The following is a 57,671-nucleotide window of genomic DNA, read 5'->3' as shown; positions in this document are numbered from 1 at the left end:
GAGGGAAAGCACAATGGTGATGACTCTTCTGGGCTACTACGCTCTGATTGCCGTCGTTATCCTGTTCGTTCTGAAGGTCACGCTCCCGGTCGAGGTCTTCGGTGTGAACGCAAACGTTCGTCCTCGCATTGCTGTCCCGGTCGGTAATACGATGGTTGATTTGCCGATGTACGGCCCGCTGGGTGCCCCCTACGCGCGTTTCATGTCTCGCCGCCCCCTGAGCCAGGGTATCTATGCACCGGTCAATACGCTGCTGATGATTCCCGCTCTGGCGGTGCTGGGATTCTATACTTTCGTTGGGCTGGTTTTTGAGCCCAAGCAGGTAGAACTCAACGCACTTCTCTGGGGTCTAGGCGCTCTGTCTTTCGTGTCTGTCACCAAGGCGAAGAACCTGCCGACCGTCTGCACTACGGCGTTCAGCCTCTTCATCGCCCGTCTAGTCATTGATTATTCGAAGTCCAATCCCCTGAGCATCATGATTGAGGTTGCTCTCCTGATCCTGTTGGCTGTTGTAACTGCCAAGGTTCTCAAGAACTTCATCGCAAAGAGGCCTGTAGACGAGCAGATATCGGATTCTCCTCTGTACTGGGCTTTGGGCCTGCAGGTATTTCTCACCCTGGTAACGTGGGCAGTTCCTGCTGATGGTCCGGATATTGTGGTGCTGGTACTCGGCATCGCTCTGACTCTCCTGAGCGCTCTGCTGCTCGACCAAGTCTGGACCTATATTGCAACCGCCTTGGTCACCCTCGATCTGGCAATTTTGCTCAACGGTCTGAACCCGCTGACCCTACTGATTATCTCTATCCTGCTCATTGCCGGCGTTATCTGGCGTCTGCTGGTGCGACAGAACAAGCAGGATGCCGCAGCTCCGCACCAGGATTCTGAGCAGCTCGGGAATTTCCCGCACACTCAAGATCAGCCGGGTATGTATCCGAAGGGCAATGTCCAGATGCAGCAGCCCCCGGATCCTCAGCAGGGCTACCAGCCTCGCCACGAGGAAAACATCTAGCCATCACCACACATAGGTTCTATTCCTACGGCATTCTGTAGTAGGATTGGCTATGTCCCTTCCGAGGGGCAGTCATTCGAATTGCGGTTCCCAGCCTTCGGGCTGGGAACCGTTTTTCTTTACTCTCAAGCAGCCGGCTTTAGTTTTTCTCCGCACCCAGAAATCAGCTCTGGTTCTTCGTTTCTCAGATTCCCCACACCCTACCCGCTCAGTTTGTGCTCTGCAAGAGCGCTTGTGCGGCGCCTAAGTCACATAATATTGGGGGCTAGTATTCCTCTACGCGGAGGGGCCCCGTGGGGCTTCGCAATACGAGGGAAATAAGAAGATTCGCTGCGGGGCTTGTAACTGTAGCCCCGGTGTCGGAGCGCAGGGCCACAGGAGGCCTTTGATAAGCTCCTCAGAAGAAATATCAGCTGTACAGCATAGGTTACTCTCGTAACCCTTAACTTTGGCGTTTTCTACCGTGAGTTTCAGCTTTATTCTCCGGCTCCTCTCTAAGACTCTCAGAGGCTCTCAGAAGCTGCTATAACGCCCATGACCGCTTTGTGTATCAGTTCCGTTGCAGGTTCCGTTGCAGACAAGCAGACAGAGCTTCAGCTCCCCACTTCTTCAAAAGGGCATAACAAAAGGACCCCCGCAGATGCGGGGGTCCTTGAGTATCGCTACCTGATGGAGAATTATCTCTCCGGCAGATCTTTAGCGAATTGTCGTAAATTTACGGCAATTACTTGATGATCTTGGTAACACGACCCGAACCAACGGTGCGGCCACCCTCACGGATAGCGAAGCCGAGGCCCTCTTCCATTGCGATTTCCTGAATCAGGGTAACGGTCATCTCGGTGTTGTCACCGGGCATAACCATCTCGGTGCCCTCGGGGAGGGTGATAACGCCGGTCACGTCAGTGGTACGGAAGTAGAACTGAGGACGGTAGTTGGAGTAGAAGGGGTTGTGACGGCCACCCTCATCCTTGGAGAGGATGTAGACGTTTGCCTCGAACTCGGTGTGGGGGGTGATGGAGCCCGGCTCCACGACAACCTGACCACGCTCAACATCATCACGCTTCAGACCACGCAGTAGCAGACCACAGTTCTCGCCTGCCCATGCTTCGTCGAGCTGCTTGTGGAACATCTCGATACCGGTAACGGTGGTCTTCTGAATCGGGCGGATACCGACAATCTCGACCTCGGAGTTGATCTTCAGGGTACCGCGCTCTGCACGACCGGTAACAACGGTGCCACGACCGGTAATGGTGAAGACGTCCTCGATGGGCATGAGGAAGGGCTTGTCCTTCTCACGCACGGGGTCCGGAATGTAGGTGTCGACTGCGTCCATGAGCTCCTCGACCTTAGCAACCCACTCGGGATCGCCTTCGAGAGCCTTCAGTGCGGAAACGCGAACAACGGGAGCGTTGTCGCCGTCGAACTCCTGCGAGGAGAGGAGGTCACGGACCTCCATCTCGACGAGGTCGAGGAGCTCTTCGTCGTCAACCATGTCTGCCTTGTTCAGTGCGACCAGCAGGGTGGGGACGCCAACCTGGCGAGCGAGCAGAACGTGCTCGCGGGTCTGTGCCATGGGGCCGTCGGTAGCAGCAACCACGAGGATTGCGCCGTCCATCTGAGCCGCACCGGTAATCATGTTCTTGACGTAGTCAGCGTGGCCGGGAGCGTCAACGTGTGCGTAGTGGCGCTTCTCGGTCTGGTACTCGATGTGAGCAATGTTAATGGTAATACCGCGCTGGCGCTCCTCGGGAGCGGAGTCGATCATACCGAAGTCGCGCTTCTCGTTCAGGTCCGGGTACTTGTCAGCCAGAACCTTGGAGATTGCTGCGGTCAGGGTGGTCTTACCGTGGTCAACGTGACCAATGGTACCGACGTTAACGTGAGGCTTGGAGCGCTCGAACTTAGCCTTAGCCAAGAGTGTTCCTCCTAGAACGATTGAAAACATGCACGCGGATCTTCGCTCCGGCGCATCCCGTTATAAAACGGTCTAGCGTCTACAATAGCGGATTACGCCGCAGAGATGAAACTGTTCATGCTCTCAATATGGATTTAATTGAAAATTTTGGCGTGGGCCACAGGTTTTTAGCCCGTGGCCCACGGGTGAGACGCGAAAATTACTCGCCGCGGCTCTTCTGGATGATCTCGTCAGCGACGTTCTTGGGAACCTCGCCGTAGCTATCAAATGTCATCGAGAACACTGCACGACCCTGGGTCTTGCCACGCAGGTCGCCAATGTAACCGAACATTTCGGTCAGGGGCACAATAGCCTTGATGATCTTAACGCCGGATGCGTCCTCCATGGAACGAACCTGGCCACGGCGGGAGTTCAAGTCGCCGATAACGTCGCCCATGTACTCCTCGGGGGTACGAACCTCAACATCCATCAGCGGCTCGAGCAGGACCGGGTTAGCGCGCTTAGCGCCTTCCTTGAAGACCATCGAACCAGCGATCTTGAACGCCATTTCGGAGGAGTCGACGTCGTGGTAAGCACCGTCGATCAGGGTTGCCTTCACGCCCACCATCGGGTAGCCAGCGAGGACACCGAACTTCATGGCGTCCTGGATACCAGCATCGACCGAGGGGATGTACTCGCGAGGCACGCGGCCACCGGTGACCTTGTCCTCGAACTCGTACAGCTCTTCGCCATCCAGGGGCAGGGGCTCGAAGGAGACCTGCACCTTTGCGAACTGACCGGAACCACCGGTCTGCTTCTTGTGGGTGTAGTCGACCTTCTCGACTGCCTTCTTGATGGTCTCGCGGTATGCAACCTGAGGCTTACCAACGTTAGCCTCAACCTTGAACTCACGCTTCATACGGTCAACGATGATGTCCAGGTGCAGCTCACCCATACCACCGATTTCGGTCTGACCGGTTTCTTCGTTCAGCGAAACGGTGAAGGTGGGGTCCTCAGCGGAGAGCTTCTGGATAGCGGTGGACATCTTCTCCTGGTCACCCTTGGTCTTGGGCTCGATAGCCACGAAGATCACGGGATCGGGGAAAGTCATCGACTCGAGGACAATCGGGTGTGCAGGGTCGCACAGGGTGTCACCGGTGGTGGTGTCCTTCAGACCGATTGCAGCGTAAATGTGACCTGCGGTGATCTCCTCAACAGGGTTCTCCTTGTTGGAGTGCATCTGGAAGAGCTTACCGATGCGCTCCTTCTTACCCTTGGTGGAGTTCAGAACCTGCTGGCCCTGAGCTGCGGTACCGGAGTACACACGGGTGTAGGTCAGCTGACCGTAGAACGGGTGAGCTGCAACCTTGAACGCCAGTGCCGCGAAGGGCTCCTCAGCGGATGCCTTACGAGTCAGCTTCTCTTCCTCGTCGGAGGGGTTGGAACCGACAACGTCCGGAACGTCCAGCGGGGAGGGCAGGTACTCGATCACAGCGTCCAGCATGGGCTGAACACCGCGGTTCTTGAATGCAGAACCACAGAGAACGGGGAATGCCTCACCGGAGATAACCAGCTGACGGATACCAGCCTTAATCTCGGGGATGGTCAGCTCGCCCTCTTCGAGGTACTTCTCCATGAGCTCTTCGCTAGCCTCAGCAACAGCCTCAACCAGCTCAGCGCGGTACTGCTCTGCCTTCTCAACCAGGTCAGCAGGAATGTCCTGAACCTCGTAAGAGGAGCCCATGGTCACGTCACCCTTGGCGTCGCCGGGCCAGACGTATGCCTTCATTTCGAGCAGGTCAACAACACCGAGGAAGTCACTCTCAGCACCGATGGGGAGCTGAACAACCAGCGGACGTGCGCCCAGGCGGTCGATGATGGTCTGAACGGTGAAGTAGAAGTCAGCACCCATCTTGTCCATCTTGTTGACGAAGCAGATACGGGGGACATCGTACTTGTCAGCCTGGCGCCAAACGGTCTCAGACTGGGGCTCAACACCTTCCTTGCCGTCGAACACAGCAACTGCGCCGTCGAGGACGCGCAGGGAGCGCTCAACCTCAACGGTGAAGTCGACGTGACCGGGGGTGTCGATAATGTTGATCTGGTTGTCCTTCCAGAAGCAGGTGGTTGCTGCGGAGGTAATGGTAATACCTCGCTCCTGCTCCTGAGCCATCCAGTCCATGGTGGAAGCGCCGTCGTGGGTCTCACCGATCTTGTGGTTAATACCGGTGTAGAACAGAATGCGCTCAGTGGTGGTGGTCTTACCGGCGTCGATGTGCGCCATAATACCGATGTTGCGGACCTTGTTAAGGTCGGTGAACACGTCAAGTGCCACGTTATTCTCCCTAAATGAGATACTCCGAAAGCCTGCCGACTCGAATCGACTCGGCAGGCTCTAAACGGAGAATTACCAGCGGTAGTGTGCGAAGGCCTTGTTGGACTCGGCCATCTTGTGAGTGTCCTCGCGACGCTTCACAGCGGCACCGAGACCATTGGATGCATCCAGGATCTCGTTCATCAGACGCTCAGTCATGGTCTTCTCGCGGCGCTGCTTGGAGAAGCCAACGAGCCAGCGGAGAGCCAGAGCGGTGGAACGGCCGGGGCGAACCTCAACCGGAACCTGGTAGGTTGCACCGCCAACGCGGCGGGAGCGAACCTCGAGAGAAGGCTTGATGTTGTCCATAGCCTTCTTCAGGGTTGCGACCGGGTCAGAACCGGTCTTCTTCTCGACGCCCTCGAGGGCACCGTAGACGATGCGCTCTGCGACGGACTTCTTGCCGTCCAGCAGAACCTTGTTGATCAGCTGGGTGACCAGAGCGGAACCGTAAACAGGATCGTTTACGAGGGGACGCTTGGGAGCGGGACCCTTACGAGGCATTACTTCTTCTCCTTCTTAGCGCCGTAGCGGGAGCGAGCCTGGCCGCGACCCTTAACACCCTGGGTATCCAGAGCGCCACGAACGATCTTGTAGCGAACACCGGGGAGGTCCTTCACACGACCACCGCGAACGAGCACAATCGAGTGCTCCTGCAGGTTGTGGCCCTCACCGGGGATGTATGCGGTAACCTCGACGCCGCCGTTGAGCTTGACACGAGCGACCTTACGCAGTGCCGAGTTCGGCTTCTTCGGGGTGGTGGTGTACACACGGGTGCACACGCCACGCTTCATGGGGTTGCCCTTCAGTGCGGGCGCCTTGGTCTTAACGACCTTGGGAGTCCGGCCCTTGCGGACCAGCTGCTGAATAGTAGGCACGTTTTCTCCGTTGCTTGATCGGGTTCTTCGTTAGAAAATCCCGTATAAACTTACTGGCCCCCATCGCGTTGGATGGGTGCTCTCGGTTATCAGAAACGCTCGGATGCATATCCGGTTGGTTCTATAGGTTCCTCGACATCTCGGCGAGTTCTCAGGGCTAAAATTCCCCACCATTAGAGGTGAAAAAGTTTTTGGGCACGCTTAAAAATGGCATTTAGGCGTCAGCAAAAAGCAACACCAAAGGACGGTATCCATACTGCCATTGATTCATCATGCCCGCGCCCTCGGGAAATATCCCGCGTAAAACCCACCGGAGGTGGATCCTTATGCACCGAGCTCAAGTACTTCGGATAAGACTATACAGGTTAAATCCCGCTTAATCTAGCGCCAGAGCGGGGATTCTTTGCTTTTAAGCCCCCACCTAAGGGCAAAAGCTGATGATTTACCTCACTTAAATTACATCTTTGGGATTTACCGCTCCCCCGCTGCCTCCTCCACCACCTCTGTTTCTATTGCCTCCTTGACGCAATTTAAAGCAGAAGGCCGCCAAGAACCTCTCAATGATTCTTGGCGACCCCAACAGATGCGGGAGGCGAGCGCGTAGCTACATCCGCCTCCCGCAAGGGAGTATCCAGTTATAGGTCCACCACAGCGGCTGCTGGGCTACGCCACCTGGAAGACTCGAGTTTGACCCTCAAACGGGGTGATAGTCTTCGAATTCTTCTTAGCATTGCCGTAGTAGCGGATGCGGTACTGCCCCTTAGGAGTATTAGCCGGGACCTTCCAGCGAACCGTCACCTGAGAGGCCGAAACGCCAATGCGCTTCCATTCAAAGAATGGTATCCGGGTTGTTATCCGCTGTGCAGTACTTCCAGGTATTACCCACACAACGCTCAATCACGAAGTAGCTACCGTCGTAATGCATGTTGTTATTCGGGTGAGCACCAGCAAAACGAGCCGTTACCTCTTCGCGGCCGGCAATAGCGTCCCGAGGCTGCTGAGTGACCTGGCCGTAACGCATACCAAACATGGGGGTATCGTAAACGACCTTACCCTGCAGGGCTGGCTACCGGGCGACGATCATTCGGATGGTCGCCAATACCCAGCGGCGTACCGTTCTTCAGCGAAGTTCCAACAACATTATTGGTCTGACGGAACGCGCCGGAGGTATAACAACCAAAGAGGGTCGCGCCGCCTTCATATCGCTGAGAGTCATACTCCTCAGGGGTCGTCACATAGTAATCGTAGGCGTTGGTGTAGCCCTGCAGAATAATGTGCGATTCGGGAACACCGGAGAGCTTTGCAGCATCCTGGCGGTATTGCACACCCACCGCACCAGTGAACTCACCGGGCATACCGAGCAGGTAGTAGTCACCGAAGCGCATAATCTGCACCGGATACTTTTCCTGAATGATCGTTCCATTTTTTGCAGAGAAGAGAATACCCTTCGGCTGCTGGCAATGCGTCTGCGCGGCACTCGGAGTGAACACCAAAGTACCCAAAATAGAGGGGCGACCAGAGCCTTCCTTATAAACAGCCCAACCGCCGCCACCATCCTCAGTGGAACCCGCACCGAACGGAGTACCCAGGAAGCCCTGGCAGGTGCGCCCATTATGACCACTACCGGTGTACTTCGCGTCCACATTCATACCCGAGAAATTGAAGTACGAAATACGCGAATCCAGACCCTTACACACCGGAGTACCTGCGCTCTTAAGCTGAGAACGCACAGCATTAGCCTGATTCTCGCCCTGAATCTTCACATTCTTGAACTGGTCATTGGTGGGACCCTGACCAGGCTTCAACCAAGTATTCGGGGAAACATCACCAGCATTAGCATTTGCAAACGCCGCAACGAAACCATCACCGCTACCGGGAACATTGCGGTCAACGCCGTGATCCTGAGTCTCCAGCAGATATTCCGCATAACCCTTGTTATCACTCAAAATCAGAGTATTCTTCGAGGTCAAAGAAGTCGGGTGAATCGCATACCAGTTCAACACCGCACGAGTCTTACCGTTGCGCTCCAGACGCAGAGTCATATTGGTCGGATCGGTACCGCCGGGCAACTTAGAACGCAGCTGGGGAGAATCCAGATTAAACGCCTCGCGGGAACGGTTAGCACCAACACCGGTCAGCTTCGAAGAGGAAATCGTCAGGTTACCCGGAGCCAGGTCCTTAGTTGCCTGGCGGATTGCCTTCAGCGAACCATTCACCTGAGCATTGAAAGTGTCCTGGTGGAAGCCCAGAGTGGTGATGTTGTACAGGCTCTGGTGCGTAATACCACCGGGGGTCGCATGGGTGTGAGTCGCGGTAATCATAATGTTCGACTCATCGTACGCGGAGCCAAACTCTGCACGGATACGCTTGACCAGTTCATCACGCAGGGACTGCCAGCCAGTCAGAGAGTCCAGGACAACAATGAGGTTGCGCTTACCGGAGGCGCGATCCACCGCAATAAAAGCACGAGCATACTGGCGAGTATGCACGCCGCTGCCTTTCTGAGAGCTCTCGCCGTAGCCCATGAAACCGACTTCACCGGGCTCACCGGTAATATCCGCCGCGCCCGCACCTACCAGGTAGGGGGTAGCACTAGCGCTCCGAGAAACAGGGGCTGCGGTCGCAACCTGACCGGCAGGAAGAATAGCGGAAGTCGCAATAAGGCATGCTGCACCAATGCGAGTGAGAGAATGCACAGGCACCTTAAAGCGCGAAAAAACAGAGGAGCGCTTTTGCTCCCCTGCAGTCGAGGAGGGGTTCTGTTCAGATTCGTGAGACTGTGCCGATTCAGAAGACAGTCGGGTGCCGCCAGTAGTCACCCATCCGGAAGAGAATGGAGTGATATGCATGCCTTCAAGAATAGAACCTAGTCAAAAGGCTTTCCAGTTGAATTAGCATTGTTCAAATGAAGAACGTTCATTATTTTTACACCCCAAAAGAAAACGAGCGAATATTCTATTTATGGCGATAGTGGCTCGAGTTACAAGGGGTCTCACAATATTTGATCACTATATAATTTCTTGCCCCGTCAAGAAATTTTCCCGGTTTGAAAAATAATGCACTCCAATGATTTTTTATAAATAATTCGTCTATTAGGCAAAAATATACAACCTCAAATTGAAGGGTAAAGAATATTAAAGCCAGGCTTAAAAGAAACCTCCACCTCCTCATGAAACAAAAAACGCGGATACCCGAGACAAACTCGAGTATCCGCATTCTTTATCAAGGACCAGGCCAGGGCTCTAAACCCCCAACCTACCCCTCACGGCAGAAGCCTTAGTCCAGACCACGACCGTACTCATCCAGCGAAACGGCCATAAAGCCGCCGTTGCCGTAAGTGTACACCTCGTTATCCATCTGGAACGCGCTCTGGTAACCACCGAAAGTGTCCAGAGCCTGCATACGCTCAGCAGTAGCCTGCGCGCTGGGCTCAACCTCAATATCGTTGTAACGTGCCAGACCGGTACCGGCGGGAACCAGCTTACCGATGATCACGTTCTCCTTCAGGCCGAGCAGCGGGTCAGTCTTCGCCTCCATAGCAGCCTGAGTCAGGACGCGGGTGGTCTCCTGGAAGGAAGCCGCCGACAGCCAGGACTCGGTAGCCAGCGAAGCCTTGGTAATACCCATCATTTCCGGACGGCCAGCTGCGGGCTTCTTACCCTCAACCAGTGCCTTACGGTTAGCAGTCTGGAAAGCAATGTTATCAACCAGCTCACCAGGCAGCAGATCAGTATCACCGGACTCAATCACAGTCACGCGACGCAGCATCTGGCGAACAATAACCTCAACGTGCTTGTCGTGGATCTCCACACCCTGCGACTTGTACACACCCTGAACCTCGCTCACCAGGTGCTTCTGAGCCTCACGAGGACCACGAATACGCAGAACCTCCTTCGGATCAACAGAACCGGTAGCCAGCTGATCGCCAACCTGAACGTGATCGCCGTTCTGCAGCTTAGAAGCTGCACGACGCAGAACAGTGTAGGACTGGGGCTCGGAACCATCGTCCGGGGTCACCACAATCTTGTAGGACTTCTCGGTATCCTCAATGGTCACGCGACCGGACACCTCAGAAATCGGGGCAACACCCTTGGGGGTACGAGCCTCGAACAGCTCCTGAATACGGGGCAGACCCTGAGTAATATCGTCAGCCGAAGCCACACCACCGGTGTGGAAGGTACGCATGGTCAGCTGGGTACCGGGCTCACCAATCGACTGAGCCGCAATAATACCAACAGCCTCACCAATGTCCACCAGAACGTTCGAAGCCATCGAACGACCGTAGCACAGCGCACACACACCAATAGCGGACTCACAGGTCAGAACCGAACGGACGCGAACATCCTTCACGCCTACCTTGAAGAGCTTCTCAATGAGCTCATCAGAGACATCGGAGCCACCAACAGCCAGAACATTGCCAGCTTCGTCCTTCACGTCAACCGCAAGGGTACGACCGTGAATCGAAGTCTCGACATCCTGGTGCAGAGCGCCATCCTCATCAATCAGAGGCAGAACCAGACCGCGGCGAGTGCCACAGTCGTGCTCGCGAACGATAACGTCCTGCGAAACGTCTACCAGACGACGAGTCAGGTAACCCGAGTTAGCGGTACGCAGCGCGGTATCAGCCAGACCCTTACGTGCACCGTGGGTCGCGATGAAGTACTCCAGAACCGACAGGCCCTCACGGTACGAAGACTTAATCGGGCGAGGCATAATCTCACCCTTCGGGTTCGACACCAGACCACGGATACCCGCAATCTGACGGACCTGCATCCAGTTACCACGTGCACCGGAGGTCACCATACGGTAAATGGTGTTCAGACCACCGTGAGAGCTCAAGTTCTCACGCATAGCCTCTGCAACCACGTCAGTAGCCTCGGTCCAAACCTTAATCAGCTCCTGACGACGCTCTTCGTCATCGATGGTACCGATCTCGAAGTCGTCCTGAATTGCAGCAGCCTGCTTCTCGTAGCGCTCCATAATTGCCGGCTTCTCAGCAGGAGTAGCAATATCGGAAACAGCCACGGTCACGCCCGAACGAGAAGCCCAGTAGAAACCGGAGTTCTTCAGGTTATCCAGAGCACGAGCCACAACATCCATCGGGTAACGCTCAGCCAGATCGTTAATCAGGCTACCCAGGCCCTTCTTATCTGCCACACCGGAGAACCAGGGGTAATCCTTCGGCAGAGCCTGGTTGAACAGAACCTGACCAACGGTGCAGTCCAGCAACACGGGGTCACCAGCCTTGTAACCCTCAGGAGCTTCCCAATTCTCGGGAGCAACGAACTGGTCACCTTCAAGGCGAATCTTCACCTTGGTGTACAGCTCAATCTCGTGACGATCCATCGCCATCAGAGCCTCAGACACCGAAGAGAATGCGTGACCCTCGTTCTTCTGACCCTCGCGAGGAGTAGTCAGGTGGAACAGACCAATGATCATATCCTGCGAAGGAACAGCCACAGGGCGGCCATCCGACGGCTTCAGGATGTTGTTCGAGGACAGCATGAGGATACGAGCCTCAGCCTGAGCCTCGGGAGACAGCGGCAGGTGAACTGCCATCTGGTCACCATCGAAGTCAGCGTTGAACGCGGAGCAAACCAGCGGGTGCAGCTGAATAGCCTTACCCTCAACCAGCTTCGGCTCAAACGCCTGAATACCGAGGCGGTGCAGGGTAGGTGCACGGTTCAGCAGAACCGGGTGCTCAGCAATAACCTCTTCCAGAACGTCCCAAACCTGCGGGCGGAAACGCTCAACCATACGCTTAGCGCTCTTAATGTTCTGAGCGTGGCTCAGCTCCACCAGACGCTTCATGACGAAGGGCTTGAACAGCTCCAGAGCCATCTGCTTGGGCAGACCACACTGGTGCATCTGCAGCTGAGGACCAACCACAATCACGGAACGACCCGAGTAGTCAACACGCTTACCGAGCAGGTTCTGGCGGAAACGACCCTGCTTACCCTTCAGCATGTCAGACAGAGACTTCAGGGGGCGGTTACCGGGGCCGGTCACCGGGCGACCGCGACGACCGTTATCGAAGAGCGAGTCCACAGCTTCCTGCAGCATACGCTTCTCATTGTTCACGATAATCTCGGGAGCACCCAGCTCCAGCAGACGCTTCAAACGGTTGTTACGGTTGATCACACGACGGTACAGGTCGTTCAGGTCGGAGGTCGCGAAACGGCCACCATCCAGCTGAACCATCGGGCGTAGTTCCGGCGGAATAACCGGAACAACATCCAGAACCATACCCAACGGGGAGTTATCGGTGGTCAGGAAGGCGTTAACAACCTTCAGACGCTTCAGAGCGCGGGTCTTCTTCTGACCCTTACCGGTCTGAATGATCTCTTTCAGAGCCTCAGACTCAGCCTCCAGGTCGAAGGACTCCAGACGCTTCTTAATAGCCTCTGCACCCATCGCACCCTCAAAGTACAGGCCGTACTTATCAATCATAGAACGGTACAGAGCCTCATCACCCTCAAGGTCAGCGACCTTCAGGTTCTTGAAGCGATCCCACACGCGATCCAGGTACTCAGCCTCACGCTCGTAACGCTTACGCACCGACGCGAGCTGACGCTCAGCGTTATCGCGCAGCTTGCGCTTCTCAGTAGCCTTGCCGCCCTCTGCCTCAATACGAGCCAGCTCCGCCTCAACCTCACGGCTAATAGCGTTCACATCAGCGTTCAGAGCAGCCTCAAGCTCCTGCTTCTCACGGTCGTGAGCAGCCTGCAGCATCGGCAGATCCTCGTGACGAGCTTCCTCATCAACCTTAGTGATCATGTAGGCAGCGAAGTAAATGACCTTCTCCAGGTCCTTCGGAGCCAGATCCAGCAGGTAACCCAGACGGGAAGGAACACCCTTGAAGTACCAAATGTGGGTAACAGGAGCAGCCAGCTCAATGTGACCCATACGCTCACGACGTACCTTAGAGCGGGTCACCTCAACACCACAGCGCTCACACACAATGCCCTTGAAGCGCACGCGCTTGTACTTACCGCAGTAGCACTCCCAGTCCTTGGTGGGGCCGAAGATACGCTCATCGAAGAGACCGTCCTTCTCGGGCTTCAGGGTACGGTAGTTGATGGTCTCGGGCTTCTTAACCTCACCAAAAGACCAACGACGGATGTCGTCGGCGGTGGCAAGGCCAATTCGCATCAAACCAAGCGAAGATTCGTTGGACATATCGGTCCTAATCTCTTTCTGTAAGTTTCTGAAGACTTGGGTTAGCGGGAGGGAACCCCACAACGCACGCGAGCGCATGCGGGGTTTCCCACCCTAGAAGGAGGCGGTGCTTATGCCTCGTCGACGGAGCTAGGTTCGTCGTGGGTCAGGCTCACGCCCATATCTTCTGCTGCCCGGAAGCCTTCTTCCTCCGAGTCGCTCATCTCAATAATCTTGCCGTCGGTGGAGAGCACCTCGACGTTCAGGCACAGAGACTGCATTTCCTTGATAAGAACCTTGAAGGATTCGGGGATACCCGGCTCAGGGATGTTCTCGCCCTTCACGATAGCCTCGTAAACCTTCACACGGCCCGCCACGTCATCGGACTTGACGGTCAGGATTTCCTGCAGGGTGTATGCGGCGCCGTATGCTTCCAGCGCCCACACTTCCATCTCACCGAAGCGCTGACCACCGAACTGCGCCTTACCACCCAGAGGCTGCTGGGTAATCATCGAGTACGGACCAGTGGAACGAGCGTGAATCTTGTCATCCACCAGGTGGTGCAGCTTCAGGATGTACTGGTAACCAACCGAAATCGGGTCCGGGAACGGCTCACCGGAACGGCCGTCAATCAGGCGTGCCTTACCGGAACGGTTGATTAGGCGGTCACCATCGCGGTTCGGGTTCGAGTGATCCATGAGGTCGAACAGTTCGTCCTCGTGGGCACCGTCGAACACAGGGGTTGCCAGGCGGGTCGGGCCGGATTCCTTCGGGAAGTTCGGCATGTGCTTGAGCCACTCAGGCTCGCCCTCAATCTTCCAACCCTGCTTAGCCAGCCAACCGGTGTGGACTTCCAGAACCTGACCAATGTTCATACGACCGGGCACGCCCAGCGGGTTCAGGATAACGTCCACGGGGGTACCGTCTTCCAGGAAGGGCATATCCTCGATCGGCAGGATCTTGGAAATAACACCCTTGTTACCGTGGCGGCCTGCAAGCTTGTCGCCGTCGGTAATCTTACGCTTCTGAGCCACGTACACACGGACCAGCTGGTTCACGCCCGGGGGCAGATCGTCCTCGTCATTGCTCTCGCGGTCGAAGATGCGGATACCAATGACGGTACCGGACTCGCCGTGAGGAACCTTCAGGGAGGTGTCGCGAACCTCGCGAGACTTCTCACCAAAGATTGCGCGCAGCAGGCGCTCTTCGGGGGTCAGCTCGGTCTCGCCCTTGGGGGTGACCTTGCCGACGAGGATGTCGCCAGCCTCAACCTCAGCACCGATGTGGATGATGCCGCGCTCGTCCAGAGCCGAGAGAACATCCTCGGACACGTTCGGGATATCGCGGGTAATCTCCTCGGGGCCCAGCTTGGTGTCGCGGGCGTCAATCTCGTGCTCCTCAATGTGAATCGAGGTCAGCACGTCCTCAGAAACCATGCGCTGGGAGAGGATGATCGCATCCTCGTAGTTCAGGCCTTCCCACGGCATGTATGCCACGAGCAGGTTCTTACCCAGTGCAAGCTCGCCGCCGTCGGTGGAGGGGCCGTCAGCAATAACGTCGCGGTACTCGACGCGCTGGCCTTCCTTCACCACAACGCGCTGGTTGTAGCAGTTACCCGGGTTCGAGCGGGAGAACTTCATGATCGGGTAGGTGGAGACAGAGCCGTCGTCGTTACGGACGATAACGGTCTTAGCGTCCACGGAGGAAACCACACCGGGCTTCTTCGCGAGCACGGAGTCACCGGAATCCAGTGCTGCGTACTTCTCCATACCGGTACCAACCACGGGAGCCTCAGACTCCAGCAGGGGCACAGCCTGACGCTGCATGTTAGCACCCATCAGTGCTCGGTTAGCGTCGTCGTGCTCCAGGTAAGGAATCAGGGCGGTAGCCACAGACACCATCTGGCGCGGGGAAACGTCCATGTACTGTACGGCGCCGGGAGCAACCATAACAGCTTCACCAGAACCGTCACCCGCACGGCAGAGAACCTCGTTCTCAGCGAAGGTACGGTCAGCGTTCAGCGGCGCGTTTGCCTGCGCAATGACGACACCCTTCTCATCGTCAGCAGTCAGGTAGCGGACCTCATCGGTCACACGGCCTTCAGTCACGACGCGGTAGGGGGTCTCAATGAAACCGAAGGAGTTGATGCGACCGTAGGTTGCCAGCGAACCAATCAGACCAATGTTCGGGCCTTCAGGGGTTTCAATGGGGCACATACGACCGTAGTGCGAGGGGTGGACGTCTCGAACTTCCATGCCTGCACGGTCACGGGACAGACCGCCCGGGCCCAGTGCGGACAGACGACGCTTGTGGGTCAGACCTGCCAGCGGGTTGTTCTGGTCCATGAACTGCGACAGCTGAGAAGTACCGAAGAACTCCTTGATAGCTGCAACGACAGGGCGGATGTTCACCAGGGACTGCGGGGTGATAGCGTCCACGTCCTGGGTGGTCATGCGCTCGCGAACCACGCGCTCCATACGGGACAGACCGGTACGGATCTGGTTCTCAATGAGCTCGCCTACGGTGCGGATACGACGGTTACCGAAGTGATCGATGTCGTCGATATCAACCTTGAGGGAAATCTCCTCGCCGTCACGGACGCCGGGGATGGTGGTCTCGCCTGCGTGCAGAGCGCACAGGTAACGAATCATCTGAGCGATGTCGTCCTGGCTCAGAACGGATGCCTCGGGGGAATCCATGGGAACGTCCACACCGAGCTTACGGTTCAGCTTGTAACGACCAACCTTCGCCAGGTCGTAGCGACGCGGGGTGAAGTACATGTTGTCCAGCAGACCCTGAGCAGCTTCAACCGTCGGGGGTTCGCCCGGACGCAGCTTGCGGTAGATATCCAGCAGAGCCTCGTCGCGGTCCTTAACGGAGTCCTTCTCCAGGGTTGCGCGGATGGAGTCGTACTGACCGAACTCAGCCAGGATCTTGGACTCGGTCCAGCCCAGAGCCTTCAGCAGAACAGTCACAGACTGCTTACGCTTACGGTCCAGACGCACGCCCACCTGGTCACGCTTATCAATCTCAAGCTCGAACCATGCACCGCGGGAAGGAATCACGCGGGCAGAGTAAATGTCCTTATCGGAGGTACGGTCCGGAGCCTTTTCGAAGTAAGCACCGGGGGAACGCACCAGCTGAGAAACGACCACACGCTCAGTACCGTTAATAACGAAGGTACCGGCCTCGGTCATCAGGGGGAAGTCACCCATGAACAGGGTCTGCTGCTTGACCTCGCCAGTAGCGAGGTTCATGAATTCAGCCTTAATATACAGCGGAGCCGAGTAGGTTGCGTCGCGGTCCTTGCACTCCTCAACAGAGTACTTGGGGTCAGCAAACTCAGGCTCAGAGAAGGAGAGCTGCATAGTCTCCTGGAAGTCACGAATCGGGGAGATTTCTTCAAAAATCTCAGCCAGACCGGACTGAGCGGGGACAGAATTGTCACCAGCAGCCTGCGCCTTTTCCAGACGCTCCGCCCAGCGCTCGTTACCCACGAGGCGGTCGAAGCTATCGGTCTGGATAGCAAGCAGGTTGGGAACCTTCAGCGGTTCATTAATCTTCGCGAATGAAATTCGGCGGGAGACGTTCTCCGCACCGTTAGCGGCGTCATGATTCGAGGTGCTCGAAGCGACCAAAATGGGGATCCTTCCACAGACATGTCTGTTAGCAATCAGCCTCCCGGCGACATTACCGGCGACACGACAACCTCAGCCCCCGAATAAAACGGTGCTCGAAGCTATAGAGTCGGACGGAAAAACGTCACCTTCAGCCCGTGCCCACCGCTATATGAAGGCACAAAGGTTAGGGAAAGCGTAAATACTAACAATACAGGAAGAAAGCCTTTCTGTCTACCACACCCGCATCAGGAGTGCAAACCTGCCACGGCTTGCACCTAGCATTCCACCACATTCACAGCCAAACCGCCCATAGACGTCTCCTTATAACGGTGAGACATATCCAAACCGGTCTGACGCATCGTCTCAATCACCTGATCCAACGACACACGATGCGTACCATCACCACGCAACGCCATACGAGCCGCCGTCACAGCATTCGACGCCGCCATCGCATTACGCTCAATACACGGAATCTGCACCAAACCACCCACCGGGTCACACGTCAAACCCAGGTTGTGCTCCATCGCAATCTCAGCAGCATTCTCAACCTGCTCAGGAGTACCACCCATCACCTGCGCCAAACCAGCAGCAGCCATCGAAGAGGCACTACCCACCTCACCCTGACAGCCCACCTCAGCACCAGAAATCGAAGCACGCTTCTTATACAGCACACCCACAGCAGCAGACGCCAAGAAGAAATCAACAACCGCCTGATCACGAGCAGCCTGACCGCAATGGCGGATACCCTGCGTGTAATTCATCGCGTAATGCAGCACCGCAGGAATAATACCCGCAGCACCATTCGTCGGAGCAGTCACCACACGACCACCAAAAGCGTTCTCCTCATTGACCGCCAAAGCAATCAGGTTCACCCAGTCAATAGCGAACTCAGGAGACTTCGAAGGATCCTCCACCATCAAATCACGATGCCAAGCACCCGCACGGCAACGCACCTTCAAAGGACCAGGCAAATAGCCCACACGCGCCAACGAAGAACCAATACAGTCCTTCATCACACGGTAGATATGCAGGATGCCATCGCGGACCTCCTGCTCAGAACGCAGAGAACACTCATTCGCCATCTTCAACTGCGCAATCGACAGACCAGACTCATTCGCCATCTCCAGCAGCTCAGCCGCCGAACCAAAAGGATACGGAGGGTTCATCAGCGACGCACCACCGGTCGCCTCCTCATCACCCTCAACAATGAAACCGCCACCAATCGAATAGTAAGTGCGCTCCAACAGCAGCTGCTCACCCGCAAACGCCGCAATCTTCATACCGTTCGTATGGCGCGGAAGAACCGTCAACGGACGCAGAGTCATATCCAGCTCACGGTAATTCACCACCGGGCCATACACCTTCTGCTCCTCACCACCGGGCGCAGTCACACCGTAAGCAGAGGACGGATAACCAGCCAACGGCAAAGTACCATCCACGCTATTGCGCTCAATCATCGCCTCAGAATCAGCGATATTGATAGTCTCCGGAACAAAACCACACAGGCCCTTCAACGCAGCACTCATCGTACCGTGACCGGCACCCGTAGCCGCCAACGAACCATACAGGTCAACATGCACACCCGTCACACGGTTCAGCAGGCCCTCATCAATCAGCTCCGCCACAAAACGATTCGAAGCGCGCATCGGCCCCACAGTATGCGAGCTCGAAGGACCCACTCCGACACTGAACATCTCAAAAACACTGATGTCATACGGCAGAGCCTCTGCCTTCTTCTGGGCGCTGCTCGGTTCGCTCTGGTTAATAGCCACGTTCTGTCCTTCAAATAAAAATGTCTATGCACCGCCCCAAAAGATACGCGCCCCTCAGCAGAGGGACCACACATCAATCTGCGGTCTATAAGTGCGGACAATCACCCTTGACTGGCCGCTCTAATCCTAACGCACTTCAGAACCATCACAAACTAAGGCTCAGAACACCTCACGCCCTCCCCCACCACACAACCCCGTATTACAACGCAGAAAAGGCGCCGTGCCTATACAGGACACGACGCCTCTGCACTACAGATTACCTGCAGAAAAACTCTTACTTCTCACGCTTGTAGAACGGCAGAGCCACAACATCAAACGGAGCACGCTTACCGCGGATATCAACATCCACAGTAGAACCAACCTCAGAGAACTCACGGTTCACCAGCGCCATAGCAATCGGGAAGCCCAGAGTCGGGGAAGGAATACCGGAGGTAACCTCACCAATCTCATTACCCTCAGCATCCACCAGCTTAGAACCGGCACGAGCAGGACGCTTCGCCTGAGCCTTCAAACCAACCAGGATGCGCTTCGACTCGCTCTTAGCCAGCTCAGTCAGAGCCTCACGACCAACGAAGTCAGCCGCCTTCTTCTCCAGAGCGATCTCAACCAGACGGCCCAGACCGGACTCAAACGGAGTAATCTCAAGACCCAGCTCATGACCATACAGCGGCATACCAGCCTCAAGACGCAGGGAGTCACGAGAAGCCAGGCCGGCAGGAATCATACCAAAAGGCTCACCAGCAGCAGCCAGCTTATCCCACAGCTCAACAGCGTTCTCATTCGGAACAAACAGCTCGAAGCCATCCTCACCGGTGTAACCGGTACGAGCCAGCAGAACATCAACACCGGCAACAGTCAGCGGCACCGAAGCGTAGTACTTCAGCTCGCGGACAGCCTCCTCATCAGAAACACCAGCAGCCAGCAGAATCTCCTCAGCACGAGGACCCTGAACAGCTACCAGGGAAGTCTGATCCGACTCGTTCACGAACTCAACGTTGAAATCGCCCAGGCGCTTGCTCATCGCAGCGAAGTCAGTGTCAATGTTCGAAGCGTTCGGAACGACCATGAACTCCTCATCGCCCAGACGGTAAGTAATCAGGTCGTCAATCACGCCGCCCTTGTCGTTGACCAGGATCGAGTACTTTGCCTTACCGGCCTTCAGGATGGACATGTTCGATACCAGAGCGTAATCCAGGAACGCACCCGCATCCGGACCGGTCACACGGAACTCACCCATGTGGGACAGGTCGAAAATACCGGCACGAGTACGGACAGCCTCATGCTCAGCAACGTCATTAGCGTACTTCAGGGGCATATCCCAGCCGCCAAAGTCGGTGAAAGAAGCGCCAAGCTTCTCGTGGACAGAGTACAGAGAGGTCTTCTTGGGGGACATTAGATTCTCCTCACGCACAGCCTTGTGCTGTTATCGTTCAATCATCGTAGATTTAGTTCACCCCCACAGACATGAGATACGCTGCGGAGGCGATCCTCACCCGCCCCAGGAACCTGAGGACGAGTGAGGCAGGTAGACCGCTACAGCCTACCCAGGAGCGTTACAGGCTCCTTATGCTTCCAGATCGAAAGCCTCCATCGGGGGGCATTCGCACACGAAGTTACGGTCACCGCCAGCACCATCAATACGACCCACCGAAGTGAAGTACTTGTTAGCGCGCAGGCTCGGGACAGGGAAAGCTGCCTGAGTACGGCTGTAGGGGCGATCCCACTCATCAGCGCTCACCACATCAACGGTATGCGGTGCGTTGCGCAGAACCGAATCCTCCACAGCGACCTTGCCCTCAGCCACCTCGATAATCTCGTCGTAGATGGTCTCCATTGCCTCAATGAAGCGGTCCAGCTCTTCCTTCGACTCAGACTCAGTCGGCTCAACCATCAGGGTGCCCGGAACCGGGAACGCCAGAGTCGGAGCGTGGAAGCCGAAGTCCATCAGACGCTTGCAGACATCCTCAGCAGTCACGTGAGACTGATCGGTCAGCTGACGCAGATCCAGGATGCACTCGTGAGCGACCAGACCGCCGGGGCCGGTGTACAGCACCGGGTACTTGTCGTTGAGCTTCTTCGCAATGTAGTTAGCGTTCAGAACCGCGTACTGCGAAGAGTCCTTCAGACCCTGAGCACCAGTCATCGCAATGTACATCCAGCTAATCGGCAGAACACCGGCAGAACCGAAGAACGCCTGCGAAATCGGCAGTGCGGCATCATTGGGGAGCTTACCCTCAGAGTCAGCACGGTATGCGTCACCGGGCAGGAACTTCGCCAGGTGCTCACGAACAGCCAGCGGGCCAACACCGGGGCCGCCACCACCGTGAGGAATGGAGAAGGTCTTGTGCAGGTTCAGGTGCGAAACGTCGCCGCCGAACTTACCGGGCTGAGCGAATCCCATCTGAGCGTTCAAGTTCGCACCATCCAGGTACACCTGGCCGCCAGCCTCGTGAACCAGCTGGCACACCTCAGCAACCTGCTCCTCAAACACACCGTGAGTGGAGGGGTAGGTAATCATGATGCCGGCAACCTTGGGACCGTACTTCTCGATCTTTGCCTTCAGGTCGTCAACGTCAATCGAACCGTCAGCCGCAGTTGCCACACCGGCAACCTTCAGACCAGCCAGAGCAGCAGATGCCGCGTTGGTGCCGTGAGCAGACAGCGGAATCAAGACAGTATCGCGCTCGTGGTCACCGTTAGCCTCGTGGAAGGAACGGATAGCGCGCAGACCAGCATACTCACCGGTCGCACCCGAGTTCGGCTGCAGGGACACAGCATCGTAACCGGTAATAGCAACCAGCCACTCAGTCAGGTCCTTAATCAGCTCGTGCCAGCCCTCAGCCTGATCCTCCGGGACCAGCGGGTGAATGTTCGCGAACTCAGGCCAGGAGATGGGCTCCATCTCAGCAGCCGCGTTCAGCTTCATGGTGCACGAACCCAGCGGAATCATGGTGCGGTCAAGAGCCAGATCCTTATCAGCGAGGTGACGCAGGTAGCGCATCATCTCGGTCTCGGAGCGGTACTTGTGGAAAATCGGGTGCTGCATGTACTCATCGGTACGCAACAACTCAGCGGGCAGATCGTACTGTGCATCTGCCTCACCCAGGGTGCCGCCCAGAGCCTCAACCAGGCCCTTGAGCAGCTCCTCACCGTGAGATTCACCCACGGAAATACCAACACGGTTCTCGTCGAAGCGGCGGATGTTCACTCCAGCTTCCAGAGCCTTCGCAACCAGCTCGTCAGCACGGCCGGCAGCCTCCACCACGACGGTGTCGAAGAAAGTATCGTGAGCGATACCGTAGCCCGCAGCCTTCAGCGCGGTAGCAACACGAGCGGCATTAGTGTGCAGGCGGTTCGCGATAGCGCGCAGACCCTCAGGACCGTGGTACATCGCGTAAGCACCAGCAACAATCGCCAGCAGAGCCTGAGCAGTACAAATATTGGAAGTAGCCTTCTCACGGCGAATGTGCTGCTCACGAGTCTGCAGAGCCAGACGGTATGCAGGCTTACCAGCCGAATCCTTAGAAACACCCACCAGACGGCCAGGCATGGTACGCTCCATACCCTTGTGAACAGCCATGTAAGCAGCGTGGGGGCCACCGAAGAAGAAGGGCAGACCGAAACGCTGAGTGTTACCCACAGCGATATCAGCGCCCAGCTCACCCGGAGACTTCAGCAGGGTCAGAGCCAGCAGGTCAGCGACCACAGTGACCAGGGCGTTACGCTCCTTAGCGGCCTTAATCAGCGGCTCAATATCGCGAATATCGCCTTCATTGCCGGGGTACGCCAGGACGATACCGTACAGGTCGCCCTCGGGCAGGCCCTCAGAGAAATCAGTAATGACGAAGGGAATGCCGAGCATCTCTGCGCGGCCGCGAGTCACCGAAATAACCTGAGGCAGGCAACGGGAGTCAATCGCGAAGAAGCCGTTCTTCACCTTGCGGTTCGCACGGTGCATCATGACAGCTGCTTCAGCCACTGCGGACGCCTCATCCAGCAGGGAGGAGTTTGCAATCTCCAGGCCGGTCAGCTCCATCACGGTGTTCTGGAAGTTCAGCAGAGCCTCCAGACGGCCCTGAGAAATCTCAGCCTGGTACGGGGTGTAAGAAGTGTAGAAACCGGGGTTTTCCAGAATGTTACGGCGCAGAACCGCGGGAGTTACTGCATCGTAGTATCCGGCACCAATCATCTGGGCGAGAACCTTATTCTTCGCAGCATAGCCGGCAATCTTTGCCTGAGCCTCATGCTCCGACAGCGGAGCAGGCAACTGCAATTCGCCGTCAAGGCGAATCTGGGAGGGGACGACAGCGTCCATCAGCGCATCCAGGGAAGAGTATCCCAGGGTTTCGAGCATCTGCTCTGCGTCTGCGGAACGGGGGCCGAGATGACGATCAATAAAGGACATAGGATTCTCCTATTGGTCGGCGCAAACCGTAGAGGGGTCACGTCGCGCTATTGCGACGAGTCGAACATCTTAAGTGTCCCACATCTCCATGAAGTTTTGCCACCTTTATCAGCATTCGACATGCCCGAATATCAAGCTCTTCGCTACCCCAAATCCCACCCTCTACTAGCTGAAAAACAGCAAAAAAGCACAAAGTCCGACTCGTTCCCTCCGAAGAGAAAACGAGCCGGACTCAGTCAAAGCAAACTTCGCATACACCCTGCAGAAGGATGTACTAGAAGAACCTACTTAGCGTGCTTAGCGTGGTCAGGCTTGCCACCGTGCGGCACGAGGAATGCCGACAGAAAGGCGAGGAACGCGGTCACGGCCAGCAGCATCAGACCGATGAAGTAGTTGTTCTCAGCCTGGTTGTAGGTTGCACCCATCACCAGCGGCGGGAAGAAACCACCCAGAGCGCCAGCAGCAGCAACCACACCGGACACCGCACCAACGTTCTTCGGATCAGCCGCACGAGCCACCCAGCCGAAGACCGAGCCGTGGCCCAGACCCAGAAGAGCACCCATCAGGATGAAGACAGCACCATACACGTGCTCAGCATCAGGCTGGAACGCGGTGATAACTGCCAGAATCACCACACCGCCCAGGGAGATGAGGGAGATAATCTTCGGACCGAACTTATCAGCCAGAACACCACCGAAGGGACGAGCAATCACGGTAGCAGCCACGAAGCCAGCCGCACGCATACCAGCGTCGTTAGCGTTGAAGCTGTAGATGTTGCTCAGGTAAGTGGGCAGGTAGTTCGAGAATGCCACGAACGCACCGAACACAACAGCGTAGAGGAAGCCCAGCTGCCAAGTGGTCTTCACCTTGAATGCCTGAACAATCTTCGGCATCAGCGGAGTAACCTCACGGCCGATGGTTGCCGGAGAATCCTTCAAGAAGAAGAAAGAGATAGCAGCGGTTACAGCACAGATAACAGCAATCAGAACGTGAGTCTGGAAGTAACCAATACCCTGCACCAGGCGGGGGGTAGCGAATGCAGAAATTGCAGTACCCACCATGCCGGCACCGAACACACCGGTCGCAAAACCCTTCTTGGAAGCGTCATACCATGCGGAACTGAAGGGAATACCCACAGCGAACACGGTACCCGCAATACCCAGGAAGAACGCCACAACAAGCAGCATGGGCAGCGAGTTCATCTGACCAGCAACACCAACCAGGAGGACCAGGGGTGCGCTAATCGCCAGAACAGCGGTGAACATAATACGACCACCGTAGCGGTCAGTCAGACCACCAACGGGAATACGGCCGATAGCGCCGATGAAAATCGGCATAGCAACCAGAAGGCTGGTCATACCAGCGTCCAGGTGCATCTGCTTTGCGTACATCTTGGCCAGCGGGCCAACGACGGTCCACGCCCAGAAACCAATGGTAGAGGCGAAGGTTGCAAGCAGAACGTTACGGAGCTGACCATTCTTCAGGTCGTAGCTCGGTGCAGCGGGGGTGCTCATATTTCCTCTTTTGCAATATGGATATGTGTATTAGCGGTCGGCGCGCTCACGGGGGAGAGTACCAACCGGATCCCAACCTCGACGTGCACCAACACGCTGGCCACCACGAGAGCGGTACACGGTGTAGGGGCGGAAGAGGTAGTGCAGGGGCACAGTCAGTGCATGCACCAGGCGGGTAAACGGCCAAATGATGAACAGAACCATAGCCACCACGATGTGAATCTTGAAAGCCACAGGAATATTCACCATCAGAGCCACCTCAGGGTGGAAGTAGAACAGCGAACGGAACCACACAGAAATGGTCTCACGGTAGTTGAAGTGAACCTCGTGACCATTCACCGGAGGCAAACCACCCGAGGGGTTCACTGCCGAAATTAGAGTAGCCGCAGTACCGGCGAGAATCACCAGAACCAAAACGACATACATGAAAACGTCATTACGAGTGGTAGCCGAACGCACACGAGAGTTCGAAGCGCGGCGACCAATCAGAACGAACATACCAACAATGGTTGCGACCGCAGCAACAGAACCGCCAACCAGCGCCACAATGTGGTAAGTGTCTTCCGAAACGACCAGGTCGGTGAATGCCTTAGGCACCACCAGACCACCAACGTGGCCAAGGAAAACGGCCGCAAGACCGTAATGGAACAGGGGCGAAGCGATGCGCAACAGCTTCGATTCATAGACCTGGGACGAGCGGGTAGTCCATCCGAACTGGTCAGTACGGTAACGCCAAATGGTGCCACCAATCAGAACGACCAGTGCAACATAGGGCAGAACGCCCCACAGCAGGATGTCAACAATACCCGGATCGGCTACAGCCTGTGCAGCATGTCCTGCGTTCTCAGAAGCAAGTACGTACACGTGTTGTCTCCTCACAAGGGATAAAACTAGTTAGAACGAGCCGAAGCCTGCTGGAGCAGCTGATGATCAGCGTAGCCATTCAGGCCAACAGTCTCGACGGGAGGGCCGTAGCCAGCCATCTTCTGGACCTCCTCCTGAGTCTGCGGAGAGACGCCAGGAAGGGTATCGCAGATGCTCTGCAACAACCCGTAGTGGGGCAGATTTCCGTCCTTCATGGACAGACGAAGAAGCTCAAGGGACGGACGGTACGCCTGCAAAGCGGAACGGCCCTTACGGCGATCCACCAACGCACAGAACTCCAGCACCAGCGGCAGGTAGTCCGGAAGCTCACCATTCAAAACGGTCAACATACCGGAGTCGCGGTACATCTGCTTGAAACGCAGAAGAGTCTCACCACGGCGGCGGGTATCGCCATCGGTCCAGTAGGACAGATGCAGAGAATGACGACGCGAAAGGTCGTACTCCTGCACGTACTCGGACTGCACATCCTCAAGGTCCTTAGAAGTCAGCCACTGCTGAACCGCATCAACGGCAGCAATGAAAGCCTCATCCTGGGTGGAAGCGGTAATCTCCACCAGCTCGGGCAGAACCTTCAGAGTTTCCTCATCGGGGTAGCCCAGGAGCATACCGCTCACCTGGTAGATCACCGAGTCCTTATCCTCGCCGGGACCGTAATCAATATCGAACGGGTTCTCCGGCTGAGCCGGCTCCGAGACCGCAGCCTCGGAACCGGCCTTGCCCATGAGCTTGGAAAAGAATCCAGCCACTTATTACTTCTTTCCGGTGGTGTTCGGGAAGAGGCCATCAGGACGGGAAGAACCGTCCCAGCTGAACAAGCTGACCTTGTTGTTAGCCTCGTAGACACCGGTGGACACGGGGGTCGGGCGACCCTCCATGTCGTTGAACGCATCGCCGTACATGCCGGGTCCGCCATCCACGCTCAGGGAGCAGCCCATTTCCTCAAGGTTGTGGGCGTCTTCCATGTGAGCCTTAGGAATGACGTAACGCTCGTTGTACTTAGCGATAGCCATCAGACGGTACATCTCGTACACCTGCTGACCGGTCATGCCGACAGCCTGAGCGATCTCCTCGTTGCCTTCGCCACCGAGGTTGATGTCACGCATGTACGAACGCATCGCAGCCAGGCGGCGCAGAACGTTAGTAACAACCTCAGTGTCACCAGCGGTGAACAGCTCAGCCAGGTACTCAACCGGAATACGGAGAGACTCAATAGCGCCGAACAGGTTGTTGCTGTTCTCTGCATCGTGGCCCTGCTCCTTGAGCAGGTCAACAATCGGAGACAGCGGCGGCACGTACCAAACCATCGGCATGGTGCGGTACTCGGGGTGCAGGGGCAGAGCCACCTTCCACTCCTTCGCCAGCTTGTACACGGGCGACTTCTGAGCTGCAGTAATCCACGCCTCGGGGATGTCGTTCTTACGAGCCTGCTCAATCACAGCCGGATCCGAAGGATCAAGCATCAGCGACAGCTGAGCCTCGTAGAGGTCCTTCTCGTCCTCAACCGAAGCAGCCTCAGTCACGCGGTCTGCATCGTAGAGGAAGATACCGATGTAGCGCATACGACCAACACAGGTCTCAGCACACACGGTCGGGATACCAGCCTCAATACGGGGGTAGCAGAAGGTACACTTCTCAGCCTTACCCGTCTTGTGGTTGAAGTACACCTTCTTGTAGGGGCAGCCGGTGATGCACTGACGCCAACCGCGGCAACGGTCCTGGTCAACCAGAACAATGCCGTCCTCAGCGCGCTTGTAGATAGCGCCGGAGGGGCAAGAAGCCATGCAGGAGGGGTTCAGGCAGTGCTCACAAATACGAGGCAGGTAGAACATGAAGGTCTGCTCGAACTCGAACTTAATCTTGTCCTCAGCCTTCTTGCGAACCTTCTCAACCAGCGGGTCCAGGTGACCGTACTCGGTCGCACCAGCCAGGTTGTCGTCCCAGTTCATACCCCACTCGACCTTGGTGTCCTCACCGGTGATGAGGGAGACCGGCTTAGCAGCCGGGAAGTCATCACCCAGAGGAGCACTGGTCAGGTTCTGGTAATCGTAGGTCCAGGGCTCGTAGTAGTCGTTCAGCTCGGGCTGAATCGGGGAAGCGAAAATCGTGAAGAGCTTCTGGAAGCGGTTACCGCTCTTGAGCTCCAGACGACCGCGCTTGTTCAGCACCCAGCCGCCCTTCCACTTCTCCTGATCCTCGTAACGGCGGGGGTAACCCTGACCGGGACGAGTCTCAACGTTGTTGAACCAGACGTACTCGGTACCGGCTCGGTTCGTCCATGCCTGCTTACAGGTCACGGAGCAGGTGTGGCAGCCGATGCACTTATCGAGCGCCATCACCATCGCAACTTGTGCCATAACGCGCATTAGAAAGTTACCTCCTGGGACTTACGGCGACGGATGTACGAGACGATGTCTCGCTGGTTACCGGTCGGTCCAAGATAGTTGAAGGCGAACGCCTGGTGAGCGTAGCCACCAATCATGTGGGTGGGCTTCAGAAGAATACGGGTCACCGAGTTGTGAATACCACCGCGCTTACCGGTGACTTCAGACTTCGGGCTAACCATACGCTCCTGAGCGTGGTAAACGAAGCAGACGCCCTCGGGCATACGGTGCGAAACAACCGCACGGCCCACGAAGACACCGTTGGTGTTCACACACTCAATCCACTCGCCATCCTTGACGCCAATCTTCTCAGCGTCCTGCGGGCTCATCCACGCAGTCGGGCCACCACGGAACATGCTGAGCATGTAGTGGTTGTCGAAGTACTGCGAGTGAATTGCCCACTTGTTGTGCGGGGTCAGGTAGCGGACAGCAACCGAAACACCATCGGTAGTACCGAGCTCGGGCTCGTTGTACAGGCCGGTCATGTCCAGCGGCGGACGGTAAATCGGCAGAGCCTCGCCCATTTCGTGCATCCAGTCGTGGTCGAGGAAGAAGTGCATACGGCCGGTCAGGGTGTGGAACGGCTTCTTCTTCTCGATGTTGACGGTGAACGGAGCGTAACGGCGACCGCCGGTCTCCGAACCGGACCACTCGGGGGAGGTCATCACGGGCTGCGGTGCGGCCTGGGTCATGGGGAAGGTGATACGACGTTCCTCGTTACCTTCTGCCAGGTCCATCAGGTGCAGACCGGTCTGCTTCTCGAGCTCCTTGAAGCCCTTGATAGCAACCTCACCGTTAGAGGTACCCGAAATCATCATGATGGATTCGGCAATCTTCACATCGGTGTCCAGTGCCGGACGACCTGCGCCCTTACCGGAGTCCATCACACCGAATTCCTTAGCCATCTTCGCGACTTCGTCCTTCAGGTCATAGGTGATGAACTTGGTGGTAGCACCGAGCTTGTCGAACAGCGGGCCAACGGTGGTGTACATGTCGTACAGTGCGCCGTAGTCACGCTCGACGGTGACGAAGTTCGGCATATTCTTGCCGGGCACACCCACCATACCGGGGGTGTTCTTCCAGTCGGGTGCGTGACCGCCGGGCTGAGCAATCTGGCCGGGGGTGTCGTGCAGCAGCGGGACCGAAACGATGTCCTTACGAACGCCGAGGTGCTTCTTAGCCAGGCGAGTGAACTCGTATGCCAGTGCCTTGAAGGTCTCGTGGTCGGTCTTTGCCTCCCACGGCGGGTCAATTGCCGGGGAGAATGCGTGCAGGAACGGGTGCATATCGGTCGAGGAGATATCGTGCTTCTCGTACCAGGTTGCAGTCGGCAGAACGATGTCAGACAGCAGGGTCGTGGAGGTCATACGGAAGTCCGAGGTGACCAGCAGATCCAGCTTGCCCTGAGGTGCCTCATCAACCCACTTCACTTCGTTCGGCAGCTTCTCCGAATCGGAGCCCTGGACGTTGTCCATGCTACCGACCAGGTGCTTCAGGAAGTAGCTCTCACCCTTAGCGGAGGAACCGAACAGGTTCGAACGCCACAGGGTCAGGGTACGAGGCCAGTTGATGGGGTTGTCAACGTCCTCAACGGAGAACTCCAAGTCACCGGAGTTCAGGCGCTGCGCAATGTAGTCCGCATTCGAGGAAGCCTCGCCGCGTGCCACTGCCTGCTCTGCCTTATCAGCCAAGTCCAGCGAGTTCTCGGGGAACTGCGGGTAGAACGGCATCCAGCCCATACGGGTAGAACGTGCCACAACGTCAGCAGTGTGAACGTCACGCAGCTCGCCCTTAGCCAGCGGGGACTGCAGGTAATCGGTGGAGTATGCATCCTGACGGAACTGGTCAGTGTGCATGTACCAGAAGCCGGTACCAATCATGTGACGCGGCGGGCGGCTCCAGTCCAGAGCGTTCGCAATGTTGGTCAGACCGGTCAGCGGACGTGCCTTCTCCTGGCCCACGTAGTGAGCCCAACCGCCACCATTACGGCCCTGGCAACCGGTCAGGTTCAGCAGGGAGAGAATAGCGCGGTAGGTGGTGTCAGCGTGGTACCACTGGCAGATACCTGCACCGAAGATAATCATGGAGCGGCCACCGGAATCCAGGGCGCTCTTAGCGAACTCGCGGGCAACGCGGATAACAGCCTCGGCGGGGACAGAAGTAATCTGCTCCTGCCATGCCGGGGTGTTCTGAACGTTCCAGTCCTCGTAGTCCTTAGCCCAAGTACCGGGCAGGCCCTCACGACCCACACCGTACTGTGCCAGCATGATATCGAAGACGGTGGTGACTTCGTGGCCTTCAACGTAGGCTACGGGCACGCCGCGGGTAATGACGTCGCCATGGCCCTTCGGGTTGTCGAAGGTCGGCATCTTAATCTCTGCAGCTGCAGTCTGGCCCTGGGGCAGGTCGCGAATCGACAGAATCGGCTTACGACCCTGCAGGTCCAGGTTCCACTTGCCCTGATCTTCCTGAGCGTAACGGTGACCCATGGTGCCGTTGGGAACGAAGACCTCACCGGTCTCGCGGTCCATCAGGACGGGCTTGAAGTCAGCGTTCGGCTGCTCAGCCTCGCCAGCGAGCTTTGCAGCGGTCAGGAACTTGGAGGGAACCTTAACACCGTCTTCGCGGGTTTCCAGGGTGACCAAGAAGGGAAGGTCGGTGTAGGTCAGGGAGAAGTCCTCGAAGAACTCGACACGCTGGTCAACGTAGTTCTCCTTAAGGATGACGTGGCCCATTGCCATAGCCAGTGCCGCGTCGGTACCTGCCTGGGCGGGCAGCCACTCGTCAGCGAACTTGGTGTTGTCAGCGTAGTCGGGGCTCACGGTGACGACCTTGGTACCGCGGTAGCGGACCTCAGAGACCCAGTGAGCGTCCGGGGTACGGGTCAGCGGAACGTTTGCACCCCACATGATGAGGTATGCAGCGTCCCACCAGTCGCCAGACTCGGGAACGTCGGTCTGGTCACCGAAGACCTGCGGGGAAGCCACGGGAAGGTCAGCATACCAGTCGTAGAAGCTGGTCATGACGCCGCCCATCAGCTGGACGTAGCGAACACCCGCACTGAAGGACACCATGGACATTGCCGGAATCGGGGTGAAGCCGGTGTTACGGTCGGGACCGTAGTACTTGATGGTGTGCACGTGAGCAGCCGCCATCAGCTCGAGAGCCTCAGCCCAGGTCGAGCGCACCAGACCACCCTTACCGCGTGCGTTCACGTAGCGTGCACGCTTGGCGGGGTCGGACACGATGGAGTGGAAGGCGTCCACGGGATCGTTGTGGATTGCCTTCGCTTCGCGGTACATCTCCAGCAGGAGACCGCGAACATAGGGGTACTTAACGCGAGTGGGAGAGTAGGTGTACCACGAGAATGATGCACCGCGAGGGCAACCACGGGGCTCGTACTCGGGGCGGTCGGGACCAACCGAGGGGTAGTCGGTTTCCTGTGCTTCCCAGGTGATAATGCCGTCCTTGACGTACACCTTCCAGGAGCAGGAGCCGGTGCAGTTCACGCCGTGGGTAGAGCGAACTTCCTTATCGTGGCTCCAACGGTCGCGGTAGAAGGCGTCACCTTCGCGGCCGCCTTCACGGAAGACGGCGCGGCCGTCTTCAGTCTCATCCCAGCGGGAGAAGAACTTACCGAACTTGATCAGCTGATCGGTAAGGGGGCCGTCCGGGCCCTTAATCTGTGATGCTTGTTCCATACTGCCCAATATATCGGAAATTTGGCATGGAAAATACGAGATAAAAACCTTGCCTAATTCGTGCAAAATAAGGGTATTTTAGACCGTAAGCCAGGCGGAAATTCCACCCTCAAGCATGTACACAGAACGCTCCTCCAGGGGCACTATTTCACGAGCCGCCTCAACCGTTCGGGTGTATCCGGTGCAGTAAATAACGATTTTCTGGGCGTTTGTGGGGATTTTACGCTCAATCAGGGCTTTGAGAGAGCCATTTCGAGCCGCTTCAAGCAGTTCAGTGAGGGGCAGATTAATAGCACCGTCAATCGCAAAGGCATTGAATTCCACCTGCTCACGGACATCCAAAAGGGCAATATTTTCACCCGATGACACCTTTTTAAGGTCCTGAGCGCTCATCGAGCGGGGCTTCGAGTCGGCAGAAGAGCTTGCAAAATCCTGAGAAATATTACGAATTGTTACATGATTTTTGGGCTTATGACTCGTTTCTTCGGGCAAAACAGCACTTTTCTTAGGTACAGCTTGCACGCTAGCTACAAGAGGTATATATTCCCACCTTCCGCTTAATGCCGAATATAGGCCAACCTCACCCATGAGAGGCTCCCCCACCCCAGTCAGCAGTTTCACCGCCTCCATGGCCATCGCAGCGCCCACCACGCCAGCCATAGCACCCACCACGCCAGCAGTACTACACGACGGCACGCTACCGGCAGCTGGAGCATGAGGGTACAAATCCTCATACACCGGACCGCGACCAGCCCAAAACACACTCAGCTGCGCATCAAAACCAAGAATCGCAGCCCACACATGCGCAATCCCAGCACGCGCAGCCGCCGCCGACACCACATAACGCGACTCGAAATTATCGCTACCATCCAGCACCAAATCAGCACCAGACAATAGCTCATCAACGTTCGCCTCCGTCAAACGCTCACGCACGGGCACAACCTCAATAAAAGGATTCAGCGAGCGCAAAGACTCTGCTGCAGACTCAGCCTTAGAATTACTCACCCTGGCGTGCGTATGAATCACCTGGCGGTGCAGATTCGAAGCATCCACGACGTCATCATCAACCACCACAATCTGACCAACCCCGGCACCCGCCAGATACAGCAGCGCCGGAGCACCCAAACCACCAGCACCCAACACCACCACGCGTGCGCCCTTGAGCGCCAGCTGAGCCTCGTAACCCATTTCGGGCAGAATCAGCTGACGAGAGTAGAACGCACGCTCAGCGGCAGAGAGCTCGCTCGCGCTACGAGAGGTGTGAGAAGACATAGGGGTTCCTCGCATCAAGTAGTAGAGATGGCTTGAATTTTAGGGAGCCAAGCGTCAAGGAGAATAAGCCTGCCCGAGAGAATTCCCCCTGACAGGCTTATATAGAGATATCGGAATATTCAGAAGGCTAAGCGGGCGAAGTGTCCACACCAACCCACTCGATGCTTCCATCGAGCAGTTCCTGTTCCTTCCAAATCGGCACACGAGCCTTCACCCGGTCAGCCACCAGCTCACAGGCATCAAACGCGCGGCCACGATGAGCAGCCGCCGCCATCACGGTCAGAGCCGACTCACCAATAGCAATCGGACCCACACGATGCACTGCCCACAGACGCACACCGTCCAGCTCAGCAGCAACCTCGGCGGCAACCTCCGCAATATACTCACGAGCTTGCGGATGCGCGCTATAGGACAGTCCGCGCACCGCGCTACCGTGATCATGGTTACGCACAATACCGTCAAAAATTACCAGGGCACCCATGGCGTCAGTCATGACCTCAGCCTTAGCCGCCGCGTACAGCGGCTCCAGGGGCGCCTCCGTAATATCGGTGAACACCACGGTCGAGCCGCTCGGCTCAGCACCGTGCGCGCCCGAATGGTCCAGGGATTCTTCGTTCTGCGGCTTAGTGGTCATGGTAGTCCTCCATCTGACGGCAAATGTGCTCAACAAGCGGGTCGAGGGTCGCCACGCCGTCCTTCACGCCACCGCGCGAACCGGGCAAGGTCATCACGAAGGTGCGGTCAATGACGCCCGCCACGCCGCGTGAAAGCACCGCCGCGGGAACGTTCTCCAGACCGTTCATCCAGAAGGCATGCATAATGCCGGGAACTTCCTTGTCCAGGTGGGGGCGAACCGCCTCCACGGTCTGGTCGTCAGAGTTCAGACCGGTACCGCCACTGGTCAAGATGAAGGTCGGCAGGTTACCGTTCTTCTTACCTTCGGTCACCAGGGTGTTGAAGTACTCGACAATATCGCGGTCTTCAATGACCACGGCATCGGGGGTGTCGAAGCCGTGCGAGCGCAACCACTCCACGGCGATGGGGCCGGACTTATCCTCGTACACGCCGCGGGCTGCGCGGGTGGAGGCGACAATAACCAGGCCGGTGAGATTCTCCGGCATGGTGTAGTCTTCGCTACTCATGGGCTTTCCTTTTCTGTATCTATCAGGTGACGGTGGTGCGCCGCCGTAGCTTAGGAGTCCTCGCGGACGGACCATTCGCCGGACTTGCCGCCGCTCTTCTCCAGAACACGGATATCGGTAATGACGGCGTACTTATCGACTGCCTTGATCATATCGAAAACGGTCAGTGCCGCCGAGGAGACGGCGGTGAGCGCCTCCATCTCTACGCCGGTGACGCCGCGGGTCTTCACGGACGCCTCAATACGCACGAAGTCGGTGCCGCGCTCAAAGTCCACCGTGATCTTACCCAGGGGCAGCGGGTGGCAGAGGGGAATGATTTCCGGGGTGCGCTTAGCGCCCATGATGCCGGCAACACGTGCGACCGGAAGCGCGTCACCTTTGGGCAGGTCAGCGTCAAAAATCATGGCGATCACGTCTTCGCGGGTGCGCACGGTCGCCTCAGCCAGGGCGGTGCGGGTGGTGACCGACTTCTCCGTAACGTCCACCATGTGTGCTGAGCCGTCGGCGCGCACGTGGGTCAGTTCCTGGTTGGGCTGCGAGGTAGAGGTCATCGTTTCTCCTGGCTTCTGCGCGGTATTCTTCTGCCGCGAATCGTTACTTAGTGTGAGTCTCAATTATTCCTTGTCGTTTAAGCAAGGAACAATGCGGGGGTGTTTCGCTTAGTTATCGGTGAGGCGAATGCGGTGGTAGGGTACTGCATCTCCCCCGGTGTAGGTGGTTCCGGGTGCCAGCTCGATGAGCACATCTGCCTGGGCGGCGCGGTGCAGCAGGTGCGAGCCTGAGAGGATGTCCGGGTAGAGCTCCACCCGGTAGGTTCCGGGTTCCGCCTCGACCATGGCGAGGGTGCCGCGCAGGAACTGGCGCTTGGCCGCCGGTGCGGTGAGCGGGGTTTCGGTGACAAGCACGCCTCGCGGTGCGTTATTCAGGCTTGCTTGTTCGGAGGCGACCGCGTAGGGCACGCCGTAGGGGCCGCCGGCACGCAGGTAGGGGCGCAGAATCAACGCGTACGAGATGAGGGTGCTCACCGGGTTGCCGGGGAAGGAAATCATGGGCACGCGGTGGCCCTTGAAATCGAGCAGGTTCACGCCCTGGGGGCCGCCGGGTTGCTGGCTGACGTGGCCGAACCAGGAGATGGGCACCAAAATATCGGCTTCGTGTGCTTTGGCGATGGCGTTGCGGACTACCTCGTATTTACCGTGGCTGATACCGCCCGAAGTGATGATGATGTCCGGTTTGAAGCTCTCGTATTCTGCCGTGAGGCGGTGCAGTAGCTCGATAGGATCGTCACAGATAGCGATGCGTCGCACCTCCGCTCCGTCTTCGCGTAGCATGGCGGTGAGCATGGGGCCGTTGGCGTCAAAAATCTGGCCCTGAGCGAGTTCCTGGGCGGTGGCGCTTCCGTCTTCTTCAACGCCGGAGAGGATTTCGTCGCCGCCGGTGCACACGAGCACGCGGGGACCCGCCGCGACGGTCAGGCGCGCATAGCCTTGGGAGGCGAGCGCACCAAGCAGGGCGGGGGTGATGCGTTCACCGGCGCGTGCAAGAACCTGGCCGGTGACGACGTCTTCGCCGCGGCGGCGGACGAACTGTCCGGGCTTGCCGGGGGCGAGTTTGACCTTTTCGCTGGGGCGGCCGAAGGATTCGGGTAGGTCGGGGTATTCGATGCGTTCGGACTGTTCGACGGGGATGACGGCGTCGTAGCCCTTGGGCATGGGTGCGCCGGTCATGATGGGGTAGGTCAGGTCGTCGGAGGAGCGGGAACGTTGGAGGGGTCGGCCGGCGGGGATTTCGCGTCCGACGGTGAAGACGCGGTCTTCGCGTTCGGCGGCTTCGGCGGTGAGGGCGTAGCCGTCCATTTGGGAGTTGTCGAAGCTGGGTACGTCCATGCGTGCGGTGACGTCTTGGGCGAGGATGCGTCCTGCCGCGTGGTAGAGGGGAACCGTTTCTGCTGTACCGATAAAGACTTCGCGCAACAGTAGCGCCAGGTAGGCGCGATATTCTTCGGTGCTGGGGGTTCCGTTGAATTCGGGGGAAATCATGGAGGTTCCAATCGTGCGGCGGCGGTTATGACTAGTGTAGGTGTGTGTTTGTGGGCTGGTAAATGGAGCTTGTCCTAAGGCTCTCTGCATGCCAGGGGGTGGGGTGAGCGGCGGAGTGGCTTATCAGGTGCTTTCGCGTAGTTTTTTGAGGGCGCGGATTAGGCCGAGGACCCCGAAGATTCCTAGGTAGAGGCTGATGAGTATCAGGGCGCTTCCGAGGGCGCTGGGGATGTCGCTGCTGTTGATGGCCAGGTCGATGGCGAGGGGTATGGTTTGAGTTTTACCTTGCACATTGCCGGCGAAGGTGACGGTTGCGCCGTATTCGCCGAGGGCGCGGGCGAAGGACAGCAGGAAGGCGGTGGCGAGGCCGGGCGCGGCGAGGGGTAGGAGCACTTTGAAGGTGATTTCTGCGGGTTTAGCGCCTTCGACGAGGGCGATTTCTTCGTATTCGCGGGGAATAGCCTGCAGGGTGGTGACCGCGGTGGCAACGAAGAAGGGCAGGGCGACGAAGACCTGGGCGATAATCACAGCGTTGGGGGTGAAGGGGATGGAGATTCCTGCCTGGTAGAGGTAGGTGCCGATCATGCCTTTGCGTCCCCAGAAGAAGAGCAGCCCGAGGCCGGAGACAACCGGGGAGAGAATCACCGGGGTGTAGATGATGGCGTAGAGAACTGACCCAAATCGGTGTAGCCGCGAGCGGTTGAGCACTTTGGAAAGCACGAGCGCCAGGGGCGTACCGAGAAGCCCGCAGATGAGGGTGGAGGCGGCGGCGGTGCTGAGGGAGAGGTTTGCCGCCCCGAGCACCTGCGGGGTGAAGATGCTGCCGAGCTGGTTCCAGGGGATGTTGAGGAAGAGCCCGAGGAGCGGTCCGGCAATGAGGAAAATACCCAGCGACGCCGGAACCAGGAAGAGCACGGGCACGGAGGCGAAGAGTCTGCTTCCGGGTGTGCGTGAGGTTCCGGCGTTGCGATGGGTAGAGGTAGTGTCTGTCATGGGTGATGAGACGCGGGTTGTTCCCTACTGTGACGGTGTTGAATTACTGTGCGGTGTTGAAGCCGTACTCGGTGAGGATTTTCTTCGCCTCGTCGGAGTTCTTCAGCCATTCATTGAACTTCTTCGCGGTTTCGGAGGAAGAGCCGCTCTTGCTGAGCGCTGCGGGGTATTCGTTGCGTTCCACGTCGGTCAGCTCGACGGAGCCGAGGTTGACACCCTTTTTCTTGGCGGCGGCGAGGTCGGTGGTGTAGATGAAGCCCGCATCGGCGTTACCGGTGGTGACCTTGGTGGCTACGTCGGTGACCTTGCTTTCGGTGGTTGCGTTCTTGAGGGTGATGTTGTGCTTCTTCAGTTCCTGGTGGGCGATGGTGCCGCAGGGGACGTCTTCCTTGCAGACTGCGACGACGCCGTCGGTGGTCTTGAGGTCGTCGAGGCTGTTGATCTTGCCGGGGTTGCCTTCGGCGGTGACGAGCACGAGCTTGTTGGTGACCAGAACGTTGGTTTTGGAGTCGGAAAACTGGTCGAGCTTCTTTGCTTTATCCATGTTCTTGGTGTCTGCGGTGATGAGCAGGTCGGGGGTTGCGCCCTGCTCAATCTGGTTGACGAGCTTTGCGGAGCCTTCGTAGACGAAGGTGACGTCCACGCCGGGGTTGGCGGCTTCGTATGCCTTTTCGAGGTCTGCGCCGGCGTTGTTCAGGGAGGCTGCAGCGAAGACTTCGACCTTGCCGGAGGCAGCCTGGCTGCTCGATGCGGAGGCAGCGGACGAAGAGGAGCTCTGGGTGGCGCCGCATCCGGTGAGGGCGAGGGTTGCGGCGGCGAGCGCGCTGAGGGCTGCGAGGGGGGTCTTCATGAGGTATTTCCTTGGTTAGTTCGTACTGCTATTGAAGGTGAGGTGCGTCCATGTGCGGGCTCTGTATGACGTTCCGTGTACATCCCTAGCTTGTACACGCGGCGTTACTTCGTCGTGGTTGTCTGCGGTGGCGCAGTTGTAACTTACCCTGCACACACTATGTGCGGGGCGCCGGAACATGGAATAATCATATTGTCACCTGAAATATGCAAATTTTCCACATAGGTTTTACATGGCGTACACGGCAAATTCAGCTTCTTCTGAGCTCATTGCGGGCCCAATGTTAAGCACCTTATCTTCTGCGGAGGGTAACGGGGCTGCTTTTGTGACGCCCCAAAAATCTGAGAGTAGCGTAAAGGCCCAGCGTAAGCTCCCGAATATTACGAACAGCGGTCCGCTCTTGGACCGTTGGGGCCGCGTGGCGACGGATCTGCGTATCTCTCTGACCGATAAATGTAATCTTCGTTGCATTTATTGCATGCCGGCGGATGGTTTGCAGTGGCTTCCCAAGGAGAATCTGCTCTCCGCCGAGGAGATTGCGCGCCTTGCCGATATTGCGATTACTGAGCTGGGCGTGGAGGAGATTCGCTTTACCGGTGGCGAGCCGCTGGTGCGCGCCGATTTGGTGGACATTATTTCCCGCATCCATCAGGCGCATCCGGATGTTCCGCTTGCTATTACGACGAACGGTATTGGTTTGGAGAAGCGTGCAGCCGCGTTGGCGGAGGCTGGCCTGACCCGTATCAATGTTTCTCTGGATACAATTTGCCGTGAGACTTTCGCGGCTTTGGCTCGCCGCGACAAGCTTGACGCCGTACTCAAGGGTATTGACGGTGCAGCGGAGGCTGGACTGTGGCCCATCAAGATTAATGCTGTGCTGATGCCGGGTCTGAACGATGACCAGGCTCCGGAGCTTCTGCGCTGGGCGTTGGCGGGTGGCTATCAGTTGCGTTTTATTGAGCAGATGCCGCTGGATGCCGATAACCGTTGGACCCGTGAGGGCACGATTACTGCCGCTGAGATTCGTGAGAAGCTGTCGGCTGAGTATGTTCTGGGGTCGGTGGCGGAGGCGCGTGGCGACTCCCCCGCTCAGCTGTGGGATGTGTACCCGCTCGGCACTGCCCTGGACGAGGCTGGCTTCCCGGCTGACGGTACCGAGTCGCTGGGTCGTGTGGGCATTATCGCCTCGGTCACGGAGTCGTTCTGCAGTGCGTGCACCCGTACCCGTCTGACGGCGGACGGTAAGATCCGCTCCTGCCTGTTCTCCGACACTGAGACTGATTTGATGCAGCTTCTGCGTTCTGGCGCTGACGATCAGCAGCTGGCTCTGCGTTGGCGTGAGGGTATGTGGTTTAAGCCGCGCGCCCACGGTAAAGAAGACGCTGACTTCGATATTGAGGAGTTCGCTAAGGCGAGCCGCTCGATGAGCGCTATTGGCGGTTAAGAAAGGTGCCGGTTCATCAGTCGAAGATGCACGGATAAGGCTTTTTACCGGCATCTTGCACCCGTAATTTTCGGCTGTCCCCTGACTTAGAATTGAGGAGCATTATGCAGGTTCATTTTTTCGCTGCCGCGCGTGCCGCGTCGGGTACCGCACAGCTGTCGGTGCCCTTGGCTGAGCTGTCGTCTGCGACTCTTGGCACACTGATTGAGCATCTGGGCCAGAGTTTGGAGGGTACGACTCCTTCCGGTCTGACTCTTGCGCAAGTGATGGAGCAGTGCTCGTTCCTAGTCAACGGTGCCCGTTCTGATGCACAAGTGCCCCTGCAGGATGCCGATCGTGTGGACGTTTTGCCTCCCTTTGCGGGTGGATAATGCGGGCGGATAAGATGCCCGGTTCTGGGCTTACCGCTGAGGGTGATTTTTTGTGCGCCGCGGTCGTTGTTGCCGGAGGAGCTTCTCGCCGCCTGAACCACGTTCCGAAGGCATCCCTGTCTGATGGCACAAATACCCTGCTGGATTGTGCCCTGGAGGCGGTGGCCTCCGCATCCCCGCGCGTGGTGGTGGGTCCTGAGAACTTGCCGTTGCCGTCGGGGGTGTTGCGTACTCGTGAGGATCCGCCTTTTTCGGGTCCTGCCGCGGCGATTCATGCCGGCTTGGAGTGTATTGCGGCCGATTGCGAGCGCTCGCAGGTGCTTCTGCCTGAATGGTGTCTGATTTTGGGTGTGGATACTCCGCGTATTGCCCCGGCGGTTCAGCAGTTGATTGCCGCCGCGCGGGCTGCCGAGCAGGCTTCTGTAGGGCAGTCAGCCCCCGCTGGTGCTGCATCATCTGCCGGTTTTTGGGGTGTTGCTGAGGGCATCTATCAGCCACTGGTTGGTATTTACCGTTTTGAAGCAATCCGATCGGTCTTTTCGACCGGTACCACTGACGCTTCTGTTCGTTCTTTTTTGCGCCGTTTGCACCCGGTGGCGGTTCAGATGTCTGCCGCTGACACCGCCGATGTTGATACGTGGGAACAGGCGCAGGCTCTCGGTTATACGACTTCGCTCTGGTCGAGTTATTAGCATCTGAGGCACCCAGGAGTGCTAATTGCCAAGCTACGAGTAACCTAGGTAGTAGGTTAGGGCTCTGGGCGCCGGATTCGGTAGCGTTTTTTGAGCTCGCACGCTGGTGCGCGTCCCATACACATTTTTTGTACATGCGAGGTACGATGTCTCATCATATTCCTTCTGTTTCGTGGCAGCAGGCCCGCCAGATTCTGCATGAGCAGGGTCTGGACATTGCGCACCATGTGAAGACGCAGTCTTTGCCGCTGTTGGCGACGATTGGCCACTATTTGGCGGATGATGTTTATTCGATGATGCAGGTGCCCCACTACAGCTCCTCTGCGATGGACGGTTACGCTGTGGCGGGTGCCCCTCCGTGGCGTCTGGTGACGCCGGCGTATCCGGAGGATTCTCGCGCGAATATTCACCGTCTGACGGTGCCGATTGCTCCGGGTGAGGCAACCCCGATTTTGACGGGTGGTTTGCTCCCTGAGGGTGCCGAGGCGATTGTGCGTGAGGAGCATTCCCGCCTGTATGAGGGTGCGGAGGGTTCTTCTCGTCCGGGCGTGGGTTCCCACTTGGAGACTCGGGCGAGTATTCATTACCTAGATATGGCGGAGGGTTTTGAGCCTCCAGCCGTGGGCGCTGATATTCGCCATGCTGGTGCTGAGCTGGAGCGTGGCGAGCTGTTGGCGCACCACGGTGACCGTGTGTCTGCTCGTATGGCGGCGTTTTTGGGCACGAATGGTTTTGATGAGTTGCCGGTGTACGCCCCGATTCCGGTGCGTTGTGCGTTTACGGGTAACGAGGTCATTACGTTTGGTATGCCCGCGCCGGGTCAGGTGCGTGATGCGTTTGGCGGCTTTATGGAGCATGCGATTATTTCTGCTGGTTGTGAAGTGCGTCCGTCAATTCGCCTGGCGGATGTTGAGTCTGAGTTCCGCACGTTTTTGTCTACATCGACGGCTCGCGTGTTGGTGTTTACGGGCGGGTCGAGCACCTCGGGTGTTGATTTGGTGCGTAAGGTGCTCAACGATATGGGTGCGACCTACTTGTTTGAGTCGGTGGATGTGCGTCCGGGTCATCCTGCGTTGGCTGCGCGTTTGCCGATTCCGGAGACGGGCCCGAATTCGGGTCGTGAGCGTTTTGTGTTGGGCCTTCCGGGTAATCCTTTGGCTGCGTACACGGCTTTGTATTCGTATTTGCCACCGCTTTTGGCTGGTATGAGGGATATGCCTCTGCCTGAGCTGGATTCGGCGGTTCTGGGTGATCCGGTGGCTACTTTGCGTAAGCCGGCGGGTTCGCGTTTGGTACCGGTGACGGTGCGTGATGGTGTGGCGTATCCTCTGCCGAAGTCTGCTTCGCACATGTTGTCATCGTTGGCGGCGGCTACTCATTGTGCTGTGTTGGATGATTCGTTGGCGGTTGGCTCTTCTCATGAGGTGGGGGCTCGGGTGCCGATTGTTCCGGTGTTGTAGACCGGTACGACGAATCGGTGCGTTTGACAGCACAGGGGAGACAGCACAGTGGAAAAGCGCTTTTTCTGATTTTCGAGGCCCCGCTACCCCCAGTGAAGAAGGTATAGTAGAGAGATATGTCAATCGTTTAGCATGCCGAAGGGAACCCCCGTGGCGAAACCTAAACTCAGCGATGTTGCAGCCCGCGCGGGAGTCTCCCCCACTACCGTATCCCGCGTGCTCAATAACCGCGGCTACCTGAGCGAAAATACCCGCACCAAGGTCCACGAGGCAATGCGGGAGCTCGGCTACCGCCCCAATGCCATCGCCCGTAGCCTGCAGGGTCAGCGCTCGCAGACGGTGGGCCTTATCTTCCCCACGGTTGCAAACCCCTTCTACGGGGAGATGGTGTACCGCCTCGAAAGTTACCTTGCCAAAGAGGGCTACCGGGTCATTCTCTGCAATAGCGACGATCATCCCGAGCAAGAAAAGCGCTACCTGGAGATGCTCTTCTCCAATCAGGTAGACGGCATCATCAGTGGCACCCACTCAGACGCACTGGTCAATATTCCGCATGCGCAGGCTCCCCTGGTGACCGTAGACCGTCTCGAAAGCGGCTTCTACCCGAATATTCGCTCCGATAACTACGGAGGTGCCCGCGCCGCCACGGAGCACCTCATCGCCACGGGTGCGCAGAATATTGTGCACGTAACTTCTACCCTGGGTGAGCACAATGAACGTCAGCGCGGCTACCGTGAGGCAATGCTTGAGGCGGGGCTCATGCCGGTGTTCGTGGAGCTGGGCTTCCACCCTTCGCTGGGCATTAAGCGTGAGATGCTCTACCGCTACCTGGATGAGCGTGCCGATACCCCCGAACCGGTAGACGCAGTCTTCGCCTCCAACGATAATTACGCCGCACTCACCCTGGGCTGGGCGCGTGCCCGTGGAATCCGTGTTCCTGAGGATTTCCAGGTGGTCGGTTACGACGGCACTCAGAGCGTTCAGGTACTCATGCCGGAGCTAGCGACCGTGGTTCAGCCGATTGAGGGCATTGCGGAGCGTGCCGCCCAGCGGCTGATGGAGTTGATTGAGCTACAGCAGCAGGATTCCCCCGCGGAGGAGGCTCCTCCGATTACCCAGGCAGCTGATGTACTCCCGATTGAGCTTCATTTGGGGGCTACGGTGCGTTCTATCCCAGATCTGGATCAGATTCAGCCTGATATGTCTGCTCCGAATGAGCTCCAATAAGAATCTCATCTTCCGAGAATAAAGATCCGCCCCACCGTGCGGGTGCTCGCTGTGGGGCGGATTTTGCATATACATTTATCGGTTTTGTGAGCCTCCGGAAGTTTAGGAGTTGCGCTGCACAATCTCAGTCGGGCCGGTTCCGGGGTAGACCATGCCGACGGCGTGCGCCTTGGAGAAGACACCGTGTAGCGGTCCGAGGGAGAGGAATCCGCGGCGCTCGTAGAGGCGGGCGCTGTCGTAGGTCGAGGCTTCAAGGTAGGCAGGGTAGTCGCCGATGCGTTCGGTGCCGTAGTCGAGTAGCTTCGAGCCGATGCCGCGACCGCGGAATTCTTCGAGCACACCGATGTTGAAGAGGTACCAATGCTTGTAGGCGGGGCGGTACTTGAGGAGATGCAGCTCCATCGTGATGGCTCGTAGCAGGGTTTTACAGCCGAGAGCCTTGTAGTAGGCGCCTACCTGCTTGAGTTCGTTGAGGAAGGATCCTTCGTGAGATTCGGGGGTGCTCCAGAGGCAGACGCCGACAATTTTGCCGGTGGATTCGTCGATGCCAATGTCAACGCGTCCGCGGTCCTGGAAGTTGCCGTAGACCTGCAGGGTCATAATGGCGCGGAGCTTGGCGAGCTCCTGTTGGCGGCTACCGCCCGCGATGACTGCCATCATGGCGGGGTCACTATCGAATGCGGCAATCAGCACTTCGAGCGCCTCAGCATATTCATGAGGCTCGGCGGTGCGGACAGTATAGGATGCTAAGGTCATATTCACCCTTTACAAAAGCTTGAAAGTATACATAAATATTAGCTGAATTATTCACTCCTGGATAGTAAATTCTGCCTTATCAATACATTTTTCATGGCCATGCATTAAATGTGCGTCAGCCAATATTGCACCATTATGCATAATTTTACGCATATTTATTCATATGCTTTTTTCATGCTTTTGTAGGAAAAATTGAACACCCCGCACCAGCTCTAGGAAGAGCGGTACGGGATGCACATCACATTGAGGTTATCCACTCATTATGAGTGTAGACTATGCGTTCGTCTTTGCCTTCAGTGCAACCTTCAGGAGCAAATCTGCGCTGGTCACAGATACACCAGAAAGCTGAACATCTTCAACCGAAGCAGCCGCCTTCTTGGAGTTGATGATTACCATGGGGGTCGCCAGCGGGTAGCCAGCAGCCTTAATGGCGGGGATGTCGAACTCGGCGATCACGTCGCCGCGCTTGACGGTGTCACCCTTAGCACCCTTGGACTCGAAGTGCTTGCCGTCGAGCTCAACGGTGTCCATGCCGATGTGCATCAGCAGATCCAGGCCATCTTCGGTGCGCAGACCGTATGCGTGGCCGGTGGGGAATGCAACGGTAATCTTACCGTCAGCCGGTGCGTAGAGCTTACCTTCGGTGGGCTCCACGGCGGTGCCTGCACTCAGCGCGCCGGAGGAGAAGGTGGGGTCCTTGAGATCAGCCAGCAGAACCGCGAAACCGACCATATGGGAGCCAATTTCTACGCTATCGCCAGCCTCGGAAGCTACAGCAGCAGTAGCCGCGGGAGCCGACCAGCAGGAAGGTCAGAAGGCCGGTGATGAGGATGGTCAGGGTCGGGGTGAAGATAAAGTCAATGGTGCCCTTGAGGACCTTGTGGAAGAACTTCTCAATGTTCGCCAGGATAAAGGCAACCAGCATGATGGGCAGCACTGTACCCTGGTAGCCCGCCTGCTGAACCTGCAGACCGAAGAGGTTCCAGTACTTCATCGGGTCGGAGCCTTCAGCACCCGCCAGGGATGCTGCGACGTTGTAGCCGTTCATCAGGGCCGGGGAAACCATTGCGGCCCCCATAGTCAGACCCAGGTAGGGGTTACCGCCGAAGACCTTGGTGGCGGAGAAGCCGACCAGCACGGGCAGGAAGGCGAAGGGAGCGGCGGAGAGCATGTTAATAATGTCCGCAGAGTCAGCCCATTCGGGGTGCATTGCGATGAAGCTCTAGGGACCGAAGATGTCCTTGGAGGTCAGCACGCTATTGAGCGCCATCAGCATACCGCCACCGACCAGCACCGGGATGAGCGGTACGAAGATGTCAGCGATGGTCTTGATGAAGCGGGAGACAATGTTGCCGTACTTGGAGGCAATTTCCTTGAGTTCGTCCTTGGACGCCTCGGGTGCGCCAGCAGCGATGAGGTGCTTGTGCACCTCGTTGACGTCGCCGGGACCGACGATGATCTGGAACTGGCCAGCATTGAGGAAGCTGCCCTTGAGGTCTTAGTCGTTGTCGATTGCTGCCTGGTCGACCTTGTCCTGGTTCTTCAGGACGAGGCGAAGGCGGGTTGCGCAGTGTGCGGCTGCAACGATGTTGCCGGCGCCACCGACGCCCTTCAGCACGCGCTGTGCCACTGACTTGTGGTACACGCTCGCTCTCCTTTGTTTGGAGCACCACCGTATGATGCTTTGTGAATGGGGTGGGGCATATATCTGTGGGCGTATGTCATGCATATGTCATACGTTTGACATATTGGATGTAAAACATCCTATCGCGGGAAAGTTCTTAAAAGCGAGGGCTCACCCTCAACTTAGAAGAGTGAGCCCTCAGACATATTCAGAAATTACCGAAAACCACCCGTACGGGGCAGCTCCCAACGCCTAGAAAATGGCTTAGAGGCGGCCATACTCCAGGGACAGCACCTCGCCACCGGTCAGGCGGACGCGACGCTTATCGCCCTTGAAGAAGGTGCGAGCAGTCATAACCTCAGCACCCATGGAGGCAACCAGCTTACCGCCCACGTACAGTTCGGTAGCCGAGCCATCCACCAGCAGATCAAACTCGCGAATCTTCGAACGCTTCAGGGTGCGGCGGCGCAGGCTACCACCCTCGGTGTAGCGGGTACCGCCACGGTCCATCTGCACAAAGTCCTTATCCAGCACAATGCTCAGAGCCACGCCGTGAGTGTCCTTAATCTTCAACTTCACGCGCTCATCAGAAACGTTCACGCGGCCACGCAGGCGGAAGGTCCGGGCGTTCTTCAGCTCCATAAGCTTGCCCTTCTCCTCCTCGCGGTACAGCGAGGTCATCGCCATCGCGTCATTCAGCTGCGGAACCGGACGCTGGAAAATCTTGCCGTTACGCAGGTGTAGCTCACGCGGGTAGGTGAACATGTGCACCCAGCGGTGACTCCACGAGGGCAGGTCGTCCTGGTCTGCGTTGCCCAACCAGGCAATCATGACCGGGGCATCACCGCAGACGCTGTGTGGTGCCTTCGAGTCAGCGGTCAGACCGGTACCAGAGATAGTCTGCGGTGCGTAGAACTCGAAACCTGCATCCAGCTCGGTGAAAGGGGTCTCCACGGTGAACTTGAGGGTCTCGTTATCCAGCGAACCGACAATGTAGCCGCTCTGGAAAATGTTGTTGTACTTCTCTCCGAGGGGCTGCATGCCCTGCGGGCTGAAAATCAGCACGTCACGGATCTCGCCGGTCAGCTCATCGCGCATGCTCAGCAGTGAAGGACACTCGTACATGTAGGTGCCTTTGAGGGTCTTATCCTTGATGTCCAGCTCACCGCGGAAGGTCCATTCGCGGCGGTCAGCTGAGGTGTACACGACCACGGCACCGGTCAGATCCTCACGCTGAGCACCAATGACTATCCACCATTCGCCGTTACGTTCAAAGACGTGCGGGTCGCGGTAGTGCGCGGTGTAGCCCTTCTCGGGACCAGAAATCAGCGGAGGCAGCTGACGGGTCGGCTTCGCGTCCTCCCCCGCAGTTGCGAGAATCTGGTAGGTTTCGCGGTTGTCCTTCTCGTTCTTCACGTTACCGGTGTAGAAGAACTCAAAACCGCCAGGCACCTTAACGCCGGAGCCAGAGTAGCAGCCGTGCGAATCGTAGCGGCTATCGGGCACCAGGGCTGTCCCCTCATCGTTCCAGTGGGTCAGGTCCTCGCTCACAGCGTGACGCCAGTAGACCATACGCTCCGGATGCAGTGGCGAGTACTGGTAGAAGGCGTGGTAGCGATTACCGTCAAAGACCAGACCGTTCGGGTCGTTCAGACGACCTACCGGAGGCGCCAGGTGCAGTGCCGGGTAGTCACGGTCTTCACGAACGCCGGCGCCGAAAGCATCCAGAACCTGCTGTGCTTCAGCCACCAAATCGCGGTCGGGTCGCTGAGTTACGCTCTTCTTCTTTTTCTTCTGCTCGCTCATGTCTATCCGTTTTCGTGCAAGGGGAATGTCTGGGTTATCTCATCCCATCATACGGTACCGCTCCCCCGTTACCGGGCTCTAGGAGAGAGGCACCACAGTGCTCTCAGCCTCTCTCATCCAAGGTACAGGGCGGTCACAGCCGCTTCTGCAGGTGAGCCCGGTCAGATTGGACAGCGCCGCCATTTGCTACAGGAGAAAAGAGCGGACACAGCAAAAGCCCCGAACCTCCCCAGTCTGTATACCGGGCGGGTCGGGGCCGTTAAATGCCGCGAGGCGGCGCATCCAATGGATGCACCGCCCGCGTAAGAATCGAGAAGAAGTCGATTACTTGAGGGTGATGGTTGCGCCAGCAGCCTCGAGCTGCTCCTTAGCCTTCTCAGCGTCTTCCTTGGAAACGCCTTCGAGCAGGGCCTTGGGAGCGCTGTCAACCAGGTCCTTTGCTTCCTTCAGGCCGAGGGAGGTCAGGGCACGAACTTCCTTGATCACTGCGATCTTCTTGTCGCCAGCGGACTCCAGGACAACGTCGAACTCGGACTTCTCTTCAGCAGCGTCGCCGCCTGCTGCGCCGCCTGCTACAACAGCAACGGGAGCTGCTGCGGTAACGTCGAACTCTTCCTCGAATGCCTTAACGAACTCGGAAACCTCAACCAGGGACAGTTCCTTGAATGCTGCAATGAGTTCTTCGATGGACAGCTTAGCCATTGTTTGGCTCCTTCACTATCTGGTGCGGACTGACGCCCGCGGTGTAAATCTTCAGTACCTACCCGAGAGGGTTGGTCAAATTTAGGTGCGTTATACGCTGTTCGCGTTCACGCTGCTGAGTATCTCAGCGCTGGTGCAGTAGCACGAAAGGGGCTTATGCCTCTTCCGAAGCTTCCTCGGCTGCAACGGGAGCTGCGCCTTCCTGCTCCTCCAGCTTGACGCGCAGTGCGTCCACAACCTGTGCGATGCGTGCGATGGTAGCCTTTGCGCCACCTGCAACCTTGGACAGCAGAACCTCGCGGGATTCCAGGTCAGCGTAGCGCTTGACGTCGTCCTCGGAAAGAGCGGCACCTTCGTAGTAACCGTTCTTCACAATCAGCTGGGGGTTAGCCTTGGCAAAGTCACGCAGGCCCTTAGCAGCATCAATCAGGTCACCCTTGATGAATGCCAGTGCGGAGGGACCCTGGAGGTGGCCTTCGAATGCGTCGATGCCAGCTTCCTTAGCTGCAATAGCAGCCAGCGTGTTCTTCACCACGGCGTATTCGGTCTCTGCACCGAGTGCGCGACGCAGCTCCTTGAGCTGCGCAACAGAGAGACCGCGGTATTCGGTCAGGATGACTGCGTTCGAAGCTTCGAAGAGTTCCTTCAGCTCGGATACTGCAGCGATCTTTTCCTGAGTCGCCATGGTAGTTCCTTCTTCCGATTCTTGTAAGGTCGCCGGTAGAGCCTCGAAGCATTTATTGCAAGCAATAAAAAATGCCCCGACGCGTAGGCGTACGAGGCACAGTAGACGAAACCCTGAATCAGGGCAACGGCTATTCACTTCGAGTTACCTACGCGGGCGGCGATTTCTAGTGAAATCTGCTCTTATCAGAACTCTGTTCTTCGTCTCCACTGAGGTGGCGATAGAAGACATAGTTCTAGACCGGCGGTCTTTGGTTCATTCATCATCTCAGGTTCAAGCCCTAGCCGCAAGTTAAAACAAGAAATTCATGAGATTAAGCGGGGTTAATCACTTAAAGCCCCTCCTTAAGCCGATTAACCCGCACTTTCTCCCTCGCTAAAATCCAGCAAAGACGCGTTTTAGAGGTAAAAACGCTTTCCATCCGAGAACAAGAAGCAACGCTTCGCCGCCACACCCAGGTGTACCCGCTCCCCCACATCCAGGAAGGTACTGTTCGGGGAGGTTCCACTCAAGATGGCACCCTGCGCATCCGGGATAAAGAACTCAAGCTCCTGACCGGCACGCATTCGTGCATACATTCGGGCACTCAGCTCAGATTCCGCCGAAGCCCGCCGAGATTCCAGAGGTAGGGAAACCACCTCCAGCAGACGCGCACGGTACAGCATTCCACCCACCAGATGACGGCTGCCAAGCACCTGCACCGGCAGGGCATGAGCAGTATCTGCCGTCACAGGGCACAAAGCGGTCGCACGAATCGCCAGCTCACACCCGACAGGAAGAGACTCCGAACCCTCAAGAGCCAAAAGGTTCAGGGCCGGCGCCGCCATAAGCTTCGCCACCTGCAGAGTATGCGGATGCGCCAGCAGCCGCTCCGGAGTATCCACCTGCACCAGGTAGCCGGCGTCCATAACCGCCACCCGCTGACCCAGCATCAGCGCCTCATTCTGATCATGGGTCACGTACAGGCCCGTAAAACCGTAACGCTCATGCAGTCGCACAATATCGGCGCGGATACTCGCGCTCATCTGCTCATCCACACTCGCTAGCGGCTCATCAAAAAGAACCACCGGGGCACGACGAATCAAAGCACGCGCAATACCCACACGTTGCACCTGACCACCCGACAGTTGCGAAGGCTTACGGGACTCAAGCCCCTCAAGCTTCAAAGCCTCCAGCAGCTCGCGGTAGTAGTCCATATCAACCCGACCGGCGAACGCACCCAGCCGGGTCGGGAACAGAATATTGTCCTTCACACTCAGGTGCGGGTACAGAATAGGACGCTGAAAAACCACACCCACCGAGCCGCGCTCCAGAGGCTGACCGGCATAGGTCACCCGACCCGCGCTCGGCTCCTCCAAACCGGCAATAATGCGCAGCAGAGTGGACTTACCTGTACCCGAAGAACCAACCAGAGAAATCAGCTCACCGGGGTGCACATCCAGGTCAATCTCGTTCAGAACCGTCGTATCGGTGCCAAAGGTCTTAGCGACACCTCGAATACGCAAGCCTTCAAAAGGCTCCGCCGCAGCAGAAGAATAGGATGCAGAAGTCATTCCCCCATTATCGCTGAAACTCGCTCCCGGCACGGGCACAGAAGATAAGCGCCGTCATAAACAACCGCCTCAGCCTCCACGCCGGCTGCCTGAAGAAAAACCAAACAAAAAAGCCCACACAAGAAAGTCTAGGCACGGCAAAGCCCCGGATCACATCCGGGGCTCACACCATATGCCTAAAGCAGCGAAAGGCCTCTAGCGCCGCCCCACCAACAAACGACCCTGCGACGCCACATACGCCACACCGCCCCACAGGAAGACCAAGAAACCAGTACCAATCGCCATCAGCACAATACCCAGCGGGTTCAGCACGCCCGCGGCGCTCAAATGCACGCCGGTAGAAACCATTGCACCCATACCGAAGGAGAAACCCCACAGGCTCATGGAGAAGCCGCCCTCCATAATCCAGGGCAGCAGACGCATCAAAAAGAGCAGCTGCAAAATACCGTAACCGGTCATGATAAGGAAGAACCAGTCCACCGTGCCGCCATTAGCTGCCAGATACGCGTTACCTCCCACAAACGGCGGAGCCAACTGCACACCCATCAGACCGCGCTCACCAACGTTCATCGGAGCCAGGTTACGCAGACGGTTCAAGATCGCAGACTCCATGCTGAACCACGAAATCAGGCCCGCGCCGAAGAAAAGCATCGCCGCGTCCTTCCATCCCATCATGCCCATCGCGGTTGCCGTCGCAAAGTTCGTCGCAACCGTCGGCAGGTATAGTACCGGGGTGGTCGCCTCCGCCACGTGGGTACCGCGCCACATACCCGCAATGCGGTGGGAGGCAAAGTACAGCTGCCCCAGACCACCAAGAATCGCCAAAGCGTAACCCAGGTAGGACAGGTACGGGAAGACCGTCGCACCCATCTGCGCGGTCGTCGCCGGGATTAGCGAAAAGAAGCAGCACCGCACCGGATGCGCCCACTGCTCCCGCAGCCACGGACGGAAATTCAACACCGCAACAACCATGGCGGCAATCAGAATCAGCCACACCACAGCGGCGAAAGCAAGAATCGCCTCACCCAGCCAAGCGGGAACCATATCCGCAGAGGCGGCGGCACGCCATGCCGCGCCCAGGGCACCGGTACCCAGTGCCATCGCAAAGTAGCTGACGGGAATCGGGAAGGGACGAGTGGCAGCCTGCGCTGAGGGAGTAGAAGAAGCCGGTAAAGGCTGAGTCATGAATAGATCCTTAAGGTCTGCTTGAGCCCGCACATCAGGCAGGCGGAACTAGGATGATAAGAACGAAGTGTGTGCTGTTTATTCTAACGAGCTCGCCGCAGATATATTCCAGAACATACAGGTAGAGCGGCAGGAGAGCAGGCATAAAAATCGCCCCCGACGCCTAAACGTCGGGGGCGACTACTAGCTAAATGCTAGAAGCTACAGGTGCATACCTTAGGCAGCAACGGCAGCCGGATCAACGGGGATGCCGGGGCCGAAGGTGGTAGCAACGGTTGCCTTGGAGATGTAACGACCCTTAGCCGAAGAGGGCTTCAGGCGGTTAACCTCTTCCAGAGCTGCCTGGAAGTTCTCCTCCAGCTGCTCAGCGGTGAAGGAAGCCTTACCGATGATGAAGTGCAGGTTGGAGTTACGGTCAACACGGAAGTCGATCTTACCGCCCTTGATGTCTGCAACAGCCTTTGCGACATCCATGGTCACGGTACCAGTCTTGGGGTTCGGCATCAGGTTACGGGGACCCAGGATCTTACCCAGGCGGCCGACCTTGCCCATCATGTCGGGGGTTGCAACCGCTGCGTCGAAGTCGGTCCAGCCGCCAGCAATCTTTGCGATCAGCTCGTCGGAACCAACGTAGTCAGCGCCAGCTGCCTCAGCCTCAGCAGCCTTGGGGCCTGCTGCGATAACGACCACGCGAGCGGTCTTACCGGTGCCGTGGGGCAGGTTCACGGTGCCGCGAACCATCTGGTCTGCCTTACGGGGGTCAACGGACAGACGCATTGCAACCTCAACGGTTGCGTCGGTCTTGGTGGAAGAGGTTTCCTTCGCCAGGGCAACTGCCTCGGCGGGGGTGTAGAGCTTACCCTCTTCAATCTTGGCTACAGCTGCCTTGTACGCCTTGCTGCGCTTTGCCATCTGCTTTTCTCCTTATGCAGTTGTGGTCTCGTGAGCCGCGCTCGGCTCTGCCACATCCCGTCCATACGACGGGCATTTACAAGTTCTGTGTAGAAAAATCTACGGTGCCGATTACTCGGCTATTCGGCGAACCGAAATTACTCGACGGTGATACCCATGGAACGAGCGGTACCTGCGATGATCTTGGAAGCAGCATCCAGGTCGTTTGCGTTCAGGTCGGGCATCTTGGTCTCAGCAATCTCGCGCACCTGAGCCTCGGTCAGCGAACCAACCTTGGTGGTGTGAGGAACAGCGGAGCCCTTAGCAACGCCAGCAGCCTTCTTGATCAGCTGGGAAGCCGGAGGAGTCTTGGTGATGAAGGTGAAGGAGCGATCCTCGTAGACGGTAATCTCAACGGGGATGATGTTACCGCGCTGCGACTCAGTTGCAGCGTTGTATGCCTTGCAGAACTCCATGATGTTAACACCGTGCGAGCCCAGTGCGGGGCCGACGGGGGGAGCCGGGTTAGCGGCGCCTGCCTGGATCTGCAGCTTGATGAGGCCAGTGACCTTCTTCTTGGGAGCCAATGTAGGGTCCTTTTCTTAGCTGGGAACCGACGCACAGGAGCGTACGCCGGCAAGACGGTGACCGTGGCGCGGTCACCCGTGCATCCACATGAAAGCGTGACATGCGCATACACAAACCAAAATTCTAGCGTTAATCAGCGACTTAATCCAGCGCCAGCTAGCAGAAAGATTAAACCCCGCCCGCACAGCCGCCGCCGGCTATACAGCCCAATACAAAATATGAGCCCCGCACCAACAGTGCGAGGCTCATATTCACACGCTAAAAACGTTAAATCTTTTCAATCTCAGTGAAGCTCAAGGTCACCGGGGTGTCGCGACCGAAGACGGAAATCATCACGACAATCTGCTGGGATTCACCCTTGATCTCCGAAACGGTAGCGTCCATACCCCCGAAGGCACCGGACTTCACACGGACGTTTTCGCCCACAGTGTAGTCGGACTCGATAACGGGCTTGGAAACAGGCAGGCCCTGGCTCTGCTGCTGCTCCTCGAAGACCGGCAGGAGCATGTCGAAAACCTCGTCCATGCGCAGCGGGACCGGGTTGTACGCATCCTGACCCACGAAGCCAGTCACACCGGGAGTGTGGCGGACAACGCCCCACGAGTGGTCGGTCAGTTCCATACGCACCAGAACGTAACCGGGAACTCGCACACGGCGGATGGTCTTCTTCACGGTGTTCTTGAACTCAACCACGGTCTCCATGGGAACCTGAACCTCGAAGATCTCATCTTCAGCTTCCAGGTTCTGGATGCGGGTCTCAATACCGGTCTTCACCTTGTTCTCGTAACCGGAGTAGGTGTGAACCACGTACCAGTCGCCCATCTGACGGCGCAGCTTGGACTTGAACTCTTCCAGAGCGTCGACTTCCTCAGCAGCCTCAGCAGCTGCTTCAGCCACCTCGACAGCCTCGGTAGCTTCCTCAGTCTGCCGCTCAATAGCCTCAGACTCCTCAGTAGCCTCAGCAGCGGCTACCTCGACCTCTTCAATCTCGGATACCAGTTCCTGCTCGGACACGTCGCTCCTACTTTCTATCGTTAATCATCTAGAGGGGACTCCCCCTCGCCAATGCGCTGAGGGAAATCACTGATGGGGCACCCCAGATAAGGATGCAGCCAGTACTAGTTACGCTGAATCGTTCCGTTACCGAAAATCCAGAATGCTCCCTGGCCGAAAAGATAATCCAGACCAGAAATGAGCAAGAGCATCACCACGACGAAGAACAGGACAGCAAAGAAGTAACCAACCAGTTCACGTCCGGTCGGAGTAGTAACCTTCTTCAACTCCGCAATAACTTCACGGAGGAATGCAAAAATACGGCCGAAGAAACCGAGCTTCTTATCGCTCTTCGACGATGCGCCGGGCTTAACAACCTTCTCGGCGGTAGCAGACGATGCCATTTCTTCTGCCCCTTTCTGAGTCTAAAAAAGTACGCCCGGGGAACGGGCGTACAAAGATGTTATTGAGGCAATAAAAGCAGGGCGGACAGGACTCGAACCTGCAACCTGCGGTTTTGGAGACCGCTGCTCTACCAATTGAGCCACCACCCTTTGAAGCGTTAACTTCAGGTGTGAGAGTTACTTCTCACTGTCTACTCCTCCATTGCCTCCTAAGCCGTGGCTTTAGAGGGGCAAACAATTACACCCTTGCGGGTGCAGAACTAACTGTAAACCATCTTTCGGGGCCGATGCAACTTCAGAATGTAATATTTTTCGAAAAACCTCTTGAGATACCTTGACGAGGGGTTCCGCATCACCGCTAGTGACCCGTATCCTATTACAAGGAACGCCGCTCACACCCGCGCCCATCAGGCGCGAAATTGGTCCCGCACGCGCATTCCCATCACCTATTTCCTTTTCCCATCACCTATTTCCTTGTCGACTTCACGCCGGCAGCGCACAAGAAGAAAGAGAAGAGAGCCCCATGGCGCGTATTTCAAGCCGCATCGGTGCCATCGCACCCTCCGCAACCCTTGCCGTCGACGCAAAGGCAAAAGCACTCAAGGCTCAGGGACGCCCCGTCATCGGTTTCGGTGCAGGCGAACCGGACTTCCCCACCCCCGCGCACATTGTGGACGCCGCACGCGAAGCGCTCAACGACCCCAAGAACTTCCGCTACTCCCCCGCGTCCGGTCTTCCCGAACTGAAGAAGGCAATTGCTGAAAAGACCCTGCGCGACTCCGGTGTAGAAATTGACCCCGCTCAGGTCGTCATCACCAACGGCGGCAAGCAGGCCGTCTACCAGGCATTCGCAACCGTCATCGACGAAGGCGACGACGTACTGCTGCCCGCACCCTACTGGACCACCTACCCCGAATGCATCCGCCTGGCAGGCGGCAACCCCATCGAGGTATTCGCCGGTAGCGACCAGCACTACAAGGTCACCGTCGAGCAGCTCGAAGCCGCCTACACCCCGGCAACCAAGGCGCTCATCTTTGTCTCCCCCTCCAACCCGACCGGTGCCGTCTACACCGAAGAGGAAACCCGCGCCATCGGCGAATGGGCGCTCTCCAAGGGTATTTTCGTGCTGACCGACGAGATCTACGAGCACCTCACCTATGATGGTGTTCAGGCAGTCTCCATCCTGAAGGCAGTACCCGAGCTTGCTGACCTGTGCGTCATCCTCAACGGCGTGGCAAAGACCTATGCCATGACCGGTTGGCGTGTGGGCTGGATGATTGGCCCGCGCGACGTGATCGCCGCAGCCTCCAACCTGCAGTCCCACATGACCTCCAACGTCAACAACATCGCCCAGCGCGCAGCCCTTGCCGCCCTGACCGGTCCGCAGGACGACGTGGAAATCATGCACGCAGCCTTCGACCGCCGCCGCCGCGCCATCGTAGATGGTCTGAACGCTATTGAAGGCGTACACTGCCCCGTACCCACCGGCGCGTTCTACGCCTACCCGGACGTACGCGAACTGCTCGGCAAGGAAATTGAAGGCGTACGCCCACAGACCACCGCAGAGCTGGCTGAGCTCATCCTTGAAAAGGCTGAGGTCGCCGTAGTTCCCGGCGAGGCATTCGGCCCCAGTGGCTACCTGCGCCTCTCCTACGCGCTGAGCGACGAGGACCTGGCGGAGGGCCTGGACCGCCTGCAGAAGTTCCTCGGTCAGGCACGCGACTAGTTCCGCCCCCCTCTGAACGCGCCCGCTGAACCATGCAATTCACCTCGGTGGGAACCGCACTTCAGACGTGGGACGAACCGGTACAAAACGATCAATCACAGGGCTATTGACCGTTTCTTGTCCTAAAAACCGAGAATCCCACAAATATTTAAAAATATTTTTAAAACGCATGAGGCTTCCCGCATCTGTACAGATATGAGGAAGCCTCATTCGCCTCTTCGGTGCCATAGGTGGGAAAGGGCGACTATTTGTGTTTCAAACCCAAACATACAGGTACTAAAAACCTGAACTTTTCAGCACCAAAACGGGCGTTCCCACGACTTTCCACCACTACCCACACAACCCAAACATCGCTAAAATAGAGACCAAGAGAACGACCTCCCGACCGGCCAACATTCGCGTGCCGAATTCGTGGAGGTCATAGTTATATACACGCGCGCACAACACCTAAAACGCGCAGACACTAGGAGCCAACCATGAAGATCGGTCTGCTTACTTCCGGCGGCGACTGCCCCGGCCTGAACGCTGTTATCCGCGGCGCTGTCCTCAACGGCGTCAAGAAGTATGGCTACGAGTTTGTCGGCTTCCGTGATGGCTGGCGCGGCGTCGTTGAAGGCGACTACATGGATCTGCCACGTCAGAAGGTCCGGGGCCTCGCAGCCCAGGGCGGCACCATCATCGGTACCTCCCGCACCAACCCCTTCGACGGCCCCAACGGTGGCCCCGAAAACATCGAAATCATGATGGAACGCCACGGCATCGACGCAATCGTTGCTATCGGCGGTGAAGGCACCCTCGCAGGCGCAAAGCGCCTGGCAGACGCAGGCCTGCCCGTTATCGGTGTCCCCAAGACCATTGACAACGACCTGCGCGCAACCGACTACACCTTCGGCTTCGACACCGCAGTGTCCATCGCAACCGAGGCAATGGACCGCATCCGTACCACCGGCGAATCGCACCACCGCTGTATGGTCGCCGAGGTCATGGGCCGCCACGTCGGTTGGATCGCACTGCACTCCGGCATGGCTGCAGGCGCACACGCAATCCTGATCCCCGAGGTCAAGGTCTCCATGGAGCAGGTTGCAGGCTGGGTCAAGGAAGTACACGACCGCGGCCGCTCTCCCCTGGTTGTTGTCGCTGAAGGCTTCATCCCCGAAGGGTTCGACGACGTCATGGCAAACAAGGGCACCGAAAAGGACGGTCGTCCCCGCCTCGGTGGTATCGGTGAGTACATCACCCACGAAATCGAGAAGATGACCGGCATCGAAACCCGCAACACCATCCTGGGCCACATCCAGCGCGGTGGCGCCCCCACCGGCTACGACCGTGTGTTGGCAACCCGCCTGGGCATGGGCGCAGTAGACATGGTCGCTCAGAAGCTGTGGGGCAAGATGGTCTCCGTTCAGGGCACCGAGGTCAAGTACGTACCCCTCGAAGATGCGCTGGACGGCCTGAAGTCTGTGCCTCAGGAACGCTGGGACGAAGCAGCCGTACTCTTCGGCCGCTAAACCCCGCAGCCTGAGCAAGCTCGCTGAGCACTCATACTAAAACCGCGGAGGCGGGCACTCGCAACGAGTGTCCGCCACCGCCGGTTTTTATTGGGCGTCAGATGCGATTTCGGAGCCAGATGCGCTAGCGCGTCAACAAAACCTGACCCCCCAAAGGACGACGCGCCCC

Annotated in this window: 46 protein-coding genes and 1 tRNA gene (1 of these 47 running past the window's edge); 8 read left to right on the top strand and 39 right to left on the bottom strand. The window is 57.5% G+C overall.

All coding sequences use genetic code 11. The annotated features are described in order from the left end of the window. Nucleotides 1-1,009: the 3' portion of a Fe2+/Zn2+ uptake regulation protein gene (locus NML54_RS00235; protein ID WP_254755303.1), read on the top strand. 2,411 nt of this gene lie to the left of the window's left edge; the window shows 1,009 of its 3,420 coding nt (coding positions 2,412-3,420); the start codon falls outside the window, past its left edge; the stop codon is at nucleotides 1,007-1,009. Between the two features lie 724 nt (nucleotides 1,010-1,733). On the opposite strand, the gene tuf is transcribed toward NML54_RS00235, so the two are convergent. From tuf to modA, 24 genes are all read right to left on the bottom strand, one after another. Beyond that, a complete protein-coding gene (gene tuf, locus NML54_RS00230; RefSeq protein ID WP_005504946.1) occupies nucleotides 1,734-2,924 on the bottom strand; it encodes an elongation factor Tu in 1,191 nt (396 codons plus the stop codon). 199 nt (nucleotides 2,925-3,123) lie between these two features. Further along, nucleotides 3,124-5,238, bottom strand: a complete 2,115-nt coding sequence (gene fusA, locus NML54_RS00225) for an elongation factor G (RefSeq protein WP_254755302.1) — start codon at nucleotides 5,236-5,238, stop codon at nucleotides 3,124-3,126. A gap of 72 nt (nucleotides 5,239-5,310) precedes the next feature. After that, a complete protein-coding gene (gene rpsG / locus NML54_RS00220; protein ID WP_005504941.1) occupies nucleotides 5,311-5,781 on the bottom strand; it encodes a 30S ribosomal protein S7 in 471 nt (156 codons plus the stop codon). Beyond that, on the bottom strand, nucleotides 5,781-6,155 hold the full coding sequence (gene rpsL / locus NML54_RS00215; protein ID WP_005504939.1) for a 30S ribosomal protein S12: 375 nt from the start codon (nucleotides 6,153-6,155) through the stop codon (nucleotides 5,781-5,783). Before rpsL ends, rpsG begins: the two co-directional genes overlap by 1 nt. 663 nt (nucleotides 6,156-6,818) lie before the next feature. Then, nucleotides 6,819-6,953 (bottom strand): neutral/alkaline non-lysosomal ceramidase C-terminal domain-containing protein, encoded by a 135-nt coding sequence (locus NML54_RS08915; RefSeq protein ID WP_254755301.1) that lies wholly within the window; start codon nucleotides 6,951-6,953, stop codon nucleotides 6,819-6,821. A 31-nt stretch (nucleotides 6,954-6,984) separates the two neighbouring features. Next, complete coding sequence (locus NML54_RS00205) at nucleotides 6,985-7,185, bottom strand: neutral/alkaline non-lysosomal ceramidase C-terminal domain-containing protein (RefSeq protein WP_254755300.1); 201 nt, start codon at nucleotides 7,183-7,185, stop codon at nucleotides 6,985-6,987. A 19-nt stretch (nucleotides 7,186-7,204) separates the two neighbouring features. Beyond that, nucleotides 7,205-8,851, bottom strand: a complete 1,647-nt coding sequence (locus NML54_RS00200; protein WP_254755299.1) for a neutral/alkaline non-lysosomal ceramidase N-terminal domain-containing protein — start codon at nucleotides 8,849-8,851, stop codon at nucleotides 7,205-7,207. Between the two features lie 580 nt (nucleotides 8,852-9,431). Further along, complete coding sequence (locus NML54_RS00195; protein WP_254755298.1) at nucleotides 9,432-13,334, bottom strand: DNA-directed RNA polymerase subunit beta'; 3,903 nt, start codon at nucleotides 13,332-13,334, stop codon at nucleotides 9,432-9,434. Between the two features lie 110 nt (nucleotides 13,335-13,444). Then, nucleotides 13,445-16,951, bottom strand: coding sequence for a DNA-directed RNA polymerase subunit beta (gene rpoB, locus NML54_RS00190; protein ID WP_254755297.1), 3,507 nt, complete (start codon nucleotides 16,949-16,951; stop codon nucleotides 13,445-13,447). 257 nt (nucleotides 16,952-17,208) lie between these two features. Continuing rightward, nucleotides 17,209-18,705, bottom strand: a complete 1,497-nt coding sequence (locus tag NML54_RS00185; RefSeq protein ID WP_371925769.1) for an L-serine ammonia-lyase — start codon at nucleotides 18,703-18,705, stop codon at nucleotides 17,209-17,211. A gap of 274 nt (nucleotides 18,706-18,979) precedes the next feature. Beyond that, nucleotides 18,980-20,098, bottom strand: a complete 1,119-nt coding sequence (gene gcvT / locus NML54_RS00180; protein ID WP_254755296.1) for a glycine cleavage system aminomethyltransferase GcvT — start codon at nucleotides 20,096-20,098, stop codon at nucleotides 18,980-18,982. 171 nt (nucleotides 20,099-20,269) lie between these two features. Further along, the gene (gene gcvP, locus NML54_RS00175) at nucleotides 20,270-23,110 is read right to left on the bottom strand and encodes an aminomethyl-transferring glycine dehydrogenase (RefSeq protein ID WP_254755295.1); all 2,841 of its coding nucleotides are present in this window, start codon (nucleotides 23,108-23,110) and stop codon (nucleotides 20,270-20,272) included. Nucleotides 23,111-23,394: 284 nt separating this feature from the next. Then, nucleotides 23,395-24,624 (bottom strand): MFS transporter, encoded by a 1,230-nt coding sequence (locus NML54_RS00170; protein ID WP_254755294.1) that lies wholly within the window; start codon nucleotides 24,622-24,624, stop codon nucleotides 23,395-23,397. Between the two features lie 30 nt (nucleotides 24,625-24,654). Then, nucleotides 24,655-25,488, bottom strand: coding sequence for a respiratory nitrate reductase subunit gamma (narI, locus tag NML54_RS00165; RefSeq protein WP_254755293.1), 834 nt, complete (start codon nucleotides 25,486-25,488; stop codon nucleotides 24,655-24,657). 26 nt (nucleotides 25,489-25,514) lie between these two features. Beyond that, entirely contained in the window at nucleotides 25,515-26,255 is a 741-nt protein-coding gene (narJ, locus tag NML54_RS00160) for a nitrate reductase molybdenum cofactor assembly chaperone (RefSeq protein WP_070615157.1), read from the bottom strand. Between the two features lie 3 nt (nucleotides 26,256-26,258). Beyond that, entirely contained in the window at nucleotides 26,259-27,872 is a 1,614-nt protein-coding gene (gene narH, locus NML54_RS00155) for a nitrate reductase subunit beta (protein ID WP_254755292.1), read from the bottom strand. Continuing rightward, complete coding sequence (locus tag NML54_RS00150; RefSeq protein ID WP_254755291.1) at nucleotides 27,872-31,591, bottom strand: nitrate reductase subunit alpha; 3,720 nt, start codon at nucleotides 31,589-31,591, stop codon at nucleotides 27,872-27,874. Before NML54_RS00150 ends, narH begins: the two co-directional genes overlap by 1 nt. A gap of 78 nt (nucleotides 31,592-31,669) precedes the next feature. After that, nucleotides 31,670-32,863: a ThiF family adenylyltransferase gene (locus NML54_RS00145; RefSeq protein WP_254755290.1), complete on the bottom strand. Its 1,194-nt coding sequence runs from the start codon at nucleotides 32,861-32,863 to the stop codon at nucleotides 31,670-31,672. A 127-nt stretch (nucleotides 32,864-32,990) separates the two neighbouring features. After that, complete coding sequence (locus NML54_RS00140) at nucleotides 32,991-33,497, bottom strand: molybdenum cofactor biosynthesis protein MoaE (RefSeq protein WP_005504913.1); 507 nt, start codon at nucleotides 33,495-33,497, stop codon at nucleotides 32,991-32,993. After that, nucleotides 33,487-34,005, bottom strand: coding sequence for a MogA/MoaB family molybdenum cofactor biosynthesis protein (locus tag NML54_RS00135; RefSeq protein WP_254755289.1), 519 nt, complete (start codon nucleotides 34,003-34,005; stop codon nucleotides 33,487-33,489). Before NML54_RS00135 ends, NML54_RS00140 begins: the two co-directional genes overlap by 11 nt. Nucleotides 34,006-34,055: 50 nt before the next feature. After that, nucleotides 34,056-34,556, bottom strand: coding sequence for a cyclic pyranopterin monophosphate synthase MoaC (gene moaC / locus NML54_RS00130; RefSeq protein ID WP_254755288.1), 501 nt, complete (start codon nucleotides 34,554-34,556; stop codon nucleotides 34,056-34,058). A 108-nt stretch (nucleotides 34,557-34,664) separates the two neighbouring features. Then, nucleotides 34,665-36,044: a molybdopterin molybdotransferase MoeA gene (locus NML54_RS00125; protein ID WP_254755287.1), complete on the bottom strand. Its 1,380-nt coding sequence runs from the start codon at nucleotides 36,042-36,044 to the stop codon at nucleotides 34,665-34,667. Between the two features lie 123 nt (nucleotides 36,045-36,167). Continuing rightward, nucleotides 36,168-37,037 carry an ABC transporter permease gene (locus NML54_RS00120; protein WP_256500067.1) on the bottom strand — a complete coding sequence of 290 codons (870 nt, stop codon included), beginning with the start codon at nucleotides 37,035-37,037 and terminating at the stop codon, nucleotides 36,168-36,170. 43 nt (nucleotides 37,038-37,080) lie between these two features. Then, nucleotides 37,081-37,887: a molybdate ABC transporter substrate-binding protein gene (gene modA, locus NML54_RS00115; RefSeq protein WP_254755285.1), complete on the bottom strand. Its 807-nt coding sequence runs from the start codon at nucleotides 37,885-37,887 to the stop codon at nucleotides 37,081-37,083. Between the two features lie 232 nt (nucleotides 37,888-38,119). Here modA and moaA point away from each other — a divergent pair, with 232 nt between their 5' ends. The 5 genes from moaA (at nucleotide 38,120) to NML54_RS00090 (ending at nucleotide 43,081) form a co-directional block, all read left to right on the top strand. After that, nucleotides 38,120-39,331, top strand: a complete 1,212-nt coding sequence (gene moaA, locus NML54_RS00110; RefSeq protein ID WP_254755284.1) for a GTP 3',8-cyclase MoaA — start codon at nucleotides 38,120-38,122, stop codon at nucleotides 39,329-39,331. Between the two features lie 104 nt (nucleotides 39,332-39,435). Next, the gene (locus tag NML54_RS00105; RefSeq protein ID WP_254755283.1) at nucleotides 39,436-39,702 is read left to right on the top strand and encodes a MoaD/ThiS family protein; all 267 of its coding nucleotides are present in this window, start codon (nucleotides 39,436-39,438) and stop codon (nucleotides 39,700-39,702) included. Between the two features lie 14 nt (nucleotides 39,703-39,716). Next, on the top strand, nucleotides 39,717-40,394 hold the full coding sequence (gene mobA, locus NML54_RS00100; RefSeq protein WP_371925768.1) for a molybdenum cofactor guanylyltransferase: 678 nt from the start codon (nucleotides 39,717-39,719) through the stop codon (nucleotides 40,392-40,394). Nucleotides 40,395-40,540: 146 nt separating this feature from the next. After that, nucleotides 40,541-41,854, top strand: a complete 1,314-nt coding sequence (locus NML54_RS00095) for a molybdopterin molybdotransferase MoeA (protein ID WP_254755281.1) — start codon at nucleotides 40,541-40,543, stop codon at nucleotides 41,852-41,854. A 150-nt stretch (nucleotides 41,855-42,004) separates the two neighbouring features. Beyond that, the gene (locus NML54_RS00090) at nucleotides 42,005-43,081 is read left to right on the top strand and encodes a LacI family DNA-binding transcriptional regulator (protein ID WP_254755280.1); all 1,077 of its coding nucleotides are present in this window, start codon (nucleotides 42,005-42,007) and stop codon (nucleotides 43,079-43,081) included. A gap of 102 nt (nucleotides 43,082-43,183) precedes the next feature. Here NML54_RS00090 and NML54_RS00085 read toward each other — a convergent pair whose 3' ends face one another. The 15 genes from NML54_RS00085 to NML54_RS00015 form a co-directional block, all read right to left on the bottom strand. Further along, complete coding sequence (locus NML54_RS00085; RefSeq protein ID WP_254755279.1) at nucleotides 43,184-43,837, bottom strand: GNAT family N-acetyltransferase; 654 nt, start codon at nucleotides 43,835-43,837, stop codon at nucleotides 43,184-43,186. Between the two features lie 273 nt (nucleotides 43,838-44,110). After that, nucleotides 44,111-44,569, bottom strand: coding sequence for a PTS sugar transporter subunit IIA (locus NML54_RS00080; RefSeq protein ID WP_254755278.1), 459 nt, complete (start codon nucleotides 44,567-44,569; stop codon nucleotides 44,111-44,113). 19 nt (nucleotides 44,570-44,588) lie between these two features. After that, nucleotides 44,589-45,047 (bottom strand): PTS transporter subunit EIIC, encoded by a 459-nt coding sequence (locus tag NML54_RS00075; RefSeq protein WP_254755277.1) that lies wholly within the window; start codon nucleotides 45,045-45,047, stop codon nucleotides 44,589-44,591. Nucleotides 45,048-45,059: 12 nt separating this feature from the next. Continuing rightward, nucleotides 45,060-45,266 carry a hypothetical protein gene (locus tag NML54_RS00070; protein WP_254755276.1) on the bottom strand — a complete coding sequence of 69 codons (207 nt, stop codon included), beginning with the start codon at nucleotides 45,264-45,266 and terminating at the stop codon, nucleotides 45,060-45,062. Between the two features lie 69 nt (nucleotides 45,267-45,335). Next, nucleotides 45,336-45,482 (bottom strand): PTS transporter subunit EIIB, encoded by a 147-nt coding sequence (locus NML54_RS08910; RefSeq protein WP_254755275.1) that lies wholly within the window; start codon nucleotides 45,480-45,482, stop codon nucleotides 45,336-45,338. A 243-nt stretch (nucleotides 45,483-45,725) separates the two neighbouring features. Beyond that, nucleotides 45,726-47,267, bottom strand: a complete 1,542-nt coding sequence (locus NML54_RS00060; protein ID WP_254755274.1) for a glycoside hydrolase family 32 protein — start codon at nucleotides 47,265-47,267, stop codon at nucleotides 45,726-45,728. A 324-nt stretch (nucleotides 47,268-47,591) separates the two neighbouring features. Beyond that, complete coding sequence (rplL, locus tag NML54_RS00055) at nucleotides 47,592-47,969, bottom strand: 50S ribosomal protein L7/L12 (protein ID WP_060824400.1); 378 nt, start codon at nucleotides 47,967-47,969, stop codon at nucleotides 47,592-47,594. 154 nt (nucleotides 47,970-48,123) lie between these two features. Then, nucleotides 48,124-48,654, bottom strand: a complete 531-nt coding sequence (rplJ, locus tag NML54_RS00050; protein ID WP_254755273.1) for a 50S ribosomal protein L10 — start codon at nucleotides 48,652-48,654, stop codon at nucleotides 48,124-48,126. 398 nt (nucleotides 48,655-49,052) lie between these two features. Next, entirely contained in the window at nucleotides 49,053-50,207 is a 1,155-nt protein-coding gene (locus NML54_RS00045; RefSeq protein ID WP_254755272.1) for an ABC transporter ATP-binding protein, read from the bottom strand. Between the two features lie 195 nt (nucleotides 50,208-50,402). Continuing rightward, nucleotides 50,403-51,392, bottom strand: coding sequence for an SLAC1 family transporter (locus NML54_RS00040; RefSeq protein WP_254755271.1), 990 nt, complete (start codon nucleotides 51,390-51,392; stop codon nucleotides 50,403-50,405). A gap of 216 nt (nucleotides 51,393-51,608) precedes the next feature. Next, nucleotides 51,609-52,304, bottom strand: a complete 696-nt coding sequence (rplA, locus tag NML54_RS00035) for a 50S ribosomal protein L1 (protein ID WP_005504876.1) — start codon at nucleotides 52,302-52,304, stop codon at nucleotides 51,609-51,611. A 137-nt stretch (nucleotides 52,305-52,441) separates the two neighbouring features. Further along, nucleotides 52,442-52,870, bottom strand: coding sequence for a 50S ribosomal protein L11 (gene rplK / locus NML54_RS00030; protein ID WP_005504870.1), 429 nt, complete (start codon nucleotides 52,868-52,870; stop codon nucleotides 52,442-52,444). A gap of 268 nt (nucleotides 52,871-53,138) precedes the next feature. Beyond that, nucleotides 53,139-53,885 carry a transcription termination/antitermination protein NusG gene (gene nusG / locus NML54_RS00025; protein WP_254755270.1) on the bottom strand — a complete coding sequence of 249 codons (747 nt, stop codon included), beginning with the start codon at nucleotides 53,883-53,885 and terminating at the stop codon, nucleotides 53,139-53,141. Nucleotides 53,886-53,989: 104 nt separating this feature from the next. Then, nucleotides 53,990-54,268 carry a preprotein translocase subunit SecE gene (secE, locus tag NML54_RS00020; RefSeq protein ID WP_070685715.1) on the bottom strand — a complete coding sequence of 93 codons (279 nt, stop codon included), beginning with the start codon at nucleotides 54,266-54,268 and terminating at the stop codon, nucleotides 53,990-53,992. Nucleotides 54,269-54,345: 77 nt separating this feature from the next. After that, nucleotides 54,346-54,418, bottom strand: a tRNA-Trp gene (locus NML54_RS00015). A gap of 373 nt (nucleotides 54,419-54,791) precedes the next feature. Between NML54_RS00015 and NML54_RS00010 the strand changes: the two genes are divergently transcribed. Together NML54_RS00010 and NML54_RS00005 are read left to right on the top strand one after the other, a co-directional pair. Then, nucleotides 54,792-55,994: a pyridoxal phosphate-dependent aminotransferase gene (locus tag NML54_RS00010; protein WP_254755269.1), complete on the top strand. Its 1,203-nt coding sequence runs from the start codon at nucleotides 54,792-54,794 to the stop codon at nucleotides 55,992-55,994. Nucleotides 55,995-56,470: 476 nt separating this feature from the next. After that, nucleotides 56,471-57,502, top strand: a complete 1,032-nt coding sequence (locus tag NML54_RS00005; RefSeq protein WP_254755268.1) for a 6-phosphofructokinase — start codon at nucleotides 56,471-56,473, stop codon at nucleotides 57,500-57,502. Nucleotides 57,503-57,671: the final 169 nt, after the last annotated feature.

Source organism: Rothia gullae, from assembly GCF_024294905.1.
Classification (GTDB): domain Bacteria; phylum Actinomycetota; class Actinomycetes; order Actinomycetales; family Micrococcaceae; genus Rothia.
Note: the sequence above shows the minus strand (reverse complement) of the source record. Positions and strands in the feature narration are given on the sequence as shown.

Coding starts and splice junctions, on each gene's coding strand:
- NML54_RS00125 (WP_254755287.1), bottom strand. CDS start 36,044: ATGATTTCCCCCGAATTCAACGGAACCCCCAGCACCGAAGAATATCGC.
- NML54_RS00135 (WP_254755289.1), bottom strand. CDS start 34,005: ATGAGTAGCGAAGACTACACCATGCCGGAGAATCTCACCGGCCTGGTT.
- NML54_RS00060 (WP_254755274.1), bottom strand. CDS start 47,267: ATGAGCGAGCAGAAGAAAAAGAAGAAGAGCGTAACTCAGCGACCCGAC.
- NML54_RS00205 (WP_254755300.1), bottom strand. CDS start 7,185: ATGTTTGGTATGCGTTACGGCCAGGTCACTCAGCAGCCTCGGGACGCT.
- NML54_RS00105 (WP_254755283.1), top strand. CDS start 39,436: ATGCAGGTTCATTTTTTCGCTGCCGCGCGTGCCGCGTCGGGTACCGCA.
- NML54_RS00150 (WP_254755291.1), bottom strand. CDS start 31,591: ATGGAACAAGCATCACAGATTAAGGGCCCGGACGGCCCCCTTACCGAT.
- NML54_RS00095 (WP_254755281.1), top strand. CDS start 40,541: ATGTCTCATCATATTCCTTCTGTTTCGTGGCAGCAGGCCCGCCAGATT.
- NML54_RS00010 (WP_254755269.1), top strand. CDS start 54,792: ATGGCGCGTATTTCAAGCCGCATCGGTGCCATCGCACCCTCCGCAACC.
- NML54_RS00080 (WP_254755278.1), bottom strand. CDS start 44,569: ATGGTCGGTTTCGCGGTTCTGCTGGCTGATCTCAAGGACCCCACCTTC.
- secE (WP_070685715.1), bottom strand. CDS start 54,268: ATGGCATCGTCTGCTACCGCCGAGAAGGTTGTTAAGCCCGGCGCATCG.
- mobA (WP_371925768.1), top strand. CDS start 39,717: ATGCCCGGTTCTGGGCTTACCGCTGAGGGTGATTTTTTGTGCGCCGCG.
- NML54_RS00145 (WP_254755290.1), bottom strand. CDS start 32,863: ATGTCTTCTCACACCTCTCGTAGCGCGAGCGAGCTCTCTGCCGCTGAG.
- rplJ (WP_254755273.1), bottom strand. CDS start 48,654: ATGGCGACTCAGGAAAAGATCGCTGCAGTATCCGAGCTGAAGGAACTC.
- rplL (WP_060824400.1), bottom strand. CDS start 47,969: ATGGCTAAGCTGTCCATCGAAGAACTCATTGCAGCATTCAAGGAACTG.
- NML54_RS00140 (WP_005504913.1), bottom strand. CDS start 33,497: ATGACCACTAAGCCGCAGAACGAAGAATCCCTGGACCATTCGGGCGCG.
- NML54_RS00045 (WP_254755272.1), bottom strand. CDS start 50,207: ATGACTTCTGCATCCTATTCTTCTGCTGCGGCGGAGCCTTTTGAAGGC.
- NML54_RS00085 (WP_254755279.1), bottom strand. CDS start 43,837: ATGACCTTAGCATCCTATACTGTCCGCACCGCCGAGCCTCATGAATAT.
- NML54_RS00005 (WP_254755268.1), top strand. CDS start 56,471: ATGAAGATCGGTCTGCTTACTTCCGGCGGCGACTGCCCCGGCCTGAAC.
- modA (WP_254755285.1), bottom strand. CDS start 37,887: ATGAAGACCCCCCTCGCAGCCCTCAGCGCGCTCGCCGCCGCAACCCTC.
- moaA (WP_254755284.1), top strand. CDS start 38,120: ATGGCGTACACGGCAAATTCAGCTTCTTCTGAGCTCATTGCGGGCCCA.
- narH (WP_254755292.1), bottom strand. CDS start 27,872: ATGCGCGTTATGGCACAAGTTGCGATGGTGATGGCGCTCGATAAGTGC.
- moaC (WP_254755288.1), bottom strand. CDS start 34,556: ATGACCTCTACCTCGCAGCCCAACCAGGAACTGACCCACGTGCGCGCC.
- NML54_RS00170 (WP_254755294.1), bottom strand. CDS start 24,624: ATGAGCACCCCCGCTGCACCGAGCTACGACCTGAAGAATGGTCAGCTC.
- NML54_RS00120 (WP_256500067.1), bottom strand. CDS start 37,037: ATGACAGACACTACCTCTACCCATCGCAACGCCGGAACCTCACGCACA.
- NML54_RS00040 (WP_254755271.1), bottom strand. CDS start 51,392: ATGACTCAGCCTTTACCGGCTTCTTCTACTCCCTCAGCGCAGGCTGCC.
- NML54_RS00075 (WP_254755277.1), bottom strand. CDS start 45,047: ATGCACCCCGAATGGGCTGACTCTGCGGACATTATTAACATGCTCTCC.
- gcvT (WP_254755296.1), bottom strand. CDS start 20,098: ATGTCCCCCAAGAAGACCTCTCTGTACTCTGTCCACGAGAAGCTTGGC.
- rpsG (WP_005504941.1), bottom strand. CDS start 5,781: ATGCCTCGTAAGGGTCCCGCTCCCAAGCGTCCCCTCGTAAACGATCCT.
- NML54_RS00195 (WP_254755298.1), bottom strand. CDS start 13,334: ATGTCCAACGAATCTTCGCTTGGTTTGATGCGAATTGGCCTTGCCACC.
- gcvP (WP_254755295.1), bottom strand. CDS start 23,110: ATGTCCTTTATTGATCGTCATCTCGGCCCCCGTTCCGCAGACGCAGAG.
- rplA (WP_005504876.1), bottom strand. CDS start 52,304: ATGGCAAAGCGCAGCAAGGCGTACAAGGCAGCTGTAGCCAAGATTGAA.